General features: G+C 69.9%; 53 protein-coding genes. 15 read left to right on the top strand and 38 right to left on the bottom strand.

The window, feature by feature from the left end:
• Positions 1-39: 39 nt before the first annotated feature.
• From DN771_RS25135 to DN771_RS25050, 18 genes are all read right to left on the bottom strand, one after another.
• Positions 40-1,614 (bottom strand): fatty acyl-CoA synthetase, encoded by a 1,575-nt coding sequence (locus DN771_RS25135; protein ID WP_117000329.1) that lies wholly within the window; start codon positions 1,612-1,614, stop codon positions 40-42.
• Positions 1,615-1,664: 50 nt separating this feature from the next.
• Positions 1,665-3,251, bottom strand: coding sequence for a sulfatase family protein (locus tag DN771_RS25130; RefSeq protein ID WP_227462475.1), 1,587 nt, complete (start codon positions 3,249-3,251; stop codon positions 1,665-1,667).
• Positions 3,224-4,420, bottom strand: a complete 1,197-nt coding sequence (locus DN771_RS25125; RefSeq protein ID WP_162942393.1) for a CaiB/BaiF CoA transferase family protein — start codon at positions 4,418-4,420, stop codon at positions 3,224-3,226. The genes DN771_RS25130 and DN771_RS25125 overlap by 28 nt, the downstream gene beginning before the upstream one ends.
• Positions 4,417-5,706, bottom strand: a complete 1,290-nt coding sequence (locus tag DN771_RS25120) for an aromatic ring-hydroxylating oxygenase subunit alpha (protein WP_117000318.1) — start codon at positions 5,704-5,706, stop codon at positions 4,417-4,419. The genes DN771_RS25125 and DN771_RS25120 overlap by 4 nt, the downstream gene beginning before the upstream one ends.
• A gap of 29 nt (positions 5,707-5,735) precedes the next feature.
• Positions 5,736-6,755: an amidohydrolase family protein gene (locus DN771_RS25115; protein ID WP_205528764.1), complete on the bottom strand. Its 1,020-nt coding sequence runs from the start codon at positions 6,753-6,755 to the stop codon at positions 5,736-5,738.
• Positions 6,756-6,801: 46 nt separating this feature from the next.
• Positions 6,802-8,106 (bottom strand): Rieske 2Fe-2S domain-containing protein, encoded by a 1,305-nt coding sequence (locus DN771_RS25110; RefSeq protein WP_117000317.1) that lies wholly within the window; start codon positions 8,104-8,106, stop codon positions 6,802-6,804.
• Positions 8,107-8,143: 37 nt separating this feature from the next.
• Positions 8,144-9,223 (bottom strand): ABC transporter ATP-binding protein, encoded by a 1,080-nt coding sequence (locus DN771_RS25105; protein WP_117000316.1) that lies wholly within the window; start codon positions 9,221-9,223, stop codon positions 8,144-8,146.
• Positions 9,220-11,265: a dipeptide/oligopeptide/nickel ABC transporter permease/ATP-binding protein gene (locus DN771_RS25100; RefSeq protein WP_117000315.1), complete on the bottom strand. Its 2,046-nt coding sequence runs from the start codon at positions 11,263-11,265 to the stop codon at positions 9,220-9,222. Before DN771_RS25100 ends, DN771_RS25105 begins: the two co-directional genes overlap by 4 nt.
• Positions 11,262-12,209, bottom strand: a complete 948-nt coding sequence (locus DN771_RS25095; protein WP_117000314.1) for an ABC transporter permease — start codon at positions 12,207-12,209, stop codon at positions 11,262-11,264. Before DN771_RS25095 ends, DN771_RS25100 begins: the two co-directional genes overlap by 4 nt.
• 67 nt (positions 12,210-12,276) lie before the next feature.
• Positions 12,277-13,743 (bottom strand): ABC transporter substrate-binding protein, encoded by a 1,467-nt coding sequence (locus DN771_RS25090; RefSeq protein WP_162942392.1) that lies wholly within the window; start codon positions 13,741-13,743, stop codon positions 12,277-12,279.
• Positions 13,744-13,874: 131 nt separating this feature from the next.
• Positions 13,875-14,852, bottom strand: a complete 978-nt coding sequence (locus DN771_RS25085; RefSeq protein WP_117000312.1) for a DODA-type extradiol aromatic ring-opening family dioxygenase — start codon at positions 14,850-14,852, stop codon at positions 13,875-13,877.
• A gap of 103 nt (positions 14,853-14,955) precedes the next feature.
• Complete coding sequence (locus DN771_RS25080) at positions 14,956-15,579, bottom strand: RraA family protein (protein WP_117000311.1); 624 nt, start codon at positions 15,577-15,579, stop codon at positions 14,956-14,958.
• Complete coding sequence (locus DN771_RS25075; protein WP_117000310.1) at positions 15,576-16,229, bottom strand: RraA family protein; 654 nt, start codon at positions 16,227-16,229, stop codon at positions 15,576-15,578. The genes DN771_RS25080 and DN771_RS25075 overlap by 4 nt, the downstream gene beginning before the upstream one ends.
• On the bottom strand, positions 16,226-16,885 hold the full coding sequence (locus DN771_RS25070; RefSeq protein ID WP_117000309.1) for an RraA family protein: 660 nt from the start codon (positions 16,883-16,885) through the stop codon (positions 16,226-16,228). The genes DN771_RS25075 and DN771_RS25070 overlap by 4 nt, the downstream gene beginning before the upstream one ends.
• Positions 16,882-17,271 carry a RidA family protein gene (locus DN771_RS25065; protein ID WP_205528763.1) on the bottom strand — a complete coding sequence of 130 codons (390 nt, stop codon included), beginning with the start codon at positions 17,269-17,271 and terminating at the stop codon, positions 16,882-16,884. Before DN771_RS25065 ends, DN771_RS25070 begins: the two co-directional genes overlap by 4 nt.
• 94 nt (positions 17,272-17,365) lie before the next feature.
• On the bottom strand, positions 17,366-17,992 hold the full coding sequence (locus tag DN771_RS25060; protein ID WP_117000307.1) for a GntR family transcriptional regulator: 627 nt from the start codon (positions 17,990-17,992) through the stop codon (positions 17,366-17,368).
• Positions 17,993-18,212: 220 nt separating this feature from the next.
• Entirely contained in the window at positions 18,213-19,262 is a 1,050-nt protein-coding gene (locus DN771_RS25055; RefSeq protein ID WP_117000306.1) for a sensor histidine kinase, read from the bottom strand.
• Complete coding sequence (locus tag DN771_RS25050) at positions 19,259-19,945, bottom strand: response regulator transcription factor (protein WP_117000326.1); 687 nt, start codon at positions 19,943-19,945, stop codon at positions 19,259-19,261. Before DN771_RS25050 ends, DN771_RS25055 begins: the two co-directional genes overlap by 4 nt.
• A 145-nt stretch (positions 19,946-20,090) precedes the next feature.
• Here DN771_RS25050 and DN771_RS25045 point away from each other — a divergent pair, with 145 nt between their 5' ends.
• A complete protein-coding gene (locus DN771_RS25045) occupies positions 20,091-20,429 on the top strand; it encodes a DUF6223 family protein (protein WP_162942391.1) in 339 nt (112 codons plus the stop codon).
• 99 nt (positions 20,430-20,528) lie between these two features.
• On the opposite strand, the gene DN771_RS25040 is transcribed toward DN771_RS25045, so the two are convergent.
• Together DN771_RS25040 and DN771_RS25035 are read right to left on the bottom strand one after the other, a co-directional pair.
• Positions 20,529-21,383 carry a (2Fe-2S)-binding protein gene (locus tag DN771_RS25040; RefSeq protein WP_117000304.1) on the bottom strand — a complete coding sequence of 285 codons (855 nt, stop codon included), beginning with the start codon at positions 21,381-21,383 and terminating at the stop codon, positions 20,529-20,531.
• On the bottom strand, positions 21,380-22,201 hold the full coding sequence (locus DN771_RS25035) for a helix-turn-helix domain-containing protein (protein WP_162942390.1): 822 nt from the start codon (positions 22,199-22,201) through the stop codon (positions 21,380-21,382). Before DN771_RS25035 ends, DN771_RS25040 begins: the two co-directional genes overlap by 4 nt.
• A gap of 154 nt (positions 22,202-22,355) precedes the next feature.
• On the opposite strand from DN771_RS25035, the gene DN771_RS25030 reads away from it, so the two are divergent.
• Positions 22,356-23,420 carry an iron-siderophore ABC transporter substrate-binding protein gene (locus DN771_RS25030; RefSeq protein WP_117000302.1) on the top strand — a complete coding sequence of 355 codons (1,065 nt, stop codon included), beginning with the start codon at positions 22,356-22,358 and terminating at the stop codon, positions 23,418-23,420.
• Between the two features lie 72 nt (positions 23,421-23,492).
• On the opposite strand, the gene DN771_RS25025 is transcribed toward DN771_RS25030, so the two are convergent.
• On the bottom strand, positions 23,493-24,707 hold the full coding sequence (locus DN771_RS25025) for an acyl-CoA dehydrogenase family protein (protein ID WP_117000301.1): 1,215 nt from the start codon (positions 24,705-24,707) through the stop codon (positions 23,493-23,495).
• A 134-nt stretch (positions 24,708-24,841) separates the two neighbouring features.
• Complete coding sequence (locus DN771_RS25020) at positions 24,842-25,822, bottom strand: AraC family transcriptional regulator (protein ID WP_117000300.1); 981 nt, start codon at positions 25,820-25,822, stop codon at positions 24,842-24,844.
• Positions 25,823-25,903: 81 nt separating this feature from the next.
• On the opposite strand from DN771_RS25020, the gene DN771_RS25015 reads away from it, so the two are divergent.
• The 4 genes from DN771_RS25015 (at position 25,904) to DN771_RS24995 (ending at position 30,349) form a co-directional block, all read left to right on the top strand.
• Positions 25,904-26,776: a Rossmann-fold NAD(P)-binding domain-containing protein gene (locus DN771_RS25015; protein ID WP_117000325.1), complete on the top strand. Its 873-nt coding sequence runs from the start codon at positions 25,904-25,906 to the stop codon at positions 26,774-26,776.
• On the top strand, positions 26,773-27,261 hold the full coding sequence (locus DN771_RS25010) for an anthrone oxygenase family protein (RefSeq protein ID WP_117000299.1): 489 nt from the start codon (positions 26,773-26,775) through the stop codon (positions 27,259-27,261). The genes DN771_RS25015 and DN771_RS25010 overlap by 4 nt, the downstream gene beginning before the upstream one ends.
• Before the next feature lie 36 nt (positions 27,262-27,297).
• Positions 27,298-28,044: a hypothetical protein gene (locus tag DN771_RS25005; RefSeq protein WP_162942389.1), complete on the top strand. Its 747-nt coding sequence runs from the start codon at positions 27,298-27,300 to the stop codon at positions 28,042-28,044.
• 244 nt (positions 28,045-28,288) lie between these two features.
• A complete protein-coding gene (locus tag DN771_RS24995; RefSeq protein ID WP_162942388.1) occupies positions 28,289-30,349 on the top strand; it encodes a hypothetical protein in 2,061 nt (686 codons plus the stop codon).
• A 212-nt stretch (positions 30,350-30,561) separates the two neighbouring features.
• On the opposite strand, the gene DN771_RS24990 is transcribed toward DN771_RS24995, so the two are convergent.
• The gene (locus DN771_RS24990) at positions 30,562-32,676 is read right to left on the bottom strand and encodes an acyltransferase family protein (protein ID WP_162942387.1); all 2,115 of its coding nucleotides are present in this window, start codon (positions 32,674-32,676) and stop codon (positions 30,562-30,564) included.
• On the bottom strand, positions 32,673-34,031 hold the full coding sequence (gene cysS / locus DN771_RS24985; RefSeq protein ID WP_117000294.1) for a cysteine--tRNA ligase: 1,359 nt from the start codon (positions 34,029-34,031) through the stop codon (positions 32,673-32,675). Before cysS ends, DN771_RS24990 begins: the two co-directional genes overlap by 4 nt.
• A gap of 70 nt (positions 34,032-34,101) precedes the next feature.
• Here cysS and valS point away from each other — a divergent pair, with 70 nt between their 5' ends.
• Both valS and DN771_RS24975 read left to right on the top strand, forming a co-directional pair.
• A complete protein-coding gene (gene valS, locus DN771_RS24980) occupies positions 34,102-36,666 on the top strand; it encodes a valine--tRNA ligase (RefSeq protein ID WP_205528761.1) in 2,565 nt (854 codons plus the stop codon).
• 64 nt (positions 36,667-36,730) lie between these two features.
• Positions 36,731-38,302, top strand: a complete 1,572-nt coding sequence (locus DN771_RS24975) for an LCP family protein (RefSeq protein ID WP_117000293.1) — start codon at positions 36,731-36,733, stop codon at positions 38,300-38,302.
• A gap of 105 nt (positions 38,303-38,407) precedes the next feature.
• Here DN771_RS24975 and DN771_RS24970 read toward each other — a convergent pair whose 3' ends face one another.
• Positions 38,408-39,277: a vWA domain-containing protein gene (locus DN771_RS24970; RefSeq protein ID WP_205528760.1), complete on the bottom strand. Its 870-nt coding sequence runs from the start codon at positions 39,275-39,277 to the stop codon at positions 38,408-38,410.
• Positions 39,278-39,354: 77 nt separating this feature from the next.
• Positions 39,355-40,308 (bottom strand): AAA family ATPase, encoded by a 954-nt coding sequence (locus DN771_RS24965; RefSeq protein WP_117000292.1) that lies wholly within the window; start codon positions 40,306-40,308, stop codon positions 39,355-39,357.
• Positions 40,309-40,475: 167 nt separating this feature from the next.
• Between DN771_RS24965 and DN771_RS24960 the strand changes: the two genes are divergently transcribed.
• A complete protein-coding gene (locus DN771_RS24960; protein WP_117000291.1) occupies positions 40,476-40,832 on the top strand; it encodes a hypothetical protein in 357 nt (118 codons plus the stop codon).
• 116 nt (positions 40,833-40,948) lie between these two features.
• Here DN771_RS24960 and DN771_RS24955 read toward each other — a convergent pair whose 3' ends face one another.
• On the bottom strand, positions 40,949-41,773 hold the full coding sequence (locus DN771_RS24955) for a helix-turn-helix domain-containing protein (protein WP_117000290.1): 825 nt from the start codon (positions 41,771-41,773) through the stop codon (positions 40,949-40,951).
• A gap of 87 nt (positions 41,774-41,860) precedes the next feature.
• On the opposite strand from DN771_RS24955, the gene DN771_RS24950 reads away from it, so the two are divergent.
• A complete protein-coding gene (locus tag DN771_RS24950) occupies positions 41,861-42,409 on the top strand; it encodes a carboxymuconolactone decarboxylase family protein (protein WP_117000289.1) in 549 nt (182 codons plus the stop codon).
• Between the two features lie 285 nt (positions 42,410-42,694).
• On the opposite strand, the gene DN771_RS24945 is transcribed toward DN771_RS24950, so the two are convergent.
• The 5 genes from DN771_RS24945 to DN771_RS24925 form a co-directional block, all read right to left on the bottom strand.
• Positions 42,695-43,051, bottom strand: coding sequence for a hypothetical protein (locus DN771_RS24945; protein ID WP_162942386.1), 357 nt, complete (start codon positions 43,049-43,051; stop codon positions 42,695-42,697).
• 123 nt (positions 43,052-43,174) lie between these two features.
• Positions 43,175-44,152: an NAD(P)H-dependent flavin oxidoreductase gene (locus tag DN771_RS24940; protein ID WP_117000287.1), complete on the bottom strand. Its 978-nt coding sequence runs from the start codon at positions 44,150-44,152 to the stop codon at positions 43,175-43,177.
• A complete protein-coding gene (locus DN771_RS24935) occupies positions 44,145-44,348 on the bottom strand; it encodes a tautomerase family protein (RefSeq protein ID WP_117000286.1) in 204 nt (67 codons plus the stop codon). Before DN771_RS24935 ends, DN771_RS24940 begins: the two co-directional genes overlap by 8 nt.
• Positions 44,348-44,746 carry a nuclear transport factor 2 family protein gene (locus tag DN771_RS24930; protein ID WP_117000285.1) on the bottom strand — a complete coding sequence of 133 codons (399 nt, stop codon included), beginning with the start codon at positions 44,744-44,746 and terminating at the stop codon, positions 44,348-44,350. Before DN771_RS24930 ends, DN771_RS24935 begins: the two co-directional genes overlap by 1 nt.
• A complete protein-coding gene (locus DN771_RS24925; protein WP_117000284.1) occupies positions 44,743-45,357 on the bottom strand; it encodes a flavodoxin family protein in 615 nt (204 codons plus the stop codon). The genes DN771_RS24930 and DN771_RS24925 overlap by 4 nt, the downstream gene beginning before the upstream one ends.
• Positions 45,358-45,440: 83 nt before the next feature.
• Between DN771_RS24925 and DN771_RS24920 the strand changes: the two genes are divergently transcribed.
• Positions 45,441-46,352, top strand: coding sequence for a LysR family transcriptional regulator (locus DN771_RS24920; RefSeq protein ID WP_162942385.1), 912 nt, complete (start codon positions 45,441-45,443; stop codon positions 46,350-46,352).
• A 2-nt stretch (positions 46,353-46,354) separates the two neighbouring features.
• Here the strand turns inward: DN771_RS24920 and DN771_RS24915 are convergent, their stop codons facing one another.
• Positions 46,355-49,300: a M14 family metallopeptidase gene (locus tag DN771_RS24915; protein ID WP_117000282.1), complete on the bottom strand. Its 2,946-nt coding sequence runs from the start codon at positions 49,298-49,300 to the stop codon at positions 46,355-46,357.
• Positions 49,301-49,492: 192 nt separating this feature from the next.
• Between DN771_RS24915 and DN771_RS24910 the strand changes: the two genes are divergently transcribed.
• Positions 49,493-50,092 carry a CHRD domain-containing protein gene (locus DN771_RS24910; protein WP_117000281.1) on the top strand — a complete coding sequence of 200 codons (600 nt, stop codon included), beginning with the start codon at positions 49,493-49,495 and terminating at the stop codon, positions 50,090-50,092.
• A gap of 35 nt (positions 50,093-50,127) precedes the next feature.
• Here DN771_RS24910 and DN771_RS24905 read toward each other — a convergent pair whose 3' ends face one another.
• The 5 genes from DN771_RS24905 to DN771_RS24885 form a co-directional block, all read right to left on the bottom strand.
• On the bottom strand, positions 50,128-50,466 hold the full coding sequence (locus DN771_RS24905) for a sigma factor (RefSeq protein ID WP_162942384.1): 339 nt from the start codon (positions 50,464-50,466) through the stop codon (positions 50,128-50,130).
• A 134-nt stretch (positions 50,467-50,600) separates the two neighbouring features.
• Positions 50,601-51,680 carry a maleylpyruvate isomerase family mycothiol-dependent enzyme gene (locus DN771_RS24900; RefSeq protein ID WP_117000279.1) on the bottom strand — a complete coding sequence of 360 codons (1,080 nt, stop codon included), beginning with the start codon at positions 51,678-51,680 and terminating at the stop codon, positions 50,601-50,603.
• 1 nt (position 51,681) lies between these two features.
• Positions 51,682-52,257: a sigma-70 family RNA polymerase sigma factor gene (locus DN771_RS24895; protein ID WP_117000278.1), complete on the bottom strand. Its 576-nt coding sequence runs from the start codon at positions 52,255-52,257 to the stop codon at positions 51,682-51,684.
• A 129-nt stretch (positions 52,258-52,386) separates the two neighbouring features.
• Positions 52,387-53,499, bottom strand: coding sequence for an NDMA-dependent alcohol dehydrogenase (locus DN771_RS24890; RefSeq protein WP_117000277.1), 1,113 nt, complete (start codon positions 53,497-53,499; stop codon positions 52,387-52,389).
• Positions 53,500-53,558: 59 nt separating this feature from the next.
• Positions 53,559-54,173, bottom strand: a complete 615-nt coding sequence (locus tag DN771_RS24885; RefSeq protein ID WP_117000276.1) for a precorrin-2 dehydrogenase/sirohydrochlorin ferrochelatase family protein — start codon at positions 54,171-54,173, stop codon at positions 53,559-53,561.
• Between the two features lie 101 nt (positions 54,174-54,274).
• Here DN771_RS24885 and DN771_RS24880 point away from each other — a divergent pair, with 101 nt between their 5' ends.
• The 3 genes from DN771_RS24880 to cobA all read left to right on the top strand — a co-directional run bounded on the left by DN771_RS24880 (position 54,275) and on the right by cobA (position 57,547).
• Positions 54,275-54,970 carry a phosphoadenylyl-sulfate reductase gene (locus DN771_RS24880; protein WP_227462474.1) on the top strand — a complete coding sequence of 232 codons (696 nt, stop codon included), beginning with the start codon at positions 54,275-54,277 and terminating at the stop codon, positions 54,968-54,970.
• A gap of 88 nt (positions 54,971-55,058) precedes the next feature.
• A complete protein-coding gene (locus DN771_RS24875) occupies positions 55,059-56,816 on the top strand; it encodes an NADPH-dependent assimilatory sulfite reductase hemoprotein subunit (RefSeq protein ID WP_117000275.1) in 1,758 nt (585 codons plus the stop codon).
• The gene (gene cobA / locus DN771_RS24870) at positions 56,813-57,547 is read left to right on the top strand and encodes a uroporphyrinogen-III C-methyltransferase (RefSeq protein ID WP_117000321.1); all 735 of its coding nucleotides are present in this window, start codon (positions 56,813-56,815) and stop codon (positions 57,545-57,547) included. The genes DN771_RS24875 and cobA overlap by 4 nt, the downstream gene beginning before the upstream one ends.
• Positions 57,548-57,671: the final 124 nt, after the last annotated feature.

Below are 57,671 nucleotides of genomic sequence, written 5' to 3'. Positions count from 1 at the left end.
CGTCCAGCCGTCCGCGAGCAGCCGCCGCGAGTCCGGCGGTCACTCGGTGGCGAACTGCAGACGGAGATCGCGCTTGAGGATCTTCCCGCTCGGGTTCTTGGGGAGTGCGTCGACGACGAAGATCCGCTTCGGCGTCTTGAAGCCGGCGAGGTGTTGGCGTGAGTACGCGACGAGCTCGTCGCCGCTCACGTCGGCGCCATCGCGGAGGACGACGCACGCCACGACGGCCTCGATCCAGTGGGGATCCGGGACTCCGAACACAGCAGCCTCGGCGACCGCCGGGTGCTGGAACAGGCACTCCTCGACTTCCTTGCTCGCCACGTTCTCGCCACCCGACTTGATCATGTCCTTCTTGCGGTCGACGACCGTGAGATATCCGTCGCTGTCGATCACGCCGAGATCGCCGGAGTGGAACCATCCGTCGCGGAAGGTCTCGTCGGTCTTCTCCGGATCGTTCCAGTAGCCCACCATGGCTTGCGGGCTGCGGTGAACGATCTCGCCGATCGTTCCGGGCTCCACGAAGCGACCGGCGTCGTCGACGATCCTGGTCTCCACGTTGAGCGTCGCCACCCCGGCCGATCCGGCGCGTTGCACCTGATCGCGTGGCTGCAGAATGGTCGCCACCGGAGACATCTCGGTCTGACCGTAGAAGTTCCACAGGTCCACCTGGGGAAGGCGCTGACCGATCTCGCGGAGCACCTCGACGGGCATGATCGATGCCCCGTAGTAGCCCTTGCGCAACGACGACAGGTCAAACCGATCGAACGCGTCGGAACGCAAGATCGAGATCCACACCGTCGGCGGGCAGAACAGCTTGGTGGCTCGCTCGTGCTCGATCGCTGCGCAGATCAGCTCCGGATCAGGCCGTGGGAGGACGATGCTCGTGGCACCGACGTAGACATCGGGCGTCAGAAAGCAGTGCAGCTGAGCGCAGTGGTAGAACGGCAACGAGTGGATGTCGATGTCGTCGGCCGTCATGTTGCCGTCGACGATGCAACTGACGTACTGGGCGATGAGCGACCGGCTCGTCAGCGTCGCCCCCTTTGGCCTCGACTCGGTGCCGCTCGTGTACATGATCTGAACTGGATCGTCGTCGTCGATCGTCACGGCGATCTCGTCGTCCCGCCCCTCGGACTCGAGACATGAGAGGTCGTCGAAGCCGTCGGGTCGAGCGCTGCCCGTGGAGATCCATACCCTCAGTCGGGGCGTGCGGCCCGAAGATGCCTGGTGCCACGCTCGATCCATGATGCCGGCGAGCTGGTCCTCCACGATGTAGCCGACCGGCTGCGAGTGGACGACGATGTAGGCGAGCTCCTCGGCGTTGAGCATGAAGTTCGCAGGGACCGAGATCGCACCGATCCGGGCCAGGGCGAAGTAGTAGGCGATGTAGTCCCGGGAGTTGTGACCGAAGATCACGACCCGATCACCCTTGGCGATGCCGCGATCGGCCATCGCGTGCGCCACCCTCGTGACGAGCCGGTCGAGTTCGCCGAAGGTGTCCGTCCCACCATCCGAGATCAGCGCTCGGTGGTGAGGCCGTCGGGCCGCCGTACGTGCGAGCAGGTCGGCGATTCCGTGACGTCGAGCGTGAGTGATGCTGACGAGGTCGTTCATCTGTCTACCTCCGTTGGGGGGTTCGATCTCGGCGAGCACGGCCACTGCGTTCAAGAGACGGGGGCGCCGCGCGCGTCGTCGGTGTGTGCCATGAGTGAGTCGAGCAGAGCCACCCGCGCAGCGTCGAGGCGTGGGTCGGCACGATGGGCGAGATCGGCGGTCTCGTCGGGATCGGCCGCCAGATCGAACAACAACTCGTGACCGTCGCACCACCTCGTGTACTTGGCAGCGCCCGTGACGATCGTGCGGAGGCGGTGCGGCATGCCCCGGCGGGCAGCGTCGGACCGGCGCAGGTCGTCCTCGACGAGGACGTGGTCTCGCACCACCCGCGCTGGGTCTGCGACGACCGGTGCCAGCGAAACTCCCTGGATGCCGTCGTGCGGCCTCACCCCGCAGAGGTCCATCAACGTGGGACCGATGTCGATGCTCCCGGCGAGCGACGGCGATCGCCCCGGTAGCCGACGCGGATCTGCGATCACCATCGGCACCTGGAGCACACCCCGGAATGGGTTGAATCCCTTGAGCAGCATCCCGTGATCGCCACCGAGGTCGCCGTGGTCGGAGGTGAAGACGACCACCGTGTCATCGGTCTGGCCCATCCTCTCGATCGCCTCCAGGATGCGGCCGACGCCGTCGTCGAGGAATTCGATCAGGTCGTATGTCGCCGCGAGGTACTCACGCACCAGGTCGGGATCGTCGGTCCCGCATGGCGTGACGTATCGGGTCTGCATCCGTGGGGTCGTGCGAAGGGTGTCGCGAAGGTACTGCGGCGCATGATCGAACACGGCTCGATCGCCAAAGGAGCTCGGGATCTCGATGTCGACCGGGTCGTGCCGGCGATACCAGCGTCCGGGAGCAGCCATCGGATGATGAGGGTCGGGGAAGGACGCCCACGCGTACCACGGCTGGTCAGCGGCCGCGCACGACTCGATGAACTCGATCGTCCGCTCGACGACGAAGTTCGTGCTGTGAAGTTCGTCGGGGTACGGCGGCTGGTAGAGCTGCCACCACCGATCGGACCGCTGCAGCGCTGGCGACTCGGCGGTGAGCGGGACGACGACGTCTTCGTAGCGCGCTCCGTGCTCGAGCGCCCAGAGCAGATGATGCCCTGACATGCGACCGCCGTGATCGATCGAGAGCTCGACGGTGTCGAAGCCGTAGAAGTCGTCGGGGAAGCACGGGGGCTCGGCGACGTAGCGCTCGGGATGTTCGAGCGTGTCCCAGCCGGCGGCGTAGCCGTGGTCGACGGCCGGGTCCAGGTCGACGGGGTGCGCCGAGCCACGGCTCATGCCGTGTTGGAGGTGCGATTTGCCGATGAGCGCCGTTCGCCAACCGGCTCGCCGGAACTGCCGCACGTGAGTGGCGGCGCCCCATTCGAGCGAGCGGTCGTTGAACGTCACGCCGTGGGCGCTGGGCATGCGGCCGGTCATGATCGTCGATCGGTTCGGCATGCACACCGGGTTGGCGACCCACGCGTTGTCGAACACCATTCCCCGGGCGGCGAGGTGGTCGAGGTTCGGTGTCGACAGCGCTTCGTTTCCCGCGTAGCCGACGTGGTCGGCGCGGTGCTGGTCGGTGATCAGGACGAGGACGTTCATCGCCGGCGGGGTCACGTCGGTCGATCGGCGGGCTCGCACGGGTCCGAGCCGAGCACTCGAAGCCCAACGAGATCGTCGATCTGGTCGGCCGGGTAGCCAAGTGAGCGGAGGATGTCCGGTCCGTGCTCGCCGATCAGCGGGGCCGGGCGCGGAGCGATCGAGGCGGCGGTGGCCGGTCCGAGCGACGGGGTGACGCGGTAACGCCCCGCGTGCGGGTGATCGGCGAGGCGAAGCTCGGCGATGATGTCGTCCAGCGTCACGACCTCGTGGGCCGGGACGCCGTGAGCTCGGCACCGCTCGAGGAAGGTGGCGGTGTCGAACCGAGCGGCGATCGTCTGGTACTCGCGATACAGCTCGTCGATGTGCTCGAGCCGCCCCAGCCTGGTCAAGAAGCGCGGGTCGGCGAGCAGGTCGTCGCGATCGGCCAGGCGTGCCAGCCCTTCGAAGTGGTGCCGCTCGTACGTGAGGATCGCCACCGCGCCGTCACTCGTACGCAGTGGTCGCCGTTGGGGACTCAGTAGTCGCGGGTAGCCCGGAGGGCCGGTGGGCGGCTCGGGGATGGCGGCCGCGCCGTGCTCGACAAGCAACCACGCGGAGGCGATCTCCTGCATCGACATGGCGATCTCCGAGCCCAAGCCGGTGCGCTCTCGATGAAGGAGGGCTGTGGTGATCGCATTGGCGACAGCCATCCCGACGATCTTGTCGACAAGGATCGTCGGCGCGGCCGTCGAGGTCAGGCCAGCGCGGTCGTGGATGTCGACGAAGCCCGCGGCCGCCTGCACGATGTCGTCGTAGGCGGCGTGGTCCGCCCGCGGGTCGTCGGCCGCGAAGCCGGCGACGCTGCAATAGACGAGATCCGGCCGGTGGGGGCGGAGATCATCGTCGGTGAGACGCGCACGGGCCCGCGAGCCCGGTCTCAGGTTGGTGACGAAGACGTCGGCGCTGCGCACCAGGTCGACGAGTACCTCGTAGCCACGTGGGTGCCGGATGTCGAGGACGATGCTGCGCTTGTTGCGCATCAGGTTGAGCGCCGGCCCGGACAGGTCACGGTGCGGACCCAACCCCATGTGGCGGTTGGCGTCACCGGCGGGCTGCTCGACGACGATGACGTCGGCACCCTGGTCGGCGAGCATCTGGGTGGCCAGTGGACCCATGACCACCGACGTCAGGTCGATCACCCGGTAGCCCTCGAGCGGCAAGACGCTCACGCCAGAACACCGGCCTCCGCCCGCGGCGATCCGGCGGGAGCTGCCATCGCCTCCTGGTACAGGCTCCGCACCCACGCCGGCTGACCAGCCTGGAACGGATAGTCGGAGGGGAACCCCATGCGTTCGAGGAGCGCGTGCCATTCCTCGTACTCGGAGCGAGAGCGAGGTCTGGTGAAGGTGGCGGCGTTGACGAGCGGCAGCGGGATCGGCGTCTCCTCGCCGCGCACGATGCCTTTGGGATCCTCGCCTCGCGCGACCCGCTCCACATCGGCGAGCAGCTGACGCCGAATCATCACGATGCCTCTGTCCGACGGCCCGATATTCTCCCTGGTCCTGTCGGCGATCCGTCCCTGGCCGACCCAGGCGGCAAAGTCCTGGTTCATCACGTGGGTCAGGATCCACTGTCCGTCGTCATCGAAGATGGGCCCCCGCCAGGAGGGGATCGTCTCCTGGGTGAACGGTTCTCGGTCCACCGGGACCCGCTCGGTCGCCAGCGTGATGCTCAACATGTTCTCGTCGTCGATCGGCGTACGCCATTCGAAGTGATCGGTGGTGAACAGGCAGTTGGGCCACAAGCAGACCCGACCGACGGTCCACAGTTCGTCGTCCTCGGTACCGCCTTCACGGATTCGCCGGTAGGTGAACCCGAACTCGAACTCGTCGAAACCCAACTTCAGATGCTTCGCCGCGCGCTCCGGCCGGCCCGATCGCACTGCGGTCCAGTTGTCGTGGAGCCACTCGAAGTGCACGGGATCGATCGAGTTCTCTTGGGCCTGCAGCCAGTTGCACGGCACCTCCGCCGTCACGATCTGCCGGAAGCAGTTCTCCCAGCCGTAGGGCTCCCAGTTCCACAGCGCAGGTGCCGGGTCGGGCCCCATGTAGGCCCAGAGGATCCCGGCTCGCTCGCGGAGCTGGTAGGCGGTTGCGCGGACGTTGTCGCGAAAGCGCGAGTTCGGGTTCGCCGTCTGCTCGTAGGGCTGATCCGTGCAGCGGCCAGAGGCGTCGAAACACCATCCGTGGTACGAGCAGCGGATGCCGTCCGGCTCGAGGATGCCGAGCGACAGATCGGCCCGGCGGTGAGGGCAGTGACGCTCGATCAACCCGAGGTTGCCCGAGAGGTCGCGATAGGCGACGAGGTCCTCACCCAACACGCGGATCGCCTTCGTCGGCGTCCGGCCGAGCTCATCGGCAGCAAGGACCGGCCACCAATACCGGCGCAGCAGGTTCCCCATCGGCGTGCCCGGCCCGACGCGGGTGAGCAGCTCGTTCTCTTCGGCAGTCAACACTGCGAATCCCCTCCGTTCGTCGTGCCTGATCAGGCGATCTTGGCGAGCTGGGGGAACAGCTTCGCGGGGTTGTCGTGGAAGATCGTCACCTTGTCGGCATCGCTGAGAAAGTCGTAGGCGTCGATCACCGGGACGAGGTCGTCGGCGGAACGGCCGGTCTCCGGGCGAATGGCGCGACCGGACCCGGGGGCTTCGGTCCCGAAGCAGAGTCGGGCGACTCCCCGTTGCTTGATCGCTGCTTCCAGGTAGTGCACGTCGTGGGCGCAGGTGTCATAGAGGATGTTCTCCGACAGGTCCTTCTGAGCGAGATGGGGGTCGGTGGGGATCCACCGGTCGAGCGCGCCGCCGCAATGGCAGATGACGAAGCGGAGATCGGGGAAGTGATCGAACACATCGCTGTGAGACAGGATCTGCCCGGCCCAGTACTGCTCGGCGACGAAGCCGAGCTGGTAGTTGTGGGGCACGTGGTTGAAGCGACGATCCAGGGTGTTGGTCCCGTGAATGATGATCGGCAAGGACCGAGCTGAGCACTCCTCGTACAGCGGGTACCAGTAGCGGTCGGCGAGTCCTGGACTCGTACGGTGACCGTCGGGGTCGGGACTGACGTAGACGCCGACGAAGCCGTAGTCGTCGACGGTGCGTCGCAGCTCGTCGAGCATGTGCGTCGAGTCGGGCGCCGTGGCGTCCTGCGGGAGCTGACATGCGCCGACGAAGCGATCGGGACGGAGCTGGCACTGATGGTGGATCGCGTCGTTGACCAGGCGGGTCCACATCGGCAGGAGGTGTGGCTCCATCCAACCGAGCATCAAGAAGGGCCGCGGGCCGAGCACCTGGGCGTCGATGTTGCGCTCGTCGATGTAGCGGATGTGTTGCTCGACCGCCGTGGCGAAGGCCTCCTCGCCGAGTCCGGCTTCCTCGGCGGCGGGCGTGCCGATCGGGCTGCCGAGCTTCATGTTCGTCGCCAGCATGAGCATGAGCATCCGCCCCATGCCGTCCATCGGATGGCTGACGTGCGAGTGGACGTCGAGGACCTTGGTGTCGTTGATCATGTTGCTCCTGTTGACGTGAGTTGGGGGATGGTGTTGTGCGGCCGGATCACACGAGCTGCTCGTCGTCGGTCGCGGCGTCATCGGCGGCGACAGCACGGCCCACGACGTTGTGGTGGGGAACGAGCGCATGCCAATCGGCGTTGGGACCGAGCACGGCCTCGGCCGCGGTGATCCGCGACGTCTCTGTGGTCATCCGCGCGGGCCGGTCGGCATCCTCGTCGGCGATCGACCGGAGGATGCGACGGAGTCGGATCACTGCCAGATCCGCAGGAACGAGATGCTCGGCCGCGCGGTCGTAGAGGTCGCCCATCGATGCGGTCATCGCGGCGTCTTCCGAGGTGAGCCCGTTGAGACCGCTGAAGGTGGAGCCGGCGCGCATGCCCGCACGGTCTTGGGTGAAGTGATTCCGCCGTCCGAGGTCCCCGACCAGCGGGTGCTCGGGAAGCATGCCGTACTCGGCGAGCTGCTCGCGGTGGAGCCCGAACATGTCCAGTCGGAACTGCCGCGCCGGCCCATCGCTCAGCGGCTCGGTGGCGGACCAGAAGATGTTGTAGAAGCGAGAGTGAGTGTCGTCTTGGGGGACGCTCATGAACGCCTGACCCCCAGGGGCGATGAAGAAGAGCAGTGGAGCCGCGTAGGCGGTGATCCGCACGTGGTGGCCACCGGTGGGCTCGTCGACCTTGCGGAGTGCTGCGTAGTGGAAGCCGAAGTCGGTCGGTTCGACGAGCAAGCGCGGCGCCTGGTCGCGGCGCAGGGCGGACAGATCCTTGGCCCCTCCGGACATCTTGGCGACCAGGTTGCTGTGGAGGATCCCGACGTGGGAGGAGTCGGCCAGCCCTTCGAGCGGTTGGGTGAAGTTGCTGTCGAGGTCGGCGGCGACGATCAGCCGGTGCTCGTCGGGCACGTGAGCCCACTGGTAGTCGGGCAGTGGCGGTCGCTCCCCTCCCGCAAGGTGGGCCCACACGAAGCCACCGAGCTCGACGACGTCGTACGACCGCGCCTTGACCCGTTGACGGAAGTGGTCGTCGGCGATGTTCGGCGTCTCCTGGAGCACACCGTCGACGCCGATCTTCCACCCGTGCCAGAGGCAGCGGAGCCCACAGTCTTCGTTGCGGCCGAACGCAAGCGACGCGCCTCGGTGGGGGCAGCGTTCGTCGAGCATTCCGACAACACCTTCGGAGTCGCGGAAGACGACGAACCACTCACCGAGCAGCTTGATCCGCACCGGCGCACCGCCGGGCTCCGACACGTCGGTGGACAGGCAGGCCGCGACCCACCGACGTCGCAGCGCCGACCCCATGGCCGTACCCGGCCCCACGCGGCACATCCGCTCGTTCTCGTTCTGGTTCATCGTTCCTCCAGATGGTTTGGTGCTGGGTCGTGAACAGTCATCCGGTCGGCCTTGCGCCTCGGGCGGTGTCACCAGCTGGCGTGTCCCGCCGCCAGCCGATCAGCTCGGCGACAGGGGCACCCGCCAACACCGGACCGTGCGTGTGGAGGTGGCAGCGCACCCATGCGCCGGTCGCTGTGTCGACGGGAGTCGGCGTCGGAGCCTCCTGCCGGCAGATGTCCATCGCGAACGGGCAACGAGGGTGGTAGCTGCATCCGGTCGGCGGGGCCAGCGGACTCGGCGGGTCCGCTGACGAGCGAAGCTGGCGCCGCGCTGTGCGCCGCTCCGCCTGGGCGGCAGGGTCGGGTAGCGGGATCGCGTCGTGAAGCAGTTCCGTGTAGGGATGCCGAGGCGCGGTGGCCACGGCCTCGGCGGGTCCGGTTTCGACGATCCGGCCGAGGTACATCACCGAGATCCGGTCGGAGACGTGCCGGACCACGTCGAGGTCATGGGCGATGAAGAGGTAGGCGACGCCGGTCTGCACGCGCAGGTCGCGCAACAGGTTGAGGACTTGTGCCTGCGTCGAGACGTCGAGCGCCGACACTGCCTCATCGCAAACGATCAGCTCGGGTTCGCTGGAGAGCGCCCGGGCGATGGCGATCCGCTGGCGCTGCCCTCCGGAGAACTCGTGGGGCAGCCGGTCGACATGTCGTGTGTCGAGCCCGACCACGTCGAAGAGCTCCCGCGCCCGCTGCATCGAGTCCGCCTTCGACAGTCCGAGGTGCCGTCGCGCCGGGTCGGCGACCGCTGAGCCGACCGTCATTCGCGGGTTCAGCGACGAGTACGGGTCCTGGAACACCACCTGGACACGCTTGCGGTAGTCGCTCGGGACCCGGCGGCGGCGACGGTCGAGCTCGACGCCTCCGAACCGGATGGAACCAGCGGTGATGTCCACCAGGCGGAGGACCGCCCGACCCGTTGTCGACTTCCCGGACCCCGACTCACCCACGAGGCCGAGCGTTTCGGAAGGAGCAATCTCGAGGTCCACACCGTCGACGGCGCGCGCGACGAGCCGTTGGCCGCCGCGCCGCACCGTGAAGTGCACCTGAAGGTCCTCGATGGCGAGAATCGTGCTCACAGCGTCACGTCCTCGAAGATCGAGGCGACGCGAACGCAACGCGATCGGCGGCCGTCACCCACCGGCACGAGCTCGACCGTCTCGAGCCGGCAGGCGTCGACCGTGTACCGGCAGCGCTCGGCGAACACGCAGCCCGAGGGGCGACCCCACGGCGCGGGAACGCGGCCAGGAATCGTCGGCAGCGCTCTGCCAGCGAGAGAGCGCGCCGGCATCGCATCGAGCAAGGCCTCGGTGTAGGGATGTGCGGGCCGAGCGAAGAGAGCGCTCGCGTCGGCCTCCTCGACGATCTGCCCGGCATACATCACGGCGACCCGGTGGGCGACGTCGGCCACGAGACCCAGGTCGTGCGTCACGAAGAGCATCGCCATGCCCATCTCGTCCTGGAGGTCGAGGAGGAGGTCGACGATCTGCCCCTGGACGGTCACGTCGAGTGCAGTCGTCGGCTCGTCGGCGATCAGCACGCTGGGCTCACAGACGAGTGCCATCGCGATCATCGCCCGCTGCGCCATCCCTCCGGAGAACTGATGGGGATAGTCGTCGACCCGCCGCCCCGGGTCGGGCACCCCGACCCGGGCGAGCAGGTCGACCGCCCGCTCACGTGCCGCGCGCCGCGACAAGCCCAGGTGACGGCGCGCCGGAGCGGCGATCTGCTGGCCGATCGTGAACGCCGGGTTGAGCGCGGTCATCGGTTCCTGGAAGACCATGGCGAGGTCGCGCCCCCGCACCGGTTTCTCGGTGGACTCCGACCAGGTCACCGTCCCGCTGACCAGCGTGGCGCCCGCCGGGAGTAGGTCGATCGCAGCGAGCGCGGTCATCGTCTTTCCTGACCCCGATTCGCCGACGAGAGCGAGCGTCCGGCCCCGCTCGAGGTCCAACGACACCTCACGGACGACGCTCGAGATGCCGCCGTGAGGGTTGGCGAAGGCAACCTCGAGGTCGCGGATGCCGAACACGACGGGGAACCTGGCATCGCCGGCAGGTGCTCGCTCGTCGCGCCCGGACATCGACACGTCGCTCATCGACGACAACACGGTCGGGGCGGCCGCGGTCGGCGTCGCGTCGAGATACGTGACCGGGACGTGGCTCCGGCGGGTGAGGTGGTGACGTCCCACGTCGCGGCCCAACGCGTCGCGCAGCCCGTCGCCGAAGAGGTTGAACGCGAGGACGGTCACGACGATCGCGACGCCCGGAGGAACGGCAAGGAACGGCTGGACGTACTGGTTCTCCAGTGCCGTCGCCAGCATGCCACCCCAACTCGCGCGCTCGATGTCGCGTCCGAGGCCGAGGAAGCTGAGCGCCGCCTCGATCAAGATGATCTGCCCGGCGATGATCGCCGTCTGGATGACGAGCGGACTGGCGATGTTGGGGAGCACGTGGCGGCGCAGGAGCGCGACGAACGGTGTGCCACTCACTCTTGCCGCGTCGATGTACAACTCCTCGCGAACGGCGAGGGTGGCGCCGCGGGCGAGACGCACGTAGTAGGTCGCGAAGATGATGCCGACCGCGATCATCGCGTTCGTCAGGCTGGGGCCGAGGATGGCGATGACGGCGAGGGCGATGACGAGCCCGGGAATCGAGTACAGCACATCGACCAGGCGCATGGCATACCGATCGAGGCGGCCACCGACGTAGCCGAGGAGGACGCCGATGGTCACGCCGGAGGCAATCGCGAGGAGGAGCGCCTTGACGACCGACTCCAGCGCGACACGGGCGCCGAACAGCGTCCGGCTGAGCGTGTCGCGTCCGAGCTGGTCCGTGCCGAGCCAGTGGTCGGAGCTCGGGCCTTGCAGCGTGGCGGAGAAGTCCGTCTCGAGCTCGCCGTGGGGCGCGATCCACGGAGCGAGGACTGCAGCGAGCAGGAACACGACGATGATCGCGCTCGCGACGACGGTCACTCGCTGACGCATCAACTTCCCCACGGTGCCCTGGCGGCCGGCCGGGGAAGCCTCGGTGGACTCCGGCGAGGGCGTCACCGCCGCGCGCTCGACGGACGACGTCGGGGATGCCTCGACGATCGCCGGCTCGCGTGTCGCCGGCATCATTGGCGCACCTTCGGGTTGAACCAGCCGTAGCTGACGTCGACCACGAGGTTGATCAGGATCACCAGGAGTGCGATGAACAAGACGTACGCCTGGACCACGGGAATGTCCTGGGCGAGCACGGCCTTGAGGGCGAGACTCCCGAAGCCGGGGAGGCCGAAGACCCGCTCGATGACGACGCTGCCACCGAGCACGAACGCGGCCTGGAACCCGATGATCGTGATGATCGGGACCATTGCGTTCTTGAGCGCGTAGCGGAACAGCACGGTGCGAGTACGAAGTCCGACAGCGAGCGCCGTGCGGATGTAGTCCTGTTGCAGTACCTCGAGCAGCGCCGCCCGGGACTGACGCGCGATCAGCGCCGCGGACGGCAGGCCGAGGGCGAGCGCTGGGAGGACGAGCGAGTGGAGCCACGATCCGACGCCGTCGCCCAACGGTGAGTATCCGAATGACGGGAACCAGCCCAGCTCCGACGCCAGCCATCGGACGAGAACGATCGCCAGCCAGAAGCTGGGCACCGCCAGACCGATGGACGCCACGACCGTGATCACCCGATCGGTCAGGCTGCTGGAGCGGAACGCGGCCAGCGCACCGGCGGGGATACCGAGGCACACGGCGAGCAGCAGTGCGAAGCCGGCGAGCGAGAGTGTGGTCGGCAGTCGGGACGTGATCATCGACCGCACCTCCTGGCCCCGCTCGACAGCGATCGACTCACCGAAATCGCCCCGCAGTGCGTCGCCTGCCCAACTCATGTACTGCGTCGGGAGCGGCTTGTCCAGGCCCATCGACGTCTCGATCTCGGCGACGGCCTCGGGCGAGGCCTGGGCACCGAGGATCGTCTCACCCACGCTGCCGGGCAAGAGGTGGCTGAGCGCGAAGGTGAGCAGCGAGACGAGGACGATGGTCGGGATCACGGCGAGCAGTCGGAACCGCAGGAGCCTCAGCACAAGGACGACCTTTCAGGCGAACGGAACGGTGGGGCGCCGGACAGTCCGGCGCCCCACCGCACGGGGGTCAGTCGACGAGCGCGAGCCCGCGGAAGTCGATGGCCGTCGGAGCGACGAACGTGAGGTTCGGCGTCTCGACGCGATCGGGGTGGTACGCCATCTCGACCGGCGAGCGGACGAGATAGGTCAAGGCGACGTCGTCGTTGAACACCGCCTGGTACCAGGCGTTCCACAGCGGCTCGGCGGTGGCGAGGTCGGGCTCGGCGAACGCCGCCTGGGCGGCTGCGGCTACCTCCTCGGATTCGACGCCAGACGGATTGAGGAACGTCTCAGCGCTCACCATCAGGTCGTACATCTGCGCGGGGTGACTCGCCGAGTCGGTGAACATGCACGCCTCGTACTTGCCCGATGAGCACTCGGCGAAAATGCTCCCGGTGATCGGGACCAGCTCCATCTCGATGCCCTGCTCACGAAGGAGCGCCTGGAGCGCCTCGCCGATCGCCTGCACCGGCGGATAGACCGGGATCGAGAAGGAGAGTCCCTCGACCCCGGCGTCGGCGAGCAGCGATTCGGCGCGATCTGGTTCGAACGGGTGCCCCGTCAGCTCTTCGGACGCGGCGTAGTCGTCACCGGCGACTGGAACGGCGCGGGGATCGCCGCCGTTGCCAACAGCCGCGTTCAGCGCCTCGCGATCGATCGCCGCGGCGACCGCTTCGCGGACTCGGACATCCTCGAACACACCGCCGGATCCGCGATCGATGAACGACAGCAGGGTGCCGCCGCCGTACGGTTCCGACGCGATGGCGCCGTTGGCGCCCTCCATCGCCGATCGCTGGGGATCGGCGAAGTACGAGATGTCCAGATCTCCGGCGGCGAACGGCTCCGGCCCGAAGACGCCGGGATAGATCACGATCCGAGCGATGCGCTGCTGACTCGGGTCGCGATAGCCGTCCCAGGCGTCATAGACGGCCTGAGCGTCGGCCTGCGTCTCGTCGGTGTTGAGGACCCAGGGCCCGGTGCCCACGGGCTCGGTCTCGAGTGTGCCGGCTTCGGCCGCGGCCGGGCTCACCATCATCCCGGCATCCTTGGCGAGCACATACGGCAGGTGGGGGGTCGGTGTGGCCAGCACGACGCGAACGCTGAGCGGGTCGACGATCTCGACGTCGGCGACGGACGCGAAGAGTGACTGGCTCGGGCCTTCGGTGTCACGGGCACGCAGCAGGTTGAACTTGAGTGCCTCGGCATCGAGCGCCGTCCCGTCCTGGAACGTGATGCCGTCGATCAAGGTCAGGTCGAGATACTCGGAGGTGAGGTCCCAGCCGGCGAGCAGCGTTGATTCCAGGCTGAGATCGGGGCCCACCTCGAACAGCGGCTCGTACACGGGCCGGAACCAGGCCATGTCGTAGCCGGCGCGAATGACCTGGAGTGGATCCCAGGACATCCATGCCAGCGCTTCGCCGACACGCAACTCCCCGGTCGGCTCGTCGGGCGCGATACTCGCCCGGACATCGCTGCCGAACGCCGCGAGCGTCATGCTCGCTACGGCTAAGGCTGCGATCGCAGACCTTCGATTCATCGGATAACCCCCTCTATCGAGTCGCTCGCGCGACGTAGTTGTGAGAACTTGTGGTGAGCGGTCGCGCTCCCTCGGCGCGAATGGTCCGGCTACGTCCAGACGGCGAACCCCATACCGCACCCGGTGCCGGCCGGAGAGCGGTAGCAGGGGGCGTAGTCGTGCCAGCTCGCTCCGTTCTGCATCGCTGCCACGACCGTGATCCAGTTGCGAATCTCCGACGAACCGGCCCGGAGCAGCGCCGTGGGAATCTCCGCAAGGTCCTCCGTCTTGCCGGTCCGGACACCGTCGAGCACGCGCTCGTCCAGCGCCTCGTCGACGACGAAGTGGCTGAGACCACCCGATGCGACGATGGCGACACGAGCGTCGCCCGGCGCCGCCTCGATCGCGTTGCGCAATGCATCGCCGAGCTGCACACAGCGACGTGGCGTCGGCTGGTTGGGCGGGAAGTACGTGTTCAGGAGCAGCGGCACGATCGGCAGCTCCCGCGTTCCGAGGAGACGCTCGCCCACGTAGCCGAACGCGTGGCCGAATCCCTTTCCGGGCGGCTGTGACGCGACACTCGTCGCGTCGAATCCGGCATCGCAGAGGCTGGCCAGGATGGATCGCGCCAGGTCGCCCGCCCCCTGGAACCGATGGACAGCGTCCATGGCGTAGCCGGCCTTCACGGCATCGAAGAAGTCCGATCCGTGGAACGGGAGCTCTGCGGTCTCCCACGTTTCGCCCCAGTAGAGAGCGAGGGCCGGCTGGTTGCTCTCGTCGAACAGCTCGGCCTGGTCGTCACCGACCACGATCACGGCGTCGAGCTCGAGATCGCGCAACGTCTGTCCGACTCGGCGGATGCCCTGCTGACAGGCCTCGAAGCGCGCCGCCCACACGTCGTCGCTCAGCTCGGCTGCGAACCGATCGCCCGCCTCCGCCTCGAGTTCGTCATAGGTCCGCAGGCGTCCCGACGAGTCGTAGAGCTGCGTGTTGCTGCGATCTTGGTGAGCGCGTTCGCGCCAGAGGGACGGGTTGGCGAGCAGGAGAGGGCTGTGGCTGGATGCGCCGGCCCCAACGAGGTGGGCCATCAGCTCCGCCTTCCGTCATGTCGCCCGTCGTGCCGCTCGAAGTCAAACCGTTGGTTCATCTCATCCCCCACATTGGCTGCAATCTTACATCCAATCGTGTGGGCTACTGCAAGCCGAGCAGATCGAGCGTCGTCCGCCCGGCGACCAACTCGGCGATGATTCGCGTCTCGTCGATCCGTCGCCTCGCGGCCGCCGCGATGACGTCGCTCGCGCCCGCGCGCTCGATCACCACCACGCCGTCGACGTCGGCCACGATCAAGTCGCCGGGGCGGACCGAGACGTCACCGACACGGATCGGCCCGCAGAGGGCGCCACCGTCGCGATCGGGATCCTTCACGGTGCCTGTGATGCATCGACCGAGTGACCAGACCGGGAATCCGACATGGGCGAGTTCACCGTGATCGCGACTCCCACCTTCGAGCACGAGACCGGCGAGGCCACGTTCGCGGGCGGCGACGGACATGATCTCACCCCAGTATCCCCACCGAGCCCGGTCGTCTCCGGTGGCGACGACCAGCACATCACCCGGCGACGCGGCCGCGATCGCCCGATGCAGCCAGAGATTGTCGCCACTGGGACACTGCACGGTGAACGCCGGCCCCGCGGCCGACACCGCGTGCGCCGCCGGAAGCATGTCGGCGCGCAGCGCCCCGACTCGTCCCGCCGCCTCATGGACCGTCGCGCTCCCCAGCGCCGCCGCCTGCGTGAGGTCGAGGCCGTCGGTCACGGCGTCGCCCTCCGGGTCTGAAGCGCGTGATAGCCGGAGCGGCGACGGGCATCGAGCAGCGCGCCGCCCTCGCCGACCGCGACTCGAATGGCTTCCTCCGTCGCGTCGATCTCCTCGGCGACGTCCACGATGCGCTCGGCGAGCGAGAGCGGGAGCACGACGATGCCGTCGGCATCGCCCCGCAGCCAGTCCCCCGGCTCCACCCGCACGCCGGCAAGCTGGACCGCCTCGTTGAACGCCTCGGCACACACACGGTCCTTCCCGGTGCGCATCGTGACATCGCGTGCGTAGATCGGATATCCGAGGTCGAGGCTTCGTCCGACGTCGCGGCACACCCCGTCGATCACCGTCCCGGCGACGCCGTCGCGGTGGGCAACCGTCGTCAAGATGTCGCCCCACACGGTCGCGTCCCGTCGCCCGCCGTTGTCGATCACCACGACGTCGCCGGACCTGACGTCGTCGATGTAGTCGCCGACGTTCCTTCCGGTGGTACCCACGGGAAGCATCCGCACGGTGAATGCCTGACCGACGAGACGAAACGACCGATCGAGGGGCGCGATGCCCACGACCTGCCCGTCGATGCCCAGACGGTCCAGGGCATCGGAGAGCGCAGGGGTATCGAGCCGGGAGAGTCGCTCACGGAGGCTCACGACGTCTTCTCCAGCATCGTCTCGTAGGAGGCTCCCATCACCGAACTCACGGGGGCGCCGGCATCGATCTCGGCTGCCATGGCCGCCTCTCGCTCTGCGATGACCTCGGCTCGGCCGAGCAACTCATCGACCCGGTCGGCTGCCAGAAACACCACGCCCGAACGATCGGCGAGCACCCAGTCACCGTTGGCGACGACGACGCCACCGAGCTCGACCGCCTGGCCCCAGGCATGTTCGTGGGCGCGCCCTCTCGCTGTCACCGGCGTCACCGCACTGGCGAAGACCGAGTAGCCGATCGCTTCCGCCTCGTCGACGTCGCGCACCGCGCCGTGCACGATGGTGCCCTCCAGGCCGAGCTGTTTGGCCGCCCGTGAGAGGTTGCCACCCCACCCTGCGCAGTCGGTGCGTGCCTGGTGGGCCACGACGATGACGTCCCCGGGCCCGGAGGCCTCGACCGCGCCCGTTCCGAGATGGCGTGAGGCACCGACCTCGGTCGGCGCTCCCAACTGCACCGTGACGCAGCGCCCGACCATTCGTGGCTGGCCGGATCGGGGCGCGAGTCCGGGCACCCACGTGGTGATTCCGAGCGCGTCTCCGGCGTCGGCAACCGCACAGGAGTCGAGCCGCTCCAAACGCCTGCGGATTTCGTCGCTCATGCGTCGCTGCCGACGAAGGCGATGAAGTCGGCCTGCACGAGCTGCGCGCCGCCGAGCTCCCGGGCGATCGTGTGCCGCGCGGGGCGGGCCGCCTCGTCCGGGAACATGTCCACCCAGTGCTGGTTGATCAGGTCCCGGGCGGATCGGTCAGCCACATGGAATGTGATCTTGACGATGTCGCCGACCGTCCCTCCGGCCGCGGCGATGATCGCCTCGATGTTCGCGAAAACTCGCGCGACCTGTGCTTCAAGCCTCCCCGGCAACGACCCGTCGGTGGGGTCCAGCCCCGGGATACCGCCCGTTGCAACCAGCGGCCCGCGCCGTGCCGCCGATGGGATCGGCATCCCCCCATGATGGAGCCCCTGAACTTCGATCGACGTCGCCACGCTCTACCTCCTCGGCCGTGATCGTCGCCATCATAGAAGCCAGGATTGGAGCCAAAGCAAGTCGATCGTTGGCACCGAGCGACAAGGCTGAGGGTCAGCCGAGGTCGGAGCGACGCATCCGGTGCGTCGCAAGCAGGGCACTCGTCCGCTCACGATCGAATGGATCGAGACTCGTGATCAGCCCGTCGTGCTCACTGACGGTGCGCCGGCGCATCTCGACGGTCACGTACTTCTGCGCGATGTACGGGGCGGCGATCGTCCACAGTCGCTCAAGCTCCTCGAGGACGACGGTGAGCGGCGAGAGCCGGAAGATCTCGAAGTGGAAGCGCCGGTTGAGGTCGATCATTCGTGACCAGTCATCGGAGTCCACGCACGACCGCATCTCCTCGTTGATCGCGCGCATCCTGACGATGGCGGCGTCACTCGGCTGCTCGATCGTTGCCATGACATGCGACTCGAGGAACTCGAGCATCATGTAGATCTGCCGCAGCTCGGTCGCCGAACGCTTCTTGACGAAGTAGCCGGTGTGGACGCGGTGTTCGAGCATCCCCTGGTCGACGAGCACGCGCAGCGCCTCACGCACCGGCGCGCGACTCACGTCGAGTTCCCGCGCCATGTCCTCTTGCCGCACGGCCTCACCCGGATTCAGTGACCCGGTGATGATCCTGTAGCGGATCTCCTCCACGGTCTTGGTGACCGCAGCCCCGTCACGGGTGCTCATCGGTCGCCCTCTCGACACCTATCAGCGGAAGCGCGTCCAGCTCCGTCACGTTTGCCTCGCGCGACACGACGACTCGACATGGATGACTCACACATTGGCTGCAATCATGCCGGTCTCGTCCGCGGTTCCCACGTCCGACGGCGGCACTCGTCATCGACACGCGCTGGCCCACGCCGTGGACACACCGCGCAGGCAGGCCGGCCGCAGCCTCGATGCAGCCTCAGCGATGTCCGCCAGGCAACGTGAACGAGACTTCTGCTCCGCAGCGGCCACGATTGTTGTGCGCCTCGATCGTGCCACCGTGGGCGACGACGAGATCACGTGCGATGGACAGGCCCAGGCCGCTCCCGCCGGAGTCAGCCGACTTGGTGAACCGGTCGAAGACCGTCTCGAGGTCGCACTCGGGAAAGCCCGGCCCGGCATCGGTGATGCGGCACAGGATGGCGTCCCCGGACGAAGCGACCGTCACACCAACTTCAGTCCCCGTGGGACTGTGGCGAATGGCGTTGGCCAGAAGATTGTCGAGTACCTGACGAATTCGCACGGGGTCGATCCACACCTTCGGGAGATCGGGCGCCACCACCGTGCTCAGGCTGACGCCGCGCCGGGCGGCAACTGCTGTGTGGCGGGGCACGACATCGGCGACGAGTTGGCCGACGTGCACCGCCTCGACGGTGAGCACGAGCTGGCCGGCCTCCGACAGGGCCAGGGTGTGCAGGTCATCGATGAGGTGGCCGAGTCTGTGAGCTTCGTCGAGCAGCGACGCGAGCTGCTCGTCGGTTCGCGGCCGAACCCCGTCGAGCTGCGCTTCGATCTCGCTCTGCAGGATGGCGAGCGGGTTGCGGAGCTCGTGGGTGATGTCGGCGAGGAACCGCCGACGCTGCTCTTGGCTGGCGGCAAGCCGGGACGCCATCTCGTTGAACGCGGCGGCGAGCAGGCGCAGCTCCGATGGTCCTCGAACCGCGACGTCGACGTCGTGCAACTCCCCAGCGCTGATCCTCTCCGCCGCGTGCAGCAGGTCGCCTGCAGGGCCGCTCACCCGCCGGTACAGGACGGCCACCGCCAGCGCTGCCGCTGCGACCGCCACGCCGATGACGAGGAGGCCGCGGGGACGCCCCTCGCTGTCGGTCGGCATTCCCAGATCGCCGAACCGCCCTGTTGCGACGCTGACGGCCAGTGCGATGCCGACCCCCCACAGCAGGACGAGCCCGATCGCGACACGACGGAGCCGTCGGCGGTGCTCGCGCCGGGCGTTGGATGCCGACATCATGTGCCCTCGACGAAGCGATAGCCGACGCCGTGAACGGTCAGTAGGTAGCGGGGCGTACGCGGCTGCGGCTCAAGCTTGCGCCGGATGTTCTTCACGTGAGCGTCGATGGTGCGGTCGTAGGAGTCGACATCCACGCCGTGCAGCGCATCCATCAGCTGCGCACGGGTGAACACACGCCCCGGCTGCCGAGCGAACTCGACGAGGAGGTCGAACTCGGTTGCCGTGAGGCCGACAACGCGGCCGGCGATCGTGACCTCGCGACGGGCGAGGTCGAACACCGCGTCCCCCACCGTGAACCGCTCGGCCTTGGTGGGCACACCGTCGACCCGCCGGAGCACCGCTCGGACGCGGGCGACCAGCTCACGGGGACTGAACGGCTTGACGATGTAGTCGTCGGCCCCGATTTCCAGTCCGACGATCCGGTCGGTCTCCGCCCCGCGGGCCGTCAGCATGATGATCGGCACCGACGAGCCCCGGCGGAGTTCACGGGCAACGTCCAGGCCATCCGCTCCAGGCAGGCCGAGATCGAGCACCACGAGGTCGGGCGGCCGGGCGCGGGAACGCGCCAACGCCGACGGTCCATCGGCGGCGGTCTCGACGGCGAACCCGGACGCCCGCAAGTAGTCGGCGACGACGTCGGTGATCTTGGACTCGTCGTCCACCACGAGAACGAGCTTGCTCACGTCGCGATTCTCACACCGCATCCCGTCACGATCGTCCCGGGTTGTGAACCTGCCGTGAACGCGCCTGGATCTCGGGGCGGCGCGTTCTCAGCAAGTGCGCGCGACCTTCACCATCGGTTCACGATCCGAGACGACCCTCGGTGGCATGCAAGTTCATGACGCGATGTTGCCCATCCACTCCGTCGTCGGCGTCTCGGTCCCCGGTGGACGCTTTGGCCCAACCGTTGCCGCCCTCGTCGGGCTCGCCGTGGTGGTCATCGGCTGGAGGACCTTCCGCCGCCGCGACCGCTATGCGTCTCGACCGAGCACCGTCATCGGGGCCGGTGCGGCGACGGCGATCGCCGGAGTGGTGTTCCTCCTGCTCGCCGACGGCGGGCCCGGTACCGGGAACGGGGTGGTCGGGTCGAGTGCCGCGGTGATGCTCGGCGTCGTGGCCACGTTGCTCGGAACCCTTGCCCACAAGCGGTCCGACACCGTCACGTGACGACGTCGAACGCGCTCCCAGCCACGAGCTGTCAGCAACCGTCGCTAGAGACTTCTCGGTAGCGGCCGGTGCCGTACTTCTCGGCCAGCGGGTCTGTGTTCAGACCGATTCGCCCTGGAGGCGTTCGCGGGCGTTGTCGAGGTAGTGGCGTTGCAGGGTGTCGTCGTCGACGAGCGGGCAGCTGTGGCAGTATGCGCCGAAGTCCGGGTCGTGATGAGCGGGCGGTTCGCCGGCTTTGTAACGCAGGCAGCAGGTGCCGCGGATGTTGAACGGGAACTCTCGGCCGCCGCACGTGGCGACGAGGGGTCGGGGGCGGTTGCCGATCGGGAGTCCGCGTGCTCGGAGGCGGTCGAGGATGTCGTTGGCGGCGGTCCAGGCTGGTCGGTGGTCGGTCCCGGTCTCGCGGGCCGCGGCGAGCGCGCAGCCTCCGATGGAGTCGGCGACGAGTCCCCACATGCCCCGGCGGCCGAACGGGGCCACGACGCGGAGGTTGTCGAGCAACGGACCCAACAGCTCGGCGAACGCGCCGACGATGACCGCGGTGAGTTCGTCGGCATCGACCACAGTGACGTCGGGGTGGCCGGCGTCGGGGTCATCGGCGAGGGCGGCGAAGTGGGATGTGCCGGCGGCGAGCCGGTCGAACTCGAGTTGTGGGTGGGTGCGCAGCCATGTGATGGGCGGTTCGACGAGCGGGACCCGGCGTTCGAGGAGGTAGGGGCCGACGAGGGGGCCGGCGACGACGGCTGCGACCCGCATCGCGAGGTAGGCGGCGGCGACGTCGCGCTGGCCGCCGTAGCGACGAGTGAGATGTTCGACGCGGGAGGCGAGCCGGTCCGGTGCAGTCGCCGCAGCGACCGATATCCAGCGTTCGTGGTCGTGGTCGAGGTCGAAGGTGAACCCGCGGAAGGTCTGGGCGATCCGCTGGCGCGTGCCCTCGAGCGGGGCAGGGTTCATGCCGGCGCCAGCTCGTGTGTGCAGCGGCGCGGGACATCGTTGTCGGTGTGGTCGAGGTGCATCGCGTAGGGCGAGGTGCCCTTGGCGAACGCGCCGGGGGCTTGTCCGGTGGTGAGGCGGAACGCTTTCACGAACGCCCCGGTGGTCTGGTAACCGACGAGCCGGGCGACGTGGGCGACCGAAGTGCCCGCGGCGAGGTGGACGAGCGCGGCGCGGATGCGGGCGTGGGTGCGCCATTCGGCGAACGTGAGACCGGTCTCGGCGGTGAACCGCCGGGTGATGGTGCGGGCGCTGGCACCGGCGTGTCGCCCCCACGAGACGAGGTCGTCAGCCGCGGCCGGATTGACGATGAGCTGCTCGGCGATCTCCCGCAGCCGCGGGTCGCGGGGCAGCGGCAGGATGATCGACGGCGTGTCGACCACCTCGGTGAGATCAATTGCTGCGTCTTCGATGCGCCGGCGTCGTGTCTCAGGCAACTGTTCGTCGCGCAGGCGGAGTATGACCTCACGCCACGCCGGCGTGATCGCGATCGCAACCGGCTCGACGACGCCGGGGTCGGCGAGCGCAGGGTCGATAAGCGTGCACCGATAGGCCGCCCCGGCCGCGACGGTCCCCCCGTGCGGGGTCCCCGCAGGGATGAGCACCCCGATCGTGGGAGGGATGATCCACGTGTCCGGGCCGATCTCGACGGTGCGCGTACCGGTCGCTCCCCACACCACCTCGTGAACCTCGTGGCTGTGCTGACGAATCGCGCGACGTTCCCGGCCGACGAGGTCGTTCGTCCAGATCCGCCAACCCACCGGCCCGACATCATCCACGGCCCCAGTGGTGCGGACGGGGTGGCGAGTTTGGACCATACATTGTCACCCTAGACCCGCGGTATCTGGCAGACCTAATACCTACTCTTAGGTAAACCGTTGAGATCCGGGTCTGGTCGTGGGACGGGCGCGGGCGAACCAAGGGAGAGGCACCATGAACAGACGGCCACGAACAGCAGGACTGCTGGCGGTAGCGGCACTCGGGCTGACCGCCGCCGCGTGCGGCGGCGGTGACGCCGACGCATCCACCACCAGATCCGCCGCATCGACGACCGCCACAACCGACAACACCACGGCCTCGACCGAGCCGTCATCGACAACGCCCGGCCCCGGCACCTCAGACCCAGGCGATGCGGCGACGCGGGTCGTCGACACACCGCTGGGCGAGGTCGAGGTCCCGACCGACCCGCAACGGATCGTGGTGCTGTGGGGCGCGACGCTGTCATCGGTCGTGCAACTCGGGTTCGAACCGGTCGCCGCGTTCGGTGTCGAGGGCAACAACTCCAACCTGGCGCCGTACCTCCCGGACGACTACCCGCTCGACACACTCGAGATCGTCGCCGCACCCCGTGAGGTGAACTTCGAAGCGGTCGCCGCCGTCGACCCCGACTTGATTCTGGGCGGCGAGGTACCGCACTTGGTCGACAGCTACGACAACCTCTCGGCGATCGCGCCGACCGTGCTGCTGACGTGGGACGGCACCATGTCGTGGCGGACGATGTTGACCGATGTCGCCGACGTCCTCGGCGTCCCCGAGCGTGCCGAGGCCGCCGTCGACGAGTACGAGACCCATGTGGCCGAGGTCCGCGAAGTCGTCGGGCTGGACGACAATGCGATCGAGGTGTCGGTCGTGCGGATACAGAGTCCCGAAGAGATCCGCGTCGAGACCCCCGAGAGCTTCTCCGGCCAGATCATCGCCGACGTCGGGTTCACCCGCCCCGGCAACCAGCAGACGCCCGACGCCGGCGCCGACTACATCTCACTCAGCCTCGAACGCATCCCCGACGTCGACGCCCCATCGATCATCGCCCTCTACTACGTCGGCGATGACGACACCTCGGCCGCGTGGGACCAGATCAGCACCAGCCCGCTGTGGCAAGCACTCCCGGCGGTCCAGGCCGGCAACGTCATCGAGGCCGACTTCACGTACTGGGGATCGTCGAACTATTACGCCGCCCACCGCGTGCTCGACGACATCGCCACCGCGTTCAGCACATGACCTCGTGGACGCGGGCATCCATCGTGAGCGGGTGCCCGCACGCTAAGAAGCGACCGCTGACCTGGACTTTCATCACTCGATGCGGAGGCCGGAGATGGCCCGGCTGATGACGAGTTGTTGGATCTCGCTCGTGCCTTCGAAGATCGTGTGGATCTTGGCGTCGCGGTGCCAGCGCTCGACGGGGTACTCGCGGGTGTAGCCGTAGCCACCGAGGATCTGGATGGCTTCCTCGGTGACCCGGACTGAGACCTCCGACGCCTTGTACTTGCTCATCGAACCCTCGGCGTTCTTGTAGCCGCCGTTGCGGGCGAGCCAGGCGGCCCGCCAGATGAGCAGGCGGCTGGCGTCGATCTCGGTGATCATGTTGGCGAGCTTGAAGGCGATCGCCTGGTTCATGATGATCGGCTTGCCGAAGGCGTGGCGCTCCTTGGCGTACTCGAGCGCGTACTCGTAGGCGGCACGGGCGATGCCGAGCGCCTGGGCACCGACGGTGGGGCGGGTGGCCTCGAACGTGGCCATCGCCGGCTGCTTGGCGCCGGATGTGCCGCGCTCACGGGCGCGGGCGAGCTTCGCGTCGAGCTTCTCCTTGCCGCCGAGCAGCTGGCTGCCGGGGATGCGCACGTCGTCGAGCACCACCTCGGCGGTGTGCGAGGCGCGGATGCCGTGCTTCTTGTACTTCTGCCCCTGGCTGAGGCCGGGGGTGTTCGGGCCGATGACGAAGCTCGCCTGGCCGCGGCCCTTGAGCTCGGGATCGACGGCAGCGACGACCACGTGGACGTCGGCGATGCCGCCGTTGGTGATCCACGCCTTGGTCCCGTTGAGGATCCAGTCGCCGGTGGCCTCGTCGTAGACGGCGCGCGTGCGGAGGCTGGACACGTCGGAGCCGGCGTCGGGCTCGCTCACGCAGAAGGCGCCGAGGGCGATCTTGTCGGGCGTGCCGTAGCACTGCGGCACCCACTCCATCACCTGCTCGGGCGTGCCGTTGCCGGAGATGCCGGCGGCGGCGAGGCCGGAGCCCATGATGGCCATGCCGATGCCGGCGTCACCCCAGAACAGCTCCTCGACGGCGACGGGCAGGGTGAGCCCCGACGGGTCGGAGATCGCGTTGAGCATGAAGTCCACGCCGTAGAGGCCGATCTGCGCGGCCTCCTCGACGATCGGGTACGGGAACTCCTCCCGCTCGTCCCACTCGCTGCCGGCCGGACGCACGAGGGTCTCGGCGAAGTCGTGCACCCACTTCTGGATCTGCAGCTGATCTTCGCTGAGGGACAGAGAGAACTCGCTCATGCCATCAAGTTACCAGCGGGTAACAAGCTTGTCTACCCCCGGTAACGTCGCACGCGGACGCCCGGCATGCAGCCTGCACCGGCCGTCTGGACGCCTCCTTCGCCGATCGCGCAGCCGTCCGACGAGCTTCTCGCTCAGGCGTCGAGCGTGACGGCGTCATCCGGGACGTCGGCAGCGGCGGTGCGGGCGATCCGGTAGTCGCGCGGGCTCAAGCCGTGGGCCCGCTTGAACGCCGTGGAGAACGTGAAGGGGCTGCTGTAGCCGACGGCCGCGGCGACCGACGTGACCGTGGCGTCCCGCTCGAGCATGAGGTCGGCGGCAAGCGCCATGCGCCAGCGGGTGAGGAACGTCATCGGCGGCTCGCCGGTGACCTCGTGGAAGCGCCGGGCGAGCAACGCCCGCGACACGCCGACGGCTGAGGCCAGGTTGGCGACCGTCCACGGCTGCTCGGGCTCGTCCTGCATCATCCGCACCACCTTGCCGACGACCGGGTCGGCGTTGGCCCCGAACCACGCCGGGGCGTTGGCATCGGCGCCGGCGAACACCTCCCGCAGCGCCGATACGAACAGCAGGTCGAGCAGACGGTCGAGCACGACCTGCTGGCCGGTCTGGTCACGGCGCATCTCGTCGGCGAGCAACGGCAGCAACGGCGACGCCCACTCGTCGTGGCGCAGCACGACGAACCGCGGCAACGAGTCGAGCAGCCAGCGGCTCACCTCGCCGTCGGTGCGGTAGTTGCCGACGAGGAACTGGTCGGGCCCGTCGGCGCAGTTGCCCCACGTGCGGACCCCGAGGTCCATGCGCTCGACGATTACGGTGTCGTCGAGCGGCCGACACACGCCGGGGTCGATGATGGCGACGTTGGGTGCCTCGCCGGGCCGGCCGGACATCACGTAGTCGTCGGGGCCGCGGACGATCACCAGATCGCCGGCGACGAAGTGCATCGGGTCCGACCCGTCGAGCGGATCGAGCCACGCCTCGCCGGAGAGCATCGGCAGCACGGCGATCGGCGCCCGGTCCTCCACCGAGATCGACCACGGCGACTCCATGACAACACGCACCATGAACGCCGCCCGGGCCCGGGGGCCGTCGAGGAAGCTCGAGAGCGCATCCATGGACTCACCGTAGACGGAAACGAATGAAAGCGAGCGGAGAGACTATGGATCGTCTCAGCGATTCCTGGCTCGATGGAACCCATGAGTTCCGACCACATCCATCCCACCCACTCCCTCACCGTCGTCGTCGGCGGCAACGGCAAGACCGGTCGTCGCGTCGTCGAGCGCCTCACCGCGATGGGGAGGCCCGTGCGCCCGGTGTCGAGATCGACCCCCGTCTCCTTCGACTGGGAGGACCACACCACCTGGCCGGCAGCTCTCGACGGGGCGACGTCGGCCTATATCACCTACCAGCCCGACCTCGCTGCCCCCGGTTCGATCGACGCCATCACTGCGTTCGGCAAGGCCGCCGAGCAGGCGGGTCTCGAACGGCTCGTGCTGCTGTCCGGTCGCGGCGAGCCCGATGCCCAGGCGTGCGAGCGGATCCTCCTCGACGGCCCGATCCCCACCACCGTGCTGCGGTGCAGCTTCTTCGCCCAGAACTTCAGCGAACACTTCTTGCAGGGCCCGGTCCTCGACGGTGTCATCGCTCTGCCCGCGGGCGACGTGCTCGAGCCCGTCGTCGACGCCGACGACGTGGCCGATGTGGCCGTGCTGGCGCTGACGACCGATGGCCACACCGGCGAGGTGTACGAACTGACCGGCCCGACGCTTCTGTCGTTCCACGAGATGGCCGCCGCCCTGTCGGCCGCCATCGGCAACGAGGTGGTGTACCTGCCGGTGTCCGTCGACGCCTACGCCACCGAGGCGATCGCCGCCGGCGTCCCCGCCGACGAGGCCGACATGCTGGCGTCGCTGTTCGCCCACATCTTCGCCGGGCACAACGCCACGCTCGCCGACGGCGTGCAGCGGGCGCTGGGCCGGCCGGCGCGGTCGTTCGCTGCGTTCGCCGCCGACGCCGCCGATGCCGGCGCCTGGGCTACTGCGGCCGATCCGGCGGAGGGGGCGGCGTGATCGAGGGCTTCGACCGCTGGGCGACCGTCACGGCGATCGCCGCCACGGGACTGATGGCCGGATTCTTCTTCGCCTACTCCACGATCACCATGTCGGGCCTCAGGGCCGCGCCGGGTGCCGTCGGGTTGCGGGCGATGCAGGACATCAACCGAGCGGCCGATCGCTCGCCGCTGCTGATGCTCGGTCTGTTCGGCACGATGGTCGTGGCGATCATCCTCGGCGTGCGGGCGCTCGGACGTCTCGACGAGACGGCCGCCGTGCTGCAACTCGTCGCCGGCATCCTCTACATCGTCGGTGCCATCGTGCTGACGATGGTGTACCACGTGCCCCGCAACAACGCTCTCTTGCGGCTCGACCCCGACGCTCCGGCCTCGATCGACGCCTGGCGCCACTACGCATCGACGTGGACGGCATGGAACCACGTGCGCACCGTGCTGCCGCTCGTGTCGACGGTGCTCTACACGCTGTCGCTGCGGACCACGTGACCCGGTGCCGGCGGAGGTGCTTGGTACCGTGACCGCGTGCTGCGCCCCCGACCCCGCGTCCCGAGGCCGGCGGGGGTGCTGGCGGTCGTGACCATGTGCCTGGTCGGTGCGGCGTGTTCGGGCGACGACGACCGTTCGGAGGAGACGGTCCCCGATGACACCACCCCCGTGCTCGTGGTGGACTCGGAGGCCGTTCCTCCGGAGGCGGTGGAGGCACCGGTCGGCTCGGTGGTCGTCGACGACACCGGGTTCGTGCCCGGCGTGCTCGCCGACGATGTGGTGACCGCCGAGGAGTTGGACGAGGCGTACCAGCGCTACCTCGGTTGCCTCGCCGACGGCGGGGCCGGCGGTCGCTACGCCTACGACATCGATCTGCAGGTGGGCCTGACGATCGACTGGCAGCTCGCCGGCGACGACGGCCTCGGGCGGGCGTCGAACACGCTCGATCGCGGTTGTTCGGAGAGCTACCTCGGCAACATCGCCAACCGCTACTTCGCCACCGTCGAGCGTCCCGACGACCTGCAGGCCCGCCAGCACGACAGCATCGTGGCGTGCGTCGAGGCGATCGACCCCGGCGTCGCCCGCGAGGTGCCCGACGACATCACCACCGACACGTCGGTCGACGGGGTGTACATCGACGAGGTGCAGGTGGACCTGGCGTTCCTCGGCGCCACCCCCGAAGACGCCGCCGAGATCTCGCTCTGCTTCACCCGTGTCGGCGTCCCGTGGCAGGACTTCGGCACCCCGTCACCACCCACCGACACCGCTCGCCCCACCACCTGACCGGATGCAGCGTGCGCTCCGGCGCTGCAGTAACAGATGGTGCCAGGCACCATCCGTTACTGCCGGGTTCGGACACCGTCGCCAGGGACCGGAGGGTAAATACCCGACGCTTCGGTGGGGTACGTACCCTCCGGTTGCCGGTTCGAGGTGGGCAGGTCATACGCCACCCAGCCGCAGCATCGCCCTCGCACATCCCGTCGGGGACACCTCGGGGTGGGCGTCGGCGGCGGCGTAGGGTCGGCACATGGGGCGATGGGCGACACGGACGACGGCGTTGGCGATCTCGATGGTCTCGGCGGTGGCTGCGATCGGGGCGAGCTCGCCGCCGGCCTCGGCGACGACACCGCCGGACGACTCGAGCGGCATCGTCGCCACTGCCGACGCCACGGCAGAGGGCTGCGACCCGATCGACCCGCGGCTCTGCTACCTGCCGTTCCCGAGCAACCACTACACCGCTGACGATCCGGCGTCGGCGACGGGGCGCCGGGTCGCCTTCCCCTCCGAGGGCGCGCCGGTGAACGCCGCGGGAGTTCAGATCGACGTGACCGAGTGGAACCGCAACGACGGCTTCAGCCCCAACAGCACGCTGCTCACGCATGTACCCGGTCTCGACGCCGAGGCGTCAGCGCTGCCGTCGTGGACCGACCTCGGCGGATCGCTCGACGCTGACGCGCCGGTCGTGATCATCGACGTCGACTCGGGCGAGCGGGTCCCGCTGTGGGCCGAGCTCGACACCCGGGGCGACGGCCTGCCCGACGATCAACTGCTGGTCATCCACCCGGCCGTCGTCCTCACCGAGGGGCACACCTACGCCGTGGCGCTGCGCGACCTCGTCGCCACCGACGGCTCCCCGATCGCCGCCGGCGAGGCATTCTCCGCCATCCTCGACGGCACGGCCGACGGATCGCTCGCCGATCGGGCCGCCGAGCTGGCGCCGGCGCTGGATGCCCTCGAGGCGGCGGGCGTGGCGCGCGAGTCGCTCGTGCTGGCGTGGGACTTCACTGTCGCCAGCACCACGAACACGACGGGGCGGATGGTGCACATCCGCGACGCCACGCTCGCCGAGCTGGGTGACGCCGCCCCCGAGTTCACCGTCAGCGAGGTGATCGACGACCCGACCCACGACGACGGCACGCCGCGCGAGGGCCTGGCCCGCACGGTCATCGGCACGTACAACGTGACCAACTGGCTCACCGGCGACGGCGCTCCCGGCGAGCGCTTCCACTACGACGCCGACACCGCCGCCGAGCCCGACGCCCTCCCCGCCGCCAACGGCACGCTGACGGCCACGTTCCAGTGCAACATCCCCGAGGGCGCGATGACCGGCGCGGATCCGGCCCACCTCGTGCAGTACGGCCACGGGCTCCTCGGCACCGAGGGCGAGATCAACGCCGGCAACCAGATCCGCCTCGCCAACGCCGGCAACTCGGTGATCTGCGCGACGCGCTGGGCGGGCATGAGCACCGACGACATCGGCAACGCGATCGAGACGCTCGGCGACTTCTCCAACTTCCCGTCGATGGCCGACCGCCTCCAGCAGGGCGTGCTCAACCAGCTCGTACTGACCCGGCTGCTGCTCGCCGACGACGGGTTGACTGCCGACCCGTCATTCCAGCGGGCCGACGGCACGCCGATCGCCGACGCGTCCGTGGTCGCCTACAACGGCAACAGCCAGGGGGCGATCATGGGCCTGATGCTCGCGGGCGTGTCGACCGACATCGACCGCTTCGTCGTCGGCGTGGCCGGCATGAACTACGGCCTGCTGCTCCCCCGCTCGGTCGACTTCCACGACTACGAGGCGATCTTCGTACCCGCCTACCCCAACGTCGCCGATCGGGCGCTCATCCTGGCGATGGTGCAGATGCTGTGGGATCGCGGCGAGGGGGCCGGCTACGTGAGCCACGTCACCGCCGACCCGCTACCCGGCACGCCCGCCAAGGACGTCCTGATGCACGTGGCGTTCGGCGACTGGCAGGTGAGCGAGCTGACGGCGTTCATCGCCGCCCGGGCGATGGCCATGCCGGTGCACCGGCCGGTCACCGAACCGGGGCGCAGCGGCGAGGTGGAACCCGGCTGGGGACTCGAGACGCTGGAGTACCCGAGCAACGGATCGGGGCTGGTGGTGTGGGACTCCGGGTCCGACCCGATCCCGCTCGCCGACGTCGCGCCCAGCACCACCCGTGATCCCCACGAGGACCCGCGCGCCGACCCCGACGCCCAGTTGCAGATCAACACCTTCCTCTTCGACGGCGAACTGATCGACGTCTGCGCCGCCGCCCCCTGCCTCGCCGACCCAACGGACTAGCCACCGCGTTCGAGCCGTCGCGAAACGACCAACGAGCGGACCAGGTGGGCAGTGGGGATGTAAGGCCCCGAGAGGGCCGGGAGTGAAGATGACGCCACAGCAACTCTTCGGCGCCGCCGGCGCCCGGGCTTTGCCGGGCGCCGGCGGCCGCAGAACAACTCGCCGCAGCGCAGCGAGGGAGCGCAGCGACCGATGCGGAGCGAGGACGAAACTCAGAGAGCGAGTAACTCGGGGACGATGGTTTGGAAGATGAGGTTGGCGCCGGGGGTGTAGACGTGGACGCCGTCCCAGCGGTAGGCGAGGTCGGCGGAGATCCTCTCGTCGCCGCACCACTCGTCGGGGCCGGGAACGAACGAGACGGTGTCGGGGTTCTGGCTGGCCACCCAGCGCCACAGTTCGTTGAGGTGCGCCACGCGAGCGTCGTCGGCACGTTCGGGCAGCGCCGGCACGGCCGCCCCGTTGACGTCCTTGGGGCGCATGCACGGCACCTCGAGCAGGCCGACGTGGGCGCCCGTGCTGACGAGCGCGTCGATGCCCTCCTGCAGGCGGGCGGCGACGTAGTAGTCCCAGTCCGACGTGCCGAACTGGAGCAGGTCACCGTCGGACGTGGTGAGGTCGAACACGTCCCACGCGCCGAGCACGACGAGGGCGATCTCGGCCCCGGCGTCCTCGGCCGCCGACCGCCATTCGTCGGCCCAGCCCTCGCACACGGTGAACGAGTTGCGGAACCCGGCCCGGGCGCTGCGCACCGACCCGCTGTCGTAGACGCTGCAGCCGGGGACGGCCCCGTTGGTCACGTCGAACGTCTCCTCCAACCCGTCGGGGGCGTTCTTCACGAGGGCGTCGGCCGTGGAGTCGCCGACGACGACGAGGTCGGGCACGTTGTCGACCACCGTGGTCGGCACGGCGGTGGTGGGTGGCGCGCCGATCCCGGCGGCGACGGTGGCGACGGTCGTCGGCGCTCCCGTCGTCGGGGGCGCGACGAACTCGATGGCCTCGCCGCCCTCGGCCCGGTCGAACGGCTCGACGCTGGCGTAGAAGCCGACGATGCCCAGGCCGACACATCCGGCGACGGCGGTCGGCACGAGCCGGCCCCGCGTGCCCCCGCCGGATCGCCACCACGTGGACAGGGCGCCGTGGCGCACCGGCGTCTCGACGTAGCGGTAGCAGGCCTCGGAGACGACGACGGTGACGAGCGACGCGGCGACGAACCGTGCCACCGACCCGTGGTAGGCCTCGGCGAACACGAAGATCGGCCAGTGCCAGAGGTAGAGGCCGTAGCTGCGGCGACCGATCTCGACCAGCGGCTTCCACGACAGGGCGATGCGGAACCACGTGGCACCGGGGTGCACGGCGGCCATCACCGCCACCGCCGACAGGATCGACACCATCGGCAGCAGCCACTGGTACACGTAGCCGTCGATCAGCGTGGCCGAGGCGGCGATCACGCCCAGGCCGGCCACCGCCGCGCCGCCGGCGGCGTCGACGGCGGGGATCGTCGCGTTGCTCTTCACCGTGCGCCACGGGCGCCACACGAACGCCGCGGCGGCGCCGAGCAGCAGACCCGACGCCCGCGTGAACGTCGACAGGTACATGAAGTTGGTGCGATCGACCCCGTCGAACGCCGAGATCGACGAGGAGATCGGACCGGGCCCGCCGCGGTGCAGCCAGAACGTGGCGATCATCGACACCAGCGCGAGGCCGGCGAGCACTTTGGCCGCGGTGACGTCGCGCCAGCGCAGCAGGACGATGCCGATGAACAGCAGCGGCCAGACCAGGTACCACTGCTCCTCGACGGCGAGGCTCCACAGATGGCGCAGCAGCGGCGGGTCGGCGGAGTAGTAGGGGATGTCGCCGAGCACCTGGCCCCAGTTGCCGGCGTAGAACACGGCCCACGGCAGGTCGCGCCGCAGCTGCGAGCGCTGGGCGTCGTTGCCGCCCACCATCGCCCACAACGACACGGCCACCAGCACGACGGCCAGGGCCGGCAGCAGGCGGCGGGCCCGCCGCAGCCAGAACTGGCGCAGATCGATGCCACCGGTGAGGCCCAGCGCCGCGTGGGCGTCCTCGTGGCCGCCGGCCGCCCGGCGAGCGATGCGGGCCAACGACTTGTTGCGCTCCTCGATCAGCAGCGAGGTGATCAGGAATCCCGAGACGACGAAGAACACCTCGACGCCGAAGAAGCCGCCGGTCATCCACGAGAACCCGGCGTGATAGAGAATGACGGCGATCACCGACAGCGCTCGCAGCCCGTCGAGGGCGGGCTGGTAGCCGAAGCCCCGCTTGCCCGCCCTCGGCGGCGCGCCCGAGCGAGGCCGGTCGCTCATCGGCGAAGCGTCGTCCCGGTCGGCGTGGTCTCGACGATCCACCCCGCACCGGTGAGCTCGGCACGGATCGAGTCGGCGAGCGCATAGTCCTTCGCCGCCCTCGCCGCATCGAGCTCGGCGGCCCGACGCAGTGCGTCGTCGGGCACGTCGGCCGCTCCGCCGAGCTCCAGCCCCACGGCGACGGAGATCTCGCGCACGGCGGCCACCAGCGGCGCCGCCCGGTCGGGATCGTCGGCGTCGAGCAGCTTGTTCGCCTGGCGGACCGTGTCGAACAACAACGCCATCGCCTTGGGCGTGTCGAGGTCGTCGTCCATCGCCGCCCGGAAGGCGTCGAGCACCGCGGCATCGGGCGTGGCGCCGGCCACCGACGACGTGCGGGCCGCGAACGCGTCGAGACCGGCGAGGGCCTTGGCGGCGTTGGTCAGCGTCGTCTCACCCACCTGCACCGGGCTGCGGTAGTGGCTCTGCAGCAGCACCATGCGATAGGCCCGACCGTCGTACTTCTCGAGGATGTCGAGGAGGTTGTCGAAGTTGCCGAGGCTCTTCGACATCTTCTCGCCCGTCGCGTCGACGACCATGCCGTGGTGCATCCAGTGGTTGGCGAAGCGCCGGCCGAGGGCCACCGCTTGAGCCCGCTCGTTCTCGTGATGGGGGAACCGCAGGTCCTGGCCGCCGGCGTGGAGGTCGAACCCCTCGCCGAGGATGTCGAGGCTCATCACGACGCACTCGCTGTGCCAGCCGGGCCGGCCGGGACCCCACGGCGAGTCCCAGGACGGTTCGCCGGGCTTGGCCAACTTCCACAGCACGAAGTCGGCCGGATGCCGCTTGAGCTCGGCGCCGTAGATGTCGCGCTCGCCCCCGCCGGCGAGCATCTCGTCGAGCGACTGGTGGGCGAGCAGGCCGTAGTCCTCGACGGTCTCGACCGAGAGGTAGACGCCGTCGTCCGTGGCGTAGGCACGGCCGAGCTCGACGAGCTGGCCGATCATCTCGACCATCTGCTCGACGTACTGGGTGGCATGCGGCACGTCGTCGGGCCGGGCGTTGCCGATGCCCTCCATGGCGCGGAACCAGACGTCCTCGCACTTGTGGGCGATGTCGTGCCAATCGCGTCCTTCGTTGACGGCACGATTGATGATCTTGTCGTCGATGTCGGTGACGTTGGAGACGAACGTGACGTCGAGGCCGGACCAGCGCAGGTAGCGGACGAGCACGTCGTACTCGAGCGTCGCCCGGCCGTGCCCGAGGTGCGGCGGCCCGTACACCGTGGGGCCGCACAGGTAGATGCTCACCTTTCCGGGCTCGCGCAGAGCGAGCTCACGCACCTGTCGCGTGGCGGTGTCGTAGAGGCGAAGCACGGAACCAGGCTAGGGCCCGCGGCGGTACGCACCAGGGCACTTTGACCGCCCGGCCGTAGATTGTGCCCCCGTGAATTCCATTCCCGAGAAGCCGACGTTGGACGGGATCGAGGCCCGCTGGGCCGAGCGTTGGGAGGCCGACGGTGTGTACCGCTTCGACCGCGGCGCCGATCGCGACCAGGTGTTCTCGGTGGACACGCCGCCGCCCACCGTGTCGGGGTCGATTCACATGGGCACGATCTTCGGCTACACCCAGTTCGACTCGGTTGCCCGCTACCAGCGCATGGCCGGCAAGCAGGTGTTCTTCCCCATCGGGTGGGACGACAACGGCCTCGCCACCGAGCGCCGGACCCAGAACTACTTCGGCGTGCGCTGCGACCCGACCAAGCAGTACGAGCCCGACTTCGAGCCGCCGTTCCGCGGCGACGTGCCGGCCAAGCACCACGAAGTGCCCGTTTCACGGCCCAACTTCGTCGCCCTGTGCGAGGAGCTGACGGCCATCGACGAGGCGGTGTTCGAGGAGATCTTCCGCCGCCTCGGCATGTCGTTCGACTGGACGCTGCTCTACACCACGATCGACGCCGGCAGCCGGCGCACGAGCCAGCTGGCGTTCCTGCGCAACCTCGCACGCGGCGAGGCCTACAGCGCCGATGCCCCCACCGTGTGGGACGTGGACGACCGCACCGCCGTCGCCCAGGCCGAGATCGAGGACCGCGAGCGCCCCGGCGCCTACCACCTGCTCGCCTTCCACGGCACGGGCGACAACGCCGGCGACGTGATGATCGACACCACCCGCCCCGAGCTGATCGTCAGCTGCGTGGCCCTCGTCGCCCACCCCGACGACGAGCGCTACCAGCCGCTGTTCGGCTCCACGGTGCGCACGCCGCTGTTCGGCGTCGAGGTGCCCGTCGTCGCTCACCCGCTGGCCCAGCCCGACAAGGGCACGGGCATCGCCATGGTCTGCACGTTCGGCGACACCACCGACGTCACGTGGTGGCGCGAGCTCGACCTGCCGACGCGCAGCGTGATCGGTCGCGACGGGCGCATCGTCGCCACCCCACCCGAGTGGCTGGAGACCCCCGAGGCGCTGGCCGCCTACGAGGCGATCGCCGGCAAGACGGTCAAGCAGGCCCAGGCGGCCACCGTCGAGGCGCTCACCGCGTCGGGCGAGATGCACGGCGATCCCCGGCCGCTGATGCACCCCGTGAAGTTCTACGAGCGCGGCTCCCGTCCGCTCGAGATCGTCACCAGCCGTCAGTGGTACCTCCGCAACGGCGGCCGCGACGAGGACCGCCGCAACGCCTTCCTCGCGCGCGGCAAGGAGCTCGACTGGTACCCCGACCACATGCGTCACCGCTACGACCACTGGGTGGAGGGCTTGAACGGCGACTGGCTGGTGAGCCGCCAGCGCTTCTTCGGCGTGCCGATCCCCCTGTGGTACCCGCTCGACGACGACGGCGAGCCGCGCTACGACTCGCCGATCGTCCCCGCCGACGACACGCTGCCCATCGACCCGTCCACCGACGTGCCGCCCGGTTACACCGCCGATCAGCGGGGCCGGCCCGGTGGCTTCGCCGGCGATCCCGACGTGATGGACACGTGGGCCACGTCGTCGCTCACGCCGCAGATCGCCGGGCAGTGGGTCGACTCGGTACTGAGCGGCGGATCGCTGTTCGGGAACGTGTTCCCGATGGATCTGCGCCCGCAGGGTCCCGAGATCATCCGCACCTGGCTGTTCTCCACCGTGGTGCGCGCCCACTACGAGCACGGATCGCTGCCATGGACGTCGACCGCCATCAACGGATGGATCCTCGACCCCGACCGCAAGAAGATGTCGAAGTCGAAGGGCAACGTCGTCACGCCGATGGGCCTGTTCGAGCAGTACGGCACCGACGCCGTCCGCTACTGGGCGCTCGCCGCCCGGCCGGGCGTCGACACGGCCTTCAGCGAGGACCAGATGAAGGTCGGCCGCCGCCTCGCCACCAAGCTGCTCAACGCCTCGAAGTTCGTGCTGTCCACCCCCGACCCGTCCGGCGGCGACGTCGAGATCGACCCGGTCGACGCGGCGATGCTGGCCCGGCTCGGCCAGACGGTCGCCGAAGCGACGACGGCGTTCGAGGGCTTCGACTACGCCCGCGCCCTCGAGCACACCGAGTCGTTCTTCTGGTGGTTCTGCGACGACTACGTGGAGCTCGTGAAGCAGCGCGCCTACGCCGGCGAGGCGGGGGCCGCCGAGTCGGCCCGGCACGCCCTCCGCACGGCGCTCGGCACGGTGCAGCGGATGTTCGCCCCGGCCCTCCCCTTCGTCACCGATGAAGTGTGGAGCTGGTGGCACGACGCCAGCGTGCACGCCGAGGCGTGGCCTGCCGCTCCAGCCGTCACGAGCGAGCTGTCGCTCGACGCGGCGAGCGAGGTGCTCGCCCGGGTCCGTCGCGCCAAGACCGAGGCCAAGCGCAGCCAGCGGGCCGGGGTGGCCCGGCTCGTCGTCACCGGACCGGCCGGCTGGATCGCCCAGCTCGAGCCGTGCCGGCGGGACCTCGTCGACGCCCTGACCATCGCCGACTTCGAGCTGTCGGCCGGTGCCGAGGACGCGGCGGTCGGTATCGCCGTGGAGCTCGTGCCCGACGAGGCGTGAACGGCCCACGTGACCGTCATCATCTGCCCCGCATTCAGCACCGTCGCTCGTTAATCTCACGGCCGTGAACGCCGACGAGGACGCGCCCCGGCGGCGCCCACACCGCACGTGGCCGGAGCGGCTGACGATCGGCACGACGTTCGTGTCGGCCTTCGTCTGCCTCACCGTCGCCGCGGCGTTGATCGTGGGCTACCAGATCGCCCGCCAACGCAACGTCGTCGACATCACCAACCCGGCCGAGGCCGCGGCCGCCGAGGCGGCGGCGAACACCGCCGTCGCCACTCTCCCGTCGACGGTCGCCGCGACCACGACGACATCTGCGGCGGCTCCCACGGAGGTGACCGAGCCGTCGGCCCTGTCGCCGGTCACCGACGGGACGGATGAGACCGAGGGCGTCGACGTCACCGAGGCGATCGCCGGGGCCGACGAGACGGTCGCGGCCGACGCGCCGACGACCACCAGCGGCGCCGGTGCCACCCGACCGTCGGTGGTGACCACCGTGGAGATCACCTCGCCCGAGACGGACGCGCCAGCGGACACGTTTCCCGACGCCGATCCCGATGCGCAGAACTTCTTGATCACCGGTTCGGACAACGGCGACTGCGTCGACCCGAACTCGCCGACCGCCGGTGGCTTCGGCGACCGCGAGGGCATGGGCGAGCGCAGCGACACGGTGATGATCATCCGTGTCGACCCCGGCGCCAAGCGCGTCGCCGTGCTGTCGTTCCCCCGCGACCTGTGGGTGGAGATCGCCGGCCGTGGCACGTCCCGCATCAACTCGGCGTACGAGGCGGGCAACCCGCAGGTCCTCATCGACACGATCTACGAGAACTTCGGCGTGTCGACCGACCACTTCATCCAGGTCGACTTCTGCGCCTTCAAGACGCTGGTCGACGCCGTCGGCGGCGTGACCGTGCCGTTCGAGTTCCCCGCCCGGGACGAGAACACCGGCCTGCTCATCGAGGAGCCGGGCTGCGTGAACCTCGACGGCGACATGGCGCTGGCCTACGTGCGCTCGCGGCACTACCAGTACGAGGATCCGCCGGGCAGCGGCGAATGGTCGACCGACGGGACGAGCGACCTCGGCCGCATCTCCCGCCAGCAGGACTTCCTGCGCCGCGTGCTGTCGGCGCTCCTCGACAAGGGGCCGCTCGACCCGAGCGTGGCCCGCGGCCTCATCGAGGCCGGCACCGAGGACATCGTCACCGACCGTGACCTCACCATCGCCAAGATGCTCGAGTTCGCCGGCGTCATGAGCGACGTCGATCCCGACTCGATCACCACCTATCAGATCGAGGCCACGGGCCGCACGATCAACGGCAACTCGGTGCTCATCCCCACCATCGAGGGCGACAACATGCAGGCGGTGCTCGCCCTGTTCCGGGGTGAGACGTCGCTGTCCGAGGCCCCGGTGCAGGAGTTCGACGACACGACGACGCGGCCGACGATCGGCACGACCACGGTGCCAGGCTCCAGCGTTCCCGGCGACAGCGGTGGCGAGGTCGTCGAGACCGCCCCCGCCACCGACGTGACCGACGAGACGACGGCTGACTCGGCCGTGTCGAGCTCGGTGCCGAACGGCGAGCCGCAGGAGAACCAGTTCGGCATCGTCCCGCCCCGCGACCTGCAGTGCTGACGGGTCGAGTCGCCCGGACCGACGCTCGAACTGGGCGCGATGCGTGACGCTGAGCGTCACGCATCGCACCCAGAAGCGTGAACGGCACGATCCGCGCCCAGATGCTCACATGAGGAGGGCGGCGAGGGCGGCGGGGACATCGCTGGGGCCGTCGATCGTCGACAGGCGGGCGCCCACCGCCGAGGCGAACGCCGTCGCCTCGTCGGCATCGGCCGCCGGTGCGACCACCACCAGTTCGTCGAGCGCCGCCGCAGCGGCGTGGGTGTCGCCCGGCTCGTTGGACCGGCAGTCCGACAGCAGCACGGTGACCTTGCGGCCCGCCCGCGAGCGGCGGAGCTGCCGGCCGGCAGCACCGAGGGCGTTGGCGAGGTCGGTCGTGCCGTGGCCTCGCAGCGCCAGCACCGAGTCGACCACCGTCTCCACCGATCCGGCCGGTGTCGCCTGCGGCTTGACGACGATCGCCTGGCGGGCGAACGACACCACGCTGTAGTCGTCGGGATTGCGCCAGGCGACCGCCGCCGCGGCGACGGCGTTGGTGGCGAGCGGCCGGCCGCCCATCGAGCCCGAGCGATCGAGCAGGAGACAGAGGGCGGTGTCGGGGCGGCTCCAGTCACGCACGCGAAGGTCGTCGGCCTCCACCGCGTCGCGGCGGGCCTTGGCGGCCACGATGGCGTCGAGGCTGGCGTCGACGTCGAGGTCGCCGGCGTCGGGCCGCCACCGCGTCGTCACGATCCGTCCGACCCGCCGCGACCGCACCGGCCCGCGGCGGGCGACCTCGAGCATCAGCCGTCCGGCCAGCCGGCGGGCGGCCGCGCGCAGCTCACGATCCATCGCCCCGGTCATCGACGCCAGCATCGCCAGGGCCTCGTCGGCGTCCTCGTCGAGCAGCTCGGCCAGAGCTTCCTCGTCGAGCGTTCCGACCTCCGGGGACAGCTGCTCGAACGAAGCGTTGCGGGCCAGCTCGGCCCGGCTCACCGACGAACGCCGCGCTTCGTTGACGGCCGCCTCGGCGTCGTCGCCCTCGACGTCGGAGCCACGCGCCGGCGGGTCGTTCAGCCGTTGGTTGGCCCCGCCGGAGCGGGGTGGGCTTTTCCCGCGTCGCTCCGGTCGCCCGGCTCGTGATCCGGTGCCGGTCCGGCAAACACCGCGGTCCACAGCTCGGCGATCACGTCCTCGGCGCGGCGGGTGGAGCCGTCACGTACCCGGACCCGTCCCGACAGGGCGACGAGGGCGGCGTCGAGGCCGGTCGACTCGCCGGCCTCGGCCAGCGTCTGGCCACGCAGGCGCAGGAGCGACGACACGACCGCAGCGGTGTCGAGCGCGCCGCGGACCGAGGAGCCGACGGTGAGGTCGGGATGGCTCCTCGTGCGCCGGACGACCTCGACGACACGGGCGACCCACGCGGCGTCGAGCTCGGGGGCGTCGCGGGTGACGATCGCTGCCTCGTCGGCGGCGGTCTGGTAGTCGACGCGCACGCGGCACACGCGGTCGTACATGGCACCGGAGATGCGGCCGGTGCCGACGACGTCGAACGGATTCATCGCGGCGACGAGCCGGAAGCCCGGTGCGGCGGCGACCTCGCCGTAGCGCGGCACGTGTAACGACCGCTCGCTCATCACGGTGATGAGCACGTTGAGCGTCTCCTCCGGAATGCGGTTGAGCTCTTCGATGTAGAGCAGCGAGCCGTCGCTCAGCGCCTCGACCAGCGGGCCGGCCACGAACACGTCGGGGTCGTAGCCGTCGGCCAGCACCCGGGACGGGTCGAAGTGGCCGACGAGGCGCGCCGGGGTGAGCTCGGCGTTGCCTTCGACGAACACGAAGCCCACGCCGAGACAGTCGGCGACGGCCCGCAAGAGCGTCGACTTGCCGGTCCCCGGAGGACCCTCGAGCACGAGGTGGCGGTCGGCGTCGAGGGCGGCGAGCACCACCTCGATCTCGTCGGACCGACCGACGAGCCGCTTGGCGACCCGTTCGACGACGTCGTGCAGTGATTCCCCGTTCGCCACCCGACTATCACTACACCAACCGCCGCCGGCAACCGTTGCCGGGCGTTACGGAAGGTGCCTGGCACCAACCGTAACGCCCGCCGGAGGTGAGGATCGTGGGCCGGGCAATCCGCGGGGGACGTGGCTGCGAACGACTTGCACACGTCAGCTACAGCAAGGAAAGCCCCATGAAGTCACGTCTCATCCGCCGTATCGCCCCCGCCGCCATCGTGGTCGGTATCGGCCTCGGCGCCGCAGGTGCGAGCGCCAGCGCCTGGAGCCCCGGCAGCGAGAGTCCGAGCGTCGCCCCGGCGACGGCCAACGGATGCACGTCGACGAGCACCGGCAACCCGGCCCCGTACAACAGCAGCGAGCCGTCGTTCTTCTTCTTCTCGTCGACGTTCACGTGCAGCGGCCCCAACGGTGTGGCCCAACGGGTCGACTTCGGCATCTTCGGCTCGTTCGTCACCCTCAACAACCAGCCCGTCCAGACGACGGACTTCAGCGACGCCTTCGTGCGTTGGCTCGCCGGGCTGCCGGGCTAGACGCCCGGTCCGGACGCGGGGTGGCGAGTCGTGCCCCGCCACCCCGCAACTTCCCGCGACCCCCGGCGTGCCGTCGACGAGACGGCACGCGGGGGGCGCGTCTGAATGGATGCTGGCTACGCGAATCGCGCCCAGATGTCCGCCGTCGCCGGATCGGAGGGGAAGAACGACTCGACCCGGAGCTCCTGCGCCGTCACGTCGAGCGGGGAACCGACCGTCGACACGACCGAGAAGAACGCCAGCTCGTCGCCGTCGACGTCGAAGCGCACGTCGACGACGGGGGTCATCGTCGGCGGTCGGTCTCGCTCGAGCACGGCGGCGACATCGGGCTGCGCCCGGAGCTCCGCGACGAGCGTTGCGGTCGTGCCGTCGACGAGTCGCTCGACGGCCTCGCGCGCCGCCCGTTCGAGCAGCGCCGGCACGACCTCGGCCCAGTTGACGACGCGGTCACGGACGCGGCCCGGTTCGATCATCAGCCTGAGCACGTTGGCGTCGGCGGGGAGCGGCTCGGGCGCCGATAACGCCCGGAACAGGCGACCGGCGCCGTCGTTGGCCCGGATCAGGTTCCAGGCCCGGTCCATGACCACCGCGGGGAACGGTTCGTGCTGGGCGAGCATCGCCGTCAGCGCCCTGTCGAGTTGCTCCAGCGATTCGCTGCTCAACGCCTCCTGACGGTGGACCGGTGCGTACCCGGCGGCGAGCAGGAGCTCGTTGCGCTCCCGAAGGGGGAGCTCGAGGGCCGCCGCAAGCCGGACGATCATCGTCCGGCTCGGCTGTGCCCGCCCGGTCTCGACGAAGCTGAGGTAGCGGGGCGTCGTGCCGGCAGTCGACGCCAGGCCGAGCTGGCTCGTCCGGCGCACCGCTCGCCAGTGCTTGAGCAAGGTGCCGACGTCCGGCCGCGAGCCCCGCGTCGTCAACGTCTCCAGTCCGGCGACCGACATCGAGCCGACTCTACGACGACCCGAACGCGGGATCACTTCCCCGCCGGGGAATCGCCTCGGCTCCCCGGGAGGCTCATCGTGGACCCCATGAAGCTCAACATCCACACCATCGACACCGCACCAGAGGGATCGCGGGCGACGCTCGACGGCATCGCCGGCGAGCTCGGATTCGTCCCCAACCTGGCGGCCGCCGCCGCCGAGTCGCCCGTCCTCCTCGAGGCGTTCGACGGTCTCCGGCGGGCGGCCGGCCGCACCGGACTCGACCCGGTTCACCGTGAGATCGCCGGACTCGCCACCGGCGTCGCCGTTGACAACGCATACGGCGTCGCGTTCCACTCGACGGTGCTGGACGGTCTCGGCGTCGCCAGGAGCGACGTCGACGCGATGCGCGCGGGCGCCGAACCGTCCGACGGCGCCGCTGGCGCGGTGTTCGCCTTCGCGACCGCCCTCGTCACCGGCCGGGGCCGCGTGGCACCCGAGACCGTCGCCCGCGTCCGCGCCGCCGGGCTGACGGATGAGGCGATCCTCGAACTCGTCACCGAGTGCACGTTCGCCGGTCTCGTCGGCACCATCGACAACCTCGCCGGACGCGTCGAGCTCGACTCCTTCTTGACCCCTCGGGCCTGGACGAGTTGACGATGCTGGATGGGAGGAGAGCGACCGGTCCGGCCGCTCTCCTCCGAACCTCCGATCCGCCGTTCTCGCCGTTCCCGCCGTGGCGATGGCGAGCAGCTCGGCGACGGCGGGACGTGCATCGGCGGGCGTCGTGAAGCGTCCCGCGGATCCTCGGATCGACGTCACGCGTGGGCTCCTCCGTGGTACGACTTGGCCAGCGTGATGCGGCAAGCCGGAGCATCACCCGAGTGTCGGCGACCCTCGAAGGGTGTGCGCCGACACTCGGGAGCTCGCGCCGGAGTGCGGCTACGACAGGATCTCCGGTCCGGCGGCGAGGACGCGCACGGGGGCGCCGCCGATGTTGCCGCCGGCGTAGGCGAAGGTGGACGCCTGTCCGACCTGGACGATGGGCCCGGTCCGCGGCACGAACGCCGAGGGCGACGACAGCGAGAAGGTCGGGAGCACCACGATGGCCCGGTACGTGCCCGAGCCTTGGGTGCACAGGACACTCGCCTCGCTGGCCCCGGCGGCGTTGACCCTCAGGGTCGTCGTGCAGCCGCCGACCGTGCTGGCCGCAGAGGCCGGCGACGCGGCGACCGATGCGGTGGCCGCTGCGCCCAGGGCGACCGCTCCCACCAGGACGGACCTTCGAAGTTGTCTCATCTCTCACTCCTTGTTCGGGGCTCTCGCCCAGACGACCGCAGGACCTGCGGCCGTCACCTCTTGTTCGCCGTGGACCGCCACGCGGATGGGCGGTTCCTGGAGTCCGGGTGTGGACGCCCGTCATCACGGCCGGACGCTTCGTGATGAGCCCGGCCTCGTGCCCGGCACGGTCCGCGCCGAGGCGGGGACCGCCCGCTGCTCCGGAGCAGCCGGCGCCGCGATCGCCCGGACGATGTCGCCGGCCGGAAGGATCTCGTGGATGTCGGAGACGCCCGTGCCCGCCCAGACGACGCGCACGTCCATGTCGTCGACCTGTGCCGACTGCCGGTATCGAGATCGCTGGACCTCGAGGCCGGCGCGCAGCTCGTGCTCACGCCCGTGCCACCGCTCGACGGCACCGTTGACGAGAGCCCGCCCGGTGTGGCCGGCCGGCCACTCCGGACCCCTCAGGAGATCGAAGACGGTGGTCCGCCGCGTCATCGAGCTGGAGACGAGGCGGTGCTTGGCGGGGTCCGAGTCGAGCGCCTCGTGGCTGGCGTACAGGCGGGTGCCGACCACGACGCCGGCCGCGCCCAGTCCGGTCGCCCGCTCCCGATCGGCGGCGGTGCCGATCCCGCCCGCGGCGAGCACGGGGACCGGGTCGACGGCAGCGACCACCGCGGGGACGAGTTCGGACATCGGCAATCCGTCACGGCCGTGACCGCCCGACTCGTGCCCCTGAGCCACCACGACGTCGGCACCGGCGTCGACAACTCGGCGCGCCTCGGCCACGGATGTCACCTGGCAGATCACGACCGCCCCGCCGCGGTCGTGTGCGGCTCGCACGAACACCGACGGGTCGCCGAACGACAACCACAGCCAGCGCACCCCACGATCGAGCACGCGCCCGACCACCGCCACCCGATCGGCGAGCGCCCACGTGATGAAGCCGACCCCGACCTCGACCCCCGCCGCGACGTCGAGCTGCTCGTCGACCCACGTGGCATCGCCGTAGCCGCCGCCGATGAATCCCAGTCCGCCGGCGAGAGTCACCGCTGCTGCCAACGCGCCACCGGCGATTCGGGCCATCGGCGCGTTGACCACCGGGGGCAGTTCACGCACGCCGGGCGCGCCACTCGGCCACGGGGACTCCGCCGATCCCCCAGTTGGCCAGCGGGACCTCGTCGATCACGACGAACGTCGTCGCCGGATCCTTGCCGAGTACGCGTTGCAGGAGCTCGGTGGTGCCGGCGATCAGGTCGGCCTTGGCGTCGTCCGACACGCCCTCGTCCGTGACCTCGATCCGTACGTAGGGCATCACGCCTCCTCGGCGAGCTCGTAGTGGAAGACCTTGGCGATGATCTGCCATCGGCCGTCGACCTGGATGAGCGTGAGCACGTCATCGAACCGCTTCGGCCCGATCGAGCATTCGACACGCGCGACCGCTGTCACCGGGCCGACGCGTTCGATCGACACGACGCGGTCGCGCCGCGGCTCGTCACGTGACGCGGGCGACGGGCGGGCGTCCACGATCGGGAGGTAGTCGTCCATCGCCAGCGCGATCAGCGCTCCGCCGGTCGCCGATGCGTAGATCGCCCGCTGGTGGAACACCCCCCGAAGCCGCTCTGTGTCGCTGTGGTAGAGGCCGTCGAAGTACGCCTGCAGCACCGAGTCGATCGGATCGACCGGGTCGACCGTGTCGACCCGGTCGCTCACGAACCCACCTCGGCGACGACGGCCCGGGCGGTGCGCAGCTCAGCGGCGAGCAGGGCGACGCGGCGACCGAGGTGTTGAGCGGTGCGCCGGTCGGCCGGCGGAGGCACGAGCTGCGGGCCCTCGTCGGCATTCGACTGGGCCATCGCGCCGAGGAAGGCGGCCAGCCGATTGAGGTCGTCGGGCGACCCCCCGCTCGTGTGGTTGCCCGGAAGCAGCCCGAGGCCGATCCAGATCATCCCGTGCTGCATGGCGAACAGGGCGAGCTGCTGCAGGGTGGCCAACTTGTCGCCGGACAGCCCCGCCGAGTTGGTGAACCCCGCGGCCAGCTTGTCGCACCAGCGTTGCTCGGCCCAGCGCGCCGACGTCGCGTCGAGGAACGTCTTGAACGGCGCCGATGGGCCGGCCATGTACGTCGGGGCGCCGAGGATGATGGCGTCGGCCGCGTCGAGCAGATCCCACCCGACATCGTCGACCTGCCCGGCGGCGTCGACGGAGATGAGGTGGGCGCTGGCGTCCTCGACGGACGCGGCGCCGTCGAAGGCGGCCTCGGCCTGGACGCGGGTGTGGCCGGATCCGCTGTGGTACACGACGGCGATCGAGCAAGAGGTCATGGGCGCCACGGTAGGGATGGACGATGTATTCGTCCACGACGGATGTTTGATCATTGCTCTAACCTCTCGTTATGGATATCGACGTGCGTGACCTCGAGCTCCTCGATGCCCTCGCCGAGCACGCCACGCTGACCGCCGCCTCCGGCCATCTCCACGTCAGCCAGCCGGCGCTCAGCCAGCGGTTGCTGCGCCTCGAAGAGCGACTGGCCACGCCGCTGTTCGAGCGGCGCGGCCGGCGCCTCGTCCCCAACGCCGCCGGCCGGCGCATGCTGCGCGCCGCCCGTCTCGCCCTGGCCGAGATCCGAGCGGCCCGGCACGATCTCGTCGAGCTCGCCGACGGCCGCCGGCGTCCGCTGCGCATCGCGTCGCAGTGCTCCACCAACTACCAGTGGATGCCCGCCGTGGTCCGTTCGATGCGCGAGCGTCTCCCGGGCACGCAGCTGCGCATCGAGCAGCTGCCCGACGACGACCCGCTCGCCGCGCTGCTCGACGAGCGGATCGACGTCGCCCTCGTCACCAAGCTCGACGGCGACGTCAACCGGGTCCGGCTCGACCGGCTGTTCGACGACGAGCTGCGCGCCGTCGTCAGCGCATCGCACCCCTGGGCGAGCCGCAAGCGGGTCACCGCCGACGACTTCGACGACGTGCACGTCGTGCTGTGCGACACGTACGACCAGACGAGGCTGCCCCCCGTTCCCCTGCCGATCCCGGCCGGCGCTCGGCCGGCCCGCCTGACGACCGCCGCCGTCGGTACCGACCTGCTGATCGAGATGGTCGCCACGAGCCGTGACGTCACGGTGATGCCGTCGTGGCTCGTGGCGCCGCATGTCGACACCTCCGACATCGCCACCGTCGCCATCGGCGATCCGCCCCAACGCCGCACGTGGTACACCGCGACACGCCACGATCGCAGCGACCTCGTCGACGACTTCGTCTCGCTGCTTCACACCCACCTCGGCCGTCGGCCGCCCGTGCCGTCGCTGCAAACCGCCTGACATCAGCCGGTCGACCGCGACTCGCCCACGAGCGGCTCGATCAAGCGGCCCAGCACGTCCGCTCGTTCGGTCGGCGTGGCCAACGACTCGAGGCCGAACCCGAGCAGCGCCGTGTCCTCGGTGGTGACCGCGGAGGACAGCGCGATCAGCTCGCCCGCCACGACGAAGTCCCCCTCGACGGGCGGACTGCCCACCGGAGGGTCTTCGACGGCCCAGGCGCCACCGTCCTGCTCGAACCCGTCGGACTCGACGACTGCGCCTCCAACGACGAGCCGGGTGTCGTCGACGAACACACCGATGCCACCGCCCACGCCGAGATCGACGATGTCGGTCACGTAGCTGACCTTGATCGCGACCGGCCCGCCGGCGTAGGCGGACAGGTCGAACGCGGCCTCGACCCAGCCGTTCGACTCGCCGGTGAACATGTTCCACGACCCTGTCGTGCCGGTCGGCTCGCACGGGTTCCCGCCGGACAGGTAGTGGCTGAGGAAGGGATGGAGCCGGAGCAGCGAGCCGTCCGCGCACGTGGACGGCGGCAGCGGCACCGTGCGGCCCTCGAGGTCGGGCAGCGTCGTCCAGTCATCCGTGCCGGCCGGGGCCGCTTCGACGATCACACCATGGAACGTCTGCAGCGTGCTGTATGACAGTTGCATCTGCAACGTCGGTACGTCGGACGCGGCGACATCGGCAAGGTCGATGGTGCGACCGATCCGCCGGTACGACGCCGGTCCCCGCAGCGCACCGGCATAGCGGGATCCTTCCACCGGGCCGAACGGATTCACGCTGCTCTCGCCGTGGTACGTGCCCGCCGCCTCGCCTGCGAACTGCGGGTGGTCCGCAGCCGGTAACACGTCGCTGGTGAGCGAGAAGCCGCCCGCCTCGTCGAGCGGGTTGTCGGCCAGTGCAGCACCGCCGATGTCGGCCGTCAGCCCATCGAGCGGTCCGGCGCCGTCGATGCCGACCGGGTCGACGACCGGAGCGCGGTGGTTGGCCCCGAGGTAGTACTGCGCGAAGTCGTCGGAGAGCAGGAGGCAGTCGGCGAGGAAGTCGGCCGACACGACGCAGTCCTGATCGGGTGCACCGGCGAGCCCTGCGTAGACCCCACCGAGCGACCGACCGAGCAGCCCGAAGTACTGGGCGTTCTCGCCCGCCTGGAGGAGCTTGCCGCCCTCGTTGAGGTAGTCGCGCATGGCGATCGTGAGCTCGTACTGCCGCTCGGCGACGGCGATGTCGGGAACCGGCCCGAGTAGGAAGGTGTCGGTGAGCGCGTCCTCGGCGTCCTGGGGCAGCCGGTCGTCACCGGTCTCCCACACGACGACACCGAAGTGGGCGAGCACGCCCAACGGGTGCGGGACGCCCTGCCTGTCGACATCCCAGGTGGCGTGGCTGATGCCGTTGGCGTCGAGGGCGGCGGCGTACTCGTCGACGTACTTCGGTCCGTCGGTGCCCGCCGGGTACTCGGGATTCACGCCGAGGTAGTCCTCGTTCGCCACGACGAGCGCGGTGGCGCCGATCTCGGTGGAGACGCTGTAGGTGAAATGCTCGCTCGTCACCGCACGGCCGTCGCGGCGGGCTGTGAACCACACCTCGACCGAGTCGCCGGGCCGGGTCCCGGTGATCTCGCCACGGAACTCGGCGTAGTAGCGGTCGCGCTCGTCTCCGTAGCGCTCGCCGCCCTCCCACTCGCTGACGGCGACGTGCCGAACGGGGCCGCCGTTCACGCTGAACTCCAGCCGTCGGTCGTCCTGATCGCGCCGGGCGACGACGGCCACCGGCTGATCGACCCCATACGACATGTCGAAGGCGTCGACGACGAACTCGGGCGTCTCGCGCCCCGACACGGTCACCGGGTCGTCGGGGTCCGGAGCGGATCGGGCCACGGCGAGGGCGAAGGGCAGGTTCCGGCGGAACTCGGCCTCGATGAGCGCCTCGTCGTCCGGAAAGGCCAGTGGATTGCTGCAGCCGGCGGGCTCCCAGTCGTCGGTCGAGTCGCTCGACGCCGCCGCCGCACACGTGCTCATCTCCACCAGGAACGACAGCGAGCCGTAGGCGACGTGGGCGTGCTCGTCGGTGACGCCGTTGGCGATGTAGAGATCACCGGTCAGGCCGTGTCGATAGCCGGGGACGGCGTCACCGCCGGCCAATGCGTCGTACACGGCGTCGTCGGGCGTCGGCGTGGACCCCTGCCATGCCGTGCCGTAGAACACGTCCTCCGACGCGGAGTGGTAGTTGATGACGAACTCGAAGCCGACCCTCGCCATCAGGGAGTCCACGGCCTGCGTCTCGGGTTCGGACGCCGGTGCACTCCCCCGGTAGTTGTCGCTGCCGGCGTCCGGCGACGAGCCCTCGTCGTCGTAGCCCCAGCGGGTCGGATAGTTGCGGTTGAGGTCGACGCCGTCCGCTCCCGTGATCAGGCCGTCGCCGTCGTTGTCGCGCAGGTTCTTGCGCCACATCCGGTTGCCCGGTGTGAACGTGTAGTCGTAGCCGTCGGGGTTGGCGACCGGCACGAACCACAACTCGGTGCTGTCCACCAGGTCGGTGAGCGTGGGGTCGCTCCCGTAGCCGTCGAGCACGTGTTGGGCGAAACGGCGGACCATCTCCGGCGTGATCCACTCGCGAGCGTGCTGGGCGGCGAGGAACAGCGTGGCCGGCCGGTCGCCGTCTTCGACGAGCCGGGCCTGTGACGACACCTTGAGCGCCACGATGTCGTCGCCGTTCACGGTCTCGCCGATCGTGACGAGCTTGGTGATGTCCGGGTGGTCGTGCGCCAACGTGGCGAACTCGTCCATCAGACCGCCCGGTGCACCGTACGGCCGAAAGACGCCGTCGCCCTCCACCGGCGCCGCCGATCGCGCGGCTGACGACGGGAGGTCCGGTGCGGACAACGCAGGGGTCGCCATGCCGGCGAGCAGTGCAACCGCGGCGATGATCGCCGAGATCCGGTTCATGGTTCTCTCCTTCCGTCGCCCCGCCGAACGTGCGTGGCGAGCCGAGGTGTCGTAGTGGCTCCGTTCGGAGCACGAGCAGCAGCCGGATCACTCACCGTCGCCGACTCGTGCTCACGCGGCGGCATCCGCCGTGGGGGGCGGCTTCGAACACACCGTGCATCAACGAGCAACCCACTCTCACGGAGGTCCACCATGTCCATCGATCGAACCCGCGTCATCGCCATCGCCGGGGCAGCCGGCGCCGGCGTCGCCGCACTCTCGCTGCTGTCGTCCTCGATGGCCGGTGCAGGCCACGAGAACGCCGTGCTCACCACCGTGCTCTCGGGGGCCAACGAGGTCGGGCCGGACGGTGCGACGGGCGTCGGTGATCCCGACGGAGCCGGGACCGCCTACGTGTTCGGCATCGACGGCGACCCGACGACGCTGTGCTACGTCATCACCGCCGCGGGTATCGACCCGACGTTCGAGCCGGGCGCCACCGGGATGGCCCACATCCATCGCGCCGCCGAGGGCGAGAACGGCCCGGTCGTCGCCGCCCTCGCCTTCCCGCTCGAGGGAGACGCGGCCGACTGCCTCACCGAGGGTGAGGAGGACAAGTTCCCGCTCATCGGCGAGGAGGGCGAGCCCGAGAGCATCGTCGCCGACATCCTCGCCAATCCGACGAGCTACTACGTCAACGTGCACACGGGCGAGTTCCCTGACGGCGCCATCCGTGGCCAGCTGGCGAACGTGCACGACGGCCCGCCGCCGGACATGACGTCCGTTCCCTACGGATTCGCCGAGAGGCGCTGAGCCGGCGGCCGGATCACCGGTCGGCGAGTCCGGCATCACGCCCCGTGCGGGCCGTGACCACGGGCGCGGTCGCGGCCCGCACGGCGTCGACCGGGCGCCGGGCCAGGCGGTGAATCGGCGGCTCGGCTCCCGTGGCGGTACGCGACCACCGCCGCCCATGCCCGTACGTCGCCGCAATCGGTGTTGAAGCGCGCGGCGTTCCGCCAGAGCTCGAGAAAGACATCGGTCGACACCGCGGCCGCGGCCGTCGGACTGGCGACGAACCGGCGCACGACGCCGTAGACGGTCGGGGCCAACTCGTCGTACAGGGCGGCGAACGCCGGCTGGTCGCCGGCACCTGCGCGCCGGATCAGGGCGGCGAGGTCAGGGGGCACGACCTCGCGCCTCGGACCGTTGTCTGACCCCGATGGCTCGAGCGTGCTCCTCACGGCGCTGTATTCGCTCCCAGCGAACGCCCCGGATCAGCGACGCGTGCGGGTCAGCCGAGCGGGCCGCGCACGCGGGCAGCTCAGAGCTCGGCGAGCGCAGGGAGCGAGGCGATGACGTCGCTCACGAGGCCACCGTCGCCGGTGAACTCGTGCTCGATGTCCCCGGGCGAGACGCGGGCGGCGAAGCCCCGGCAGAAGGTCACGGCGTCGGTGGTGATCTCGGCATCGACGGCGTGTGTGCCGGCAGGCCGGACGCCCACACGACGGCCGAGGTCGACATCCCACGCCGTGCCATCGAGGTCGTCGAACCGGAAGCGGATCAGCTTGCTGTCGGTGCCGAGCTCCCCGTGGCGATGCGTGGCCGCCAGCGCAGCCGGGACGAGGCTGCAGGCGAGATGGGCCATGCTCAACATCGACGCCGGCGGCGGGCTCGCCATGTCGATGCCGACGGCGCGACGGATGTCGTCGGCGTGGGTCCACGTCTCGACGGCGCGGATCACGAGGGCGGCACCGGTCGGAGTGGCCCGCCCCCACCACGTGATCGGCTCGCGGAGTCGGGCCTCGCCCCGCGACGACGCCTGGGCGGATCCGATCTCGGCGCTGGCCTCCAACTCGGCGACCGCCGCGGCGGGAGGCCGCGATGCAAGGCGCGCGCGCGTCTGGGCCGTGCGTTCGACGTTGTCGGTCACCGTCTCGGGAATGCCGGTGACGGGCACGCCCAGTGCGTCGGCCAGCATCGACTCGTTGGCCGCGAGGTGCATGGCCACGTCGTGGACGCTCCAGCCGGGCATCTCTGGCGGATCGACCGGACGGGTCCAGTCATCGGCCGTGAGATCGCGCAGGAGCATGACGGCTCGGGCCGCCTCCACCCGGTGCACGTCGATCGGCGACCAGCCGGCGACGACCCGCGCGGGTTCCCGGCGCCGGCGTGCTTCGCCGATCACCCGCGCCCGCAGATCCGGACGAGGGGCGGTCTCGGCGACGACCTCGGCCGCGAACTCGCCGGCCGCGACCCGCAGGCGCTTCTCGAGACGGTCCGAGGCGGACGTGGCCTCGAGGTGGGCGACGATGGCCGCCGTCTCATCGGCGCCGTGGGCGTCGAGGGCGTACGCAGCCAGGTCGTCGGTGGTGATCGGGGTGTCGTCGGAGTCGTTGGTCATCTCATCGCTCACTTTCGATGTTCTCCCGCCGGAGATGGATCGCGATACGTTCCAGAGCCAGACGCAGCCGGGACTTCGCCGTGCCTTCGGGGATGTCCAGGGCGTCGGCGACCTGCCGGTAGGTGTACCCCCGGAAGTAGGCGAGCTCGAGCGCCTGGCGCTGCGGCTCCGACAGCTCCCGGAGCGCGGCACGGACGCGATCCGACGTGTCGGACCTCACCGCCGCGTCGGCGATGTCGGGCACGTCGGGCTGGCCCTGGGCCGCTCTGCTCTCCCGGCGCCGCCGGGCCTCCTCGCGCCGCACGGCGTCCACCGCCCGCCGGTGCGTGAGCGTGGCCAGGAACCCCCGGAACGTGCCACGCCCGGAATCGATGCGCTGCGGGTTCTCCCACAAGGAGACGAACACCTCCTGCGTGACGTCCTCGGCCGCCTGCCGGTCGACGACGGTACGCAGGGCGAGCCCGTACACGAACCCGGCGTACCGGTCGTACAGGTCGGTCAGCGCCGTCTCGTCCCCTCGCGTGAGACGCTCGACCAAGACCCGTTCGGCCCAGGGCGCCCGGTGTGTTCCGTCCATGAGGCAAGCCCTCGGCATGGAAGTTCTTCGAAGCTGCGAGCCTGTCCGGATCACCTCCGTTTCGACCGGCCTCGCGATGGCGGCGACCTCACGGTTGGTGCCTGGCACCAACCGTGAGGTCCGCAGACCTCAGTCGTAGATCAAGACGCCACGGATGTTCTTACCGTCGCGCATGTCCTGGTAGCCCTCGTTGACCTGATCGAGCGTGTACGTCTTGGTCACCAGGCCGTCGAGGTCGATCTGGGCCTTGCCGTAGAGCTCGAGCAGCTTGGGGATGTCGGCCCGGGGGTTGGCCGAGCCGAAGAGCGAGCCGACGACCTGCTTCTCCATCAGCGTGACGTCGAGCAGGCTGACGTTGGCGGTCATCTCGGCGGCCGGGTGGATGTTCGTCACCACGACCCGCCCACGCTTGGCGGTGAGGGCCAGTGCCGAGGCGAGCACCGAGCCGTCGCCGACGCCCATCGTCATGATGACCTTGTTGGCCATCTTGCCCCACGACGCTTCCTGGATCAGCGGGAGGGCCTCTTCGAGCGACGCCGCCGTGTGGGTGGCGCCGAACTCCATCGCCTTCTCGCGCTTGAACTCGATGGGATCGATGGCCCAGATCTGCTTGGCGCCGGCGAGGCGGGCGCCCTGGATGGCGTTGGCGCCGATGCCGCCGATGCCGACGACGGCGACCACGTCGCCGGGGCTCACCTCGGCGGCGTACACACTGGAACCCCAACCGGTGACGACGCCACAACCGAGCAGGCAGGCCCGGTCGAGCGGGGCGTCCTTGTCGATCTTGATGCAGCTCGCCTCGTTGACCACGGTGTGGTGGGCGAACGTGCCGAGCATGCACATCAGGCCGAGGTCGGTGCCGTCGGCGGCGTGGTGGCGGGCGGTGCCGTCGACCTGGCGACCCAGGCCGAGGATGGCCCCGAGGTCACACAGGTTCTGGTGGCCGGTGGAGCAGCTCTCGCAGCGGCCGCACGACGGGATGAAGCCGAACACGACGTGGTCGCCGGGCTCCAGCCAGCTCACGCCGGCACCGACCTCCTGCACCACACCGGCGCCCTCGTGACCACCGATGATCGGCAGGGCGAAGGGCAGGTCGCCGGTGACGAGGTGCTCGTCGGAATGGCACATGCCCGAGGCGGCGAGCTTCACCAGCACTTCGCCGGGGCCGGGCGGGTCGAGCTCGATCTCCTCGACGCTCCACTCCTTGTTGACGTCCCAGAGGATCGCCGCCTTCGTCTTCATCGTGAACCCCCGAAGTGTTCGAGTCGGGCGACCGATTTGCCCGACAGCGATGCCCGAACCTAGTGCCCCTCGGCAGCGTTCTCAGCACGGGGCGGGGCGACGACGGGATCGATGTGGCTCGCCCAATCGACCGTCTCGGTCGACCCGCCGGCCGACCGGATGGCCGCCCGCTCGGCCTCGAGGCGAACGGCGAGGGCGACCACGTCGTCGGTGAGCAGTTCGCCGGCGCGATCGCGGAGACGGCGGGCCAGGGCCGGGCTCGTCCCGTCGGTGCTGACGGCGATGGACAGCGGCCCGCGACGGGCGATCGCCGGCAGGATGAAGCTGCAGTCGCCGCGCTGGTCGGCGGCGTTGACCCAGACGCCGGCCGCCGTCGCATCGGCGGCGACGGCGGCGTCCACGGCCTCGTCGCCCGTTGCGGCGACGACGAGCCGTGCCCCGGCCACGTCGGCGACGGCGTACCGCCGACGACTCAGCGTGGCGACGTTCCCGGCCACCACCTCGGCGTCCATCGCCGCCGACACGTCCGGAGCGATGACCCGGACCACGGCGCCAGCGGCGGCCAGCCCGGCCACCTTACGTGCGGCGACGGGACCCGCCCCGACCACCAGGACGTCGACGCCGTGCAGATCGAGGACGATCGGGTAGCCGAAGCGGGCTGTGTCCTCAGTCATCGGTCCGAGCGTGCCACAGGCGGGCGAGCCCCGTCGCCACATGCACGATAAAGATGACCTGAAATGTCGGGAATTGGTTCGGAAGATGGTTGACTAGCGGGGTGGCTGCGACGCCCGTCACCCCGCCCGACACTCGATCCGAGCAGTTCGTGCCGACCGCCGACGAGTTGGCCGCGTTCGAGAGCGCCCATCCGCTCGACATCCTGCGCTGGGCCGGCGAGCGGTTCGGAGCAGACCTCGTCGTGACGGCCAGCTTCGGTGACGCCCTGCTCCCCCACCTCGTCAGCCGGGCGCTCCCCGACGCCGAGGTCGTGCTGCTCGACACCGGCTACCTGTTCGCCGAGACGCTCTGGTACGCCGAGCAGCTGCGCAACGACTTCGGCCTCAACCTGCGGATCATCTCGCCGCCGGCCGACGCCGAACCCAACCTCTGGCAGCGCGACACCACGGCGTGCTGCGCCGCCCGCAAGGTCGACCCGCTCGTCGCCGTGCTGGCCGAGCGCCGGGCCTGGATCACCGGCCTGCGGCGGGCCGACTCGCCGAGCCGCGCCGACGCCCCGATCGTGCACTACGACCCGTTCAAGGACATCGTCAAGATCAACCCCATCGCCACCTGGACCGACGCCGACGTCGACCACTACGCGGCGATGGAGCTGCTGCCCGCCAACCCCCTCACCGAGCGGGGCTATGCCTCGATCGGGTGCTGGCCGTGCACCCGTCCCGTGAAGGACGGCGAGGACGCCCGAGCCGGGCGCTGGGCAGGCTCCGACAAGACCGAATGCGGACTGCATCTATGACTGCGTTCCCCGGCCACGCAGTCCGCTGCCCTGCCCGCTCGAACCCCGGGACGCTCGCTGCGCTCGCTGAACGAGAAGGAAACTCGCGATGAGCGCAGAAGACATCAAGCGCGAGAGCGGGCATCTGCGTGGGTCGCTGGCCGACGAGCTGGCGGCCGACTCCGGTGCCTTCGAGCTCGAGTCGAGTCACGCCCTGCTCAAGTTCCACGGCATCTACCAGCAGGACGACCGCGACGTCCGCCGCGAGCGGACGATGAAGAAGCTCGGTCTCGACTACTCGTGCATGGTGCGCGCCGGCGTTCCCGGCGGCGAGCTGAGCGCCGAGCAGTGGCTGGCGCTCGATCGCCTCAGCGATCTCGCCGACGGCACGATGCGCCTCACCACGCGCCAGGGCGTGCAGTTCCACGTGGTGCACAAGGGCGAGCTGCGCGAGCTGGTGCACGGCATCAACGCGTGCCTGCTCACCACGCTCGCCGCCTGTGGTGACGTGGTCCGCAACACGATGGCCTGCCCGTGGCCCGACGATCGCCAGGCGGTGCTCAGGCCGCTCGTGCGCGACATCGTCGCCCGATTCAAGCCCCGCACCACCGCCTACTGGGAACTCTGGATCGACGGCGACAAGGCCGTCACCAGCGAACCGGCACCGGCGGAGCTCCCGCTCGGCGTGCACGCCACGCCGCTCGAGGGCGACGAGCCCGAGCCGATCTACCGCGACGTCTACCTGCCGCGGAAGTTCAAGATCGCCGTCGCCTGGCCCGGCGACAACTGCGTCGACATCTTCTCCAACGACGTCGGCATCGTGCCGATCGTGGCCGACGGCCACGAGGGACCGATCACGGCCGGCGACATCACCGGCTACCAGATCTACGTCGGCGGCGGCATGGGCATGTCCCACGCCCGCGAGGACGACACGTATCCCCGCCTCGCCTCGGTGCTCGGCGTCGCCACCCCCGATCGGGTCGTCGATGCGATCGAGGCGATCGTCACGACGCAGCGGGACCACGGCAACCGCGAGGATCGTCAGCAGGCTCGCCTCAAGTACCTCGTCGACAAGCGGGGCACACCGTGGTTCCGGGCCGAGGTCGAGCAGCGTCTCGGCGCACCGCTCGGCGAGCCCGTCGAGCTGCCGCCGTTCCAGCCCGAGGAGCACCACCACGCCCGCGACGGCGTGGTGCCCATCCCTGTGCCGTCGGGCAAGGTGGCCGACCGCGACGGCGTGCTGCTGCGCACCGTGCTGCGTGAGCTCGTCGGCGACGGCACCGTCACCCAGATCCGCGTCACCGCCCGGCAGGACCTGCTGCTGCACGGCATTACCCCCGACCGGATCGCCGAGGTCGAGCAGCGCCTGCGCGACCACGGCGTGCGGCTCGTCGGCGACGTCAGCGCCATCCGCCGCCTGGCGATCGCCTGCCCGGCGCTGCCGACCTGCGGCCAGGCGCTGGGCGAGGCCGAACGCATACTGCCGACGCTCGTCGACGAGCTGGAGAAGGTGCTGTCCGACACCGGACACGCCGACCTCCCCGTGCGGATCAACATGACCGGTTGCCCGAACGGGTGCGCCCGCCCCTACAACGCCGAGATCGGCATCGTCGGGCGGACGAAGAAGAACTACGACATCTACGTCGGCGGGTCGGCCACGTATGGCCGCATGGGCACGCGGATCCGCGCCGACGTGCCGTTCGACCAGATCGCCGCCACGCTCAAGCCCGTCTTCGAGCGCTACGCCCGTGACGGCACGTTCGGCGACTGGGCCGACGGCGTGGGCGCCGAGACGATCGAGACGTGGCTCCCCGCACCGGTCGTACGCCGGCGCGGCGCCCGCACCGCCACCACCGACGCGCCATGACAGCGCGGGTCGCGCTCGTCGGCGCCGGACCCGGCGATCCCGACCTGCTGACGATCCGCGCCGCCCGCCTGATCGCCGAGGCCGACGTCGTCGTGCACGACGCCCTCGTCGGCTCGGGTGTCCTCGATCTCGTGCCCGACGGCGTGGAAGTGATCGACGTCGGCAAGCGGCCGGGCAAGGCCGTGCCCCAAGAGCTGACCAACACGCTGCTCGTCGATCTCGCTCGCGCCGGTCGCCGGGTCGTGCGCCTCAAGGGCGGCGACCCGTTCGTCTTCGGCCGAGGCGGCGAGGAAGCCCTCGCCCTGCTCGAGGCGGGCGTCGACTTCGAGATCGTCCCGGGCATCTCGTCGGCCGTCGCCGCACCCGCGGTAGCGGGCATCCCCGTGACCCACCGCGGTGTCTCGGCGGCGGTCACGGTGGTCACCGGACACCGCCGCAACGGCGAGCCGCCGGTCGACTGGGGTTCGCTCGCCCGCGTCGGCGGCACCGTCGTGGTGCTGATGGGCGTGTCGCAGCGGGCGACCATCGCCGCCGAGCTGATCGCCGGCGGCCTCCACCCCGCCACTCCGTTCGCGGCGATCGTCAAGGCCACCACCGACGCCGAGACGGTCGTGCGCGGCCGCCTCGATCAACTCGCCGCGGCCGCGATCGAGCCGCCGGCGACGATGGTGATCGGCCCCGTCGCCGCCCTCGACCTCACGTCCACCGGCGTCGGCAACCTCGTCCCCTGACGTTCAGTAACAGATGGTGCCTGCCTGGATTCCAGTGGTCACTGCAACACGTGGTTGTCGAGGATCATGGTAGGGGTCTTCCAGCCGTGGCGTTTGCGGGGTCGGCGGTTGAGCTTGGCGGCGA

This window comes from Desertimonas flava, from assembly GCF_003426815.1.
Taxonomy (GTDB): domain Bacteria; phylum Actinomycetota; class Acidimicrobiia; order Acidimicrobiales; family Ilumatobacteraceae; genus Desertimonas; species Desertimonas flava.
Note: the sequence above shows the minus strand (reverse complement) of the source record. Positions and strands in the feature narration are given on the sequence as shown.

What these genes read in the sequence shown, in the direction of transcription:
- DN771_RS25100 (WP_117000315.1), bottom strand. Translation starts at nt 11,265, where the DNA reads ATGATGCCGGCGACACGCGAGCCGGCGATCGTCGAGGCATCCCCGACG.
- DN771_RS25030 (WP_117000302.1), top strand. Translation starts at nt 22,356, where the DNA reads ATGAACAGACGGCCACGAACAGCAGGACTGCTGGCGGTAGCGGCACTC.
- DN771_RS24935 (WP_117000286.1), bottom strand. Translation starts at nt 44,348, where the DNA reads ATGCCCTACGTACGGATCGAGGTCACGGACGAGGGCGTGTCGGACGAC.
- DN771_RS24995 (WP_162942388.1), top strand. Translation starts at nt 28,289, where the DNA reads ATGGGGCGATGGGCGACACGGACGACGGCGTTGGCGATCTCGATGGTC.
- DN771_RS25115 (WP_205528764.1), bottom strand. Translation starts at nt 6,755, where the DNA reads ATGATCAACGACACCAAGGTCCTCGACGTCCACTCGCACGTCAGCCAT.
- DN771_RS24945 (WP_162942386.1), bottom strand. Translation starts at nt 43,051, where the DNA reads ATGAGACAACTTCGAAGGTCCGTCCTGGTGGGAGCGGTCGCCCTGGGC.
- DN771_RS24955 (WP_117000290.1), bottom strand. Translation starts at nt 41,773, where the DNA reads ATGTCGGTCGCCGGACTGGAGACGTTGACGACGCGGGGCTCGCGGCCG.
- DN771_RS24900 (WP_117000279.1), bottom strand. Translation starts at nt 51,680, where the DNA reads ATGACCAACGACTCCGACGACACCCCGATCACCACCGACGACCTGGCT.
- DN771_RS25110 (WP_117000317.1), bottom strand. Translation starts at nt 8,106, where the DNA reads ATGAACCAGAACGAGAACGAGCGGATGTGCCGCGTGGGGCCGGGTACG.
- DN771_RS24910 (WP_117000281.1), top strand. Translation starts at nt 49,493, where the DNA reads ATGTCCATCGATCGAACCCGCGTCATCGCCATCGCCGGGGCAGCCGGC.
- DN771_RS25135 (WP_117000329.1), bottom strand. Translation starts at nt 1,614, where the DNA reads ATGAACGACCTCGTCAGCATCACTCACGCTCGACGTCACGGAATCGCC.
- DN771_RS25040 (WP_117000304.1), bottom strand. Translation starts at nt 21,383, where the DNA reads ATGAACCCTGCCCCGCTCGAGGGCACGCGCCAGCGGATCGCCCAGACC.
- DN771_RS24960 (WP_117000291.1), top strand. Translation starts at nt 40,476, where the DNA reads ATGAAGTCACGTCTCATCCGCCGTATCGCCCCCGCCGCCATCGTGGTC.
- cobA (WP_117000321.1), top strand. Translation starts at nt 56,813, where the DNA reads ATGACAGCGCGGGTCGCGCTCGTCGGCGCCGGACCCGGCGATCCCGAC.
- DN771_RS24875 (WP_117000275.1), top strand. Translation starts at nt 55,059, where the DNA reads ATGAGCGCAGAAGACATCAAGCGCGAGAGCGGGCATCTGCGTGGGTCG.
- DN771_RS24885 (WP_117000276.1), bottom strand. Translation starts at nt 54,173, where the DNA reads ATGACTGAGGACACAGCCCGCTTCGGCTACCCGATCGTCCTCGATCTG.
- DN771_RS24895 (WP_117000278.1), bottom strand. Translation starts at nt 52,257, where the DNA reads ATGGACGGAACACACCGGGCGCCCTGGGCCGAACGGGTCTTGGTCGAG.
- DN771_RS25015 (WP_117000325.1), top strand. Translation starts at nt 25,904, where the DNA reads ATGAGTTCCGACCACATCCATCCCACCCACTCCCTCACCGTCGTCGTC.
- DN771_RS24925 (WP_117000284.1), bottom strand. Translation starts at nt 45,357, where the DNA reads ATGACCTCTTGCTCGATCGCCGTCGTGTACCACAGCGGATCCGGCCAC.
- DN771_RS25055 (WP_117000306.1), bottom strand. Translation starts at nt 19,262, where the DNA reads ATGATGTCGGCATCCAACGCCCGGCGCGAGCACCGCCGACGGCTCCGT.
- DN771_RS25020 (WP_117000300.1), bottom strand. Translation starts at nt 25,822, where the DNA reads ATGGATGCGCTCTCGAGCTTCCTCGACGGCCCCCGGGCCCGGGCGGCG.
- DN771_RS24950 (WP_117000289.1), top strand. Translation starts at nt 41,861, where the DNA reads ATGAAGCTCAACATCCACACCATCGACACCGCACCAGAGGGATCGCGG.
- DN771_RS24890 (WP_117000277.1), bottom strand. Translation starts at nt 53,499, where the DNA reads ATGAAGACGAAGGCGGCGATCCTCTGGGACGTCAACAAGGAGTGGAGC.
- DN771_RS25045 (WP_162942391.1), top strand. Translation starts at nt 20,091, where the DNA reads ATGCAAGTTCATGACGCGATGTTGCCCATCCACTCCGTCGTCGGCGTC.
- DN771_RS24990 (WP_162942387.1), bottom strand. Translation starts at nt 32,676, where the DNA reads ATGAGCGACCGGCCTCGCTCGGGCGCGCCGCCGAGGGCGGGCAAGCGG.
- DN771_RS25060 (WP_117000307.1), bottom strand. Translation starts at nt 17,992, where the DNA reads ATGAGCACCCGTGACGGGGCTGCGGTCACCAAGACCGTGGAGGAGATC.
- DN771_RS25085 (WP_117000312.1), bottom strand. Translation starts at nt 14,852, where the DNA reads ATGGCCCACCTCGTTGGGGCCGGCGCATCCAGCCACAGCCCTCTCCTG.
- DN771_RS24915 (WP_117000282.1), bottom strand. Translation starts at nt 49,300, where the DNA reads ATGAACCGGATCTCGGCGATCATCGCCGCGGTTGCACTGCTCGCCGGC.
- DN771_RS25090 (WP_162942392.1), bottom strand. Translation starts at nt 13,743, where the DNA reads ATGACGCTCGCGGCGTTCGGCAGCGATGTCCGGGCGAGTATCGCGCCC.
- DN771_RS25025 (WP_117000301.1), bottom strand. Translation starts at nt 24,707, where the DNA reads ATGAGCGAGTTCTCTCTGTCCCTCAGCGAAGATCAGCTGCAGATCCAG.
- DN771_RS25070 (WP_117000309.1), bottom strand. Translation starts at nt 16,885, where the DNA reads ATGAGCGACGAAATCCGCAGGCGTTTGGAGCGGCTCGACTCCTGTGCG.